Origin of the sequence: Carnobacterium funditum DSM 5970 (assembly GCF_000744185.1) — a bacterium.
Classification (GTDB): Bacteria; Bacillota; Bacilli; order Lactobacillales; family Carnobacteriaceae; genus Carnobacterium_A; species Carnobacterium_A funditum.
Window position 1 is genome coordinate 2,088,030 of record NZ_JQLL01000001.1, and the last position, 57,671, is coordinate 2,145,700.

Genomic DNA, 57,671 nt, shown 5'->3' on the forward strand with positions numbered 1-57,671 from the left:
GAGAGCATCGTTATAGCCAATTAACTTTGAAATTTCTTTGATAGTAATGCCTGTTTGGGTAGCTAGCAAAAGTTTAGCTTGCTCTAGTCTAATTTTAATCAAATAATTAATCGGCGAATCGCCTGTTTCTTCCTTAAAAATTCGGGACAGATTGGTTGGGCTGAGATAATAGTTGCGCGCAAGATCGTTTAGCGTAATATCTTCTATATAATGAGCTTCAAGATAGTGAATGATGTCATTGGCCGTTTGTTGTTTCTTTTGCTCTTCAGCTGTTAAAGTAACGCGAGTATGTTTGTTTGTCAGTGCATATTTATCTCTTAAAAGGAAAACAATTAATTGTGTAACAAGGGATTTTAACATGAGTTCAAGGCCTGGTTCATTAGCTGAACGTTCAGCTATAATTTTGCGACAAATAGCAAAAAATTCTGTGTGGTGTTGTTCCATTAAATGAATAACAGGAGAATCTACTGGAAAAAAATCTTTTGGAAAACAATCCAACACGACATTTCGAAATCCAATATGAAGCTGAGTGTTTTTCATAGCAGCATCAGAATGTTCGTGGTGATCGAGGCCTGGATTAAACAAAAGGATAGTTCCCTTTTCTAAACGAACGGTATGGTCGTTAATCGTGTACAATGATTCGCCATCAATAATAATTGAAAGTTCTAAAAAATCATGATGATGATTCCTTCCAGAGGAAGGACCAGCAGTGGTTACATCAAAAACATATAAAATCTCAGGATTAAATGTCTTGGCATTCACATTAAACATCCACTCACCTCCAAGAAAAAAGTATACTCGTATTCAGTTACCTAAAAGTATAAAGTATCTCATTAAATAGCGCAATCATTCAGCCAATGAAGTAAGATGATCATGGATTGTTATTTACTCCATCTCTTTTAAGAAAATACACCATTCTTTTAGCTTGAAATGTTCGTTATCCTTAAAGTACTTAGTAAATCAAAGGAGGTTAAACATATGGGAAGTATAAGATGGGTTTGGAAATACATTCGTGCCTATTGGTTTAAATTATCAATAGGCATTAGCTTAATTATTATAGTGGCTTTGTTAAATATTGTCTCACCGTTAATTGGTGGAATGATTGTTGATAACGTTATTATAAGCGGGGAATCAGAAATGTTGGTTCCATTACTAATTGTGATGATTGTGGCCTCCCTTTTTCGTACGATTCTCCGCTATGTCTACCAAATTATGTTTGAACAGATAGGGCAAAATACGTTATTCAATATTCGTGAAGAAATGTATCGTAAACTACAAGAACTTGATTTTAGTTTTTTTAACACTACTCGAGTGGGTGACATAATGGCTAGAATGACAGGTGATACGAATGCGATTCGGCACGCGGTTTCATGGCTGTTCTATAACGTTTTAGACAATTTTTTGTTACTCGTTTCAGCTATTGTAGTGATGGGGATTATTGAATGGCGGTTAATGCTGGCGTTGGTTTTTATTACACCATTTATTGGGCTATTAACCATTGCCCTATCTCGTAAGGCTAATCCTGTTTTTTATCAAATTCGTGAGAGCTTTTCTAGGTTGAACTCAATGGTAGAAGAAAATGTTAGTGGAAATAAAGTAGTGAAAGCCTTCGCAAGAGAAGACTATGAAATTGAAAAATTCAACAAATTTAATGAAGACTATAAAAAGAGGAATTTAGAATCAGCAGCTGTGACAAAAACGTACTTGCCAGTATTGGAAACTTTGGCGTCTTTTTTATCTGTGATTACAATTGGACTAGGAGGACTATTAGTCATTGATGGCAGTATGACTTTAGGGAATCTAGTTGCATTTAATGGGTTTATTTGGATGTTAACGATTCCTATGCGTAATGTAGGGTGGTATGTGAATGACTTACAGCATTTTATCACAGCAACGTATAAAATTAGAGAATTACTAGCGGCTAAACCGAAGATTCCACTTGAAAAAAGACAGACAACTCCAACCATTAGAGGAGTTGTTGAATTTCAGGATGTTTCATTTCATTTTGCAGATGATCCGGATACAGAGGTGTTAAGTCATATTTCATTGAAAGCCTCACCTGGCCAAACCATTGGTATTTTAGGAGAGACTGGTTCAGGCAAATCAACATTAGTAAATTTAATTTCACGATTTTTTGATCCGACTGAAGGGCGTATACTCATTGATGGACAAGATGCAAGAAAAATCAATGTACGTGAATTGAGAAAGCATATTGCCATCGTGATGCAAGATGTATTTTTATTCTCAGAAACAATAAAAGAAAATATCGCATTTGGAACACCAGAAGCTGAGCTAGAAAGAATCAAACTAATGGCTCGTGTTGCCGATGCCAGTCCATTCATCGAGCAAATGCCAGACCAATACAACACCTTTTTGGGAGAACGTGGAAGTGGGTTGTCAGGTGGACAGCGTCAACGAATTTCATTAGCAAGAGGATTGATGAAAGATCCTTCGATACTGATTTTAGATGACACCACTTCAGCAGTTGATATGGAAACAGAAGTGAAAATTCAACAAGAACTGCAAACTGTTTCACAAAAGAAGACAACGTTCATTATAGCGAATCGTATTTCTTCTGTTAAATCAGCAGATGAAATTCTAATCTTGTCTAAAGGGGAAATAATCGAACGGGGAACACATGTATCCCTACTGGAACTTAAAGGTGCCTACTACAAAATCTACTTGAAACAACTAGGCAAGTCAGATGACGATGAGGGGGTGTCAGATAATGGCCCAGAATAGTGCTAGAAAAGATGAAGAGCTGAAAGAAGAGTTTAATAAAGAACAGTTTAAACGATTAGGGGGTTATTTAAAACCGTATAAAAAAGCTGTATCAAAAATATTACTTGTCATCTTGTTATCTAATATTATTTTGGTGCTGGGTCCTTATCTGACGAGTATTGTCATCGATGTGGCTATACCAAATAAAGACACTGCTCTGATGGGTTGGATTATTCTTGTTTTTTCTCTGGCAACCCTTGTCGGTGGTTGGTGTTCAAGGTATCGTATTCAACATATTACATTATTAGGACAAAATGTTTTAAAAGATATGCGGTCACAAATTTTTGAGCACATTCAAAAATTATCTTTTTCCTATTTTGACACTCGACCACATGGAAAAATCGTTATACGAGTCGTTAATTATATCAATTCGCTAAGTGATTTGCTTTCGAATGGGTTAATCAACGTGATTTCGGATGTTTTAAGCTTAGTTGTGACGGTAGTCTTTATGTTTTCGATAAATGTCAAGTTGACATTGTATACATTTATATTATTGCCATTTCTATTTGTGGCGACACTATATATTCAAAAAGCCCAACGAAAAGCTTTTCAAGATGTTAGTAATAAACAAGCCAACTTAAATGCTTATATTCATGAAAGTATTTCTGGAATTAAAGTAACACAATCGTTCACCCGTGAATCAATGAATAATGACATATTTTCAGAAGTTAGCCAAGATCAAAGAACCACTTGGCTAAAAGCCGTTAAAATCCAATTGTTATTAGCGCCAGCTATTCAAAATGTTGCGACAGTTACTATCTCACTTATTTATTTTATTGGTGTGAGAGGGATAGGAGTAGATGTCTCTACTGGGGTCTTAATTGCTTTTATTGGTTATGTTAATAACTTTTGGAATCCGATGGTTAATATCGGGAACTTTTATAACTCGCTCATTACTGGGACGGCTTATCTCGAACGAATTTTTGAAACACTCGATGTAAAGCCTGAAATTACAGATAAAGAAGATGCATTTGTTATGCCACCTGTAAAAGGAGACGTTGTTTTTAAAGATGTTACATTTGGGTATAAACCAGATCAAACAATTTTTGAAAACCTATCTTTCCATGCTGAACCAGGAGAAACCATTGCAATAGTTGGCCCGACTGGAGCAGGGAAATCAACTATTATTAATTTAATCAGTCGGTTTTATGATGTGAATGAGGGTGAAATTTTGGTAGATGGTATTGATATTCGAAACGTGACATTAAAATCGTTGAGAGATCAAATAGGGGTTATGCTACAAGATACATTTATTTTTTCTGGTACTATCATGGAGAACATAAACTATGGGAATTTAGATGCCACAGAAGAAGAAATAATGGCAGCGGCTAAAATTGTTCGTGCGCATGAATTTATCATGCAGCAAAAAAATGGTTATGATACTGTAATCAATGAGCGAGGGAGCACATTGTCAGCTGGACAACGTCAACTAATTTCTTTTGCTCGTACATTGTTAGCCGATCCAAAAGTATTAATTCTAGATGAAGCGACTTCAAGTATTGATACACAAACTGAAATTCTTTTACAAGAAGGGCTCGATCGTTTGTTAGAAGGAAGGACAGCTTTTATCATTGCTCACCGATTATCGACAATCAAAAACAGTACAAGAATTTTTTATATTGCTGATAAAATTATCCAAGAATCGGGTAGTCATCAAGAATTGATGGACCAAAAAGGGTTGTACTACCATTTATACAAAACACAATTCGATTTATTGCAAAAAATGTAAGATTAAGATAGTTAAATGGTAATAAATAATACGTTTTGCACTACAAACAAAAGGGTTTGTAGTGCAATTTTTATGAAAAATAAAGATTTTTGGTACGGCATTGTTTTGCTAGCGGCTAAATGGGGTGTATGATATATTTGTGTAAGAATTAGAGGAATGAAAAGAGGATGACTATGAAAAACCAGATTTTTGAAAGAGAACACCAAATTAATTACTATGAATGTGATGCTAATAAGCAATTAACTATTTCTATGTTGGTCAATGTGATGATGCAAGTGTCAGGCGAACAAAGCCACGAGTTGGGTGTAGGAGATGAAGAATTAGCTAAAAAAGGATTAGCATGGATTGTGCTTCAGTATGCGGTAGATATTAAGCATATCCCAACCGCTCATCAAAAAATAAAAATAACGACACAAGCCTTGTCTTACAATAAATTATTTTGTTACCGTGAATTTCATGTATACGATGAGACAGGGACTCTTTGCGTAACAGCTAAAAGTACCTTTGCATTGTTGAATTTTGAAAAAAGGAAGATGGTTCGTATACAAGAAGAAACGGTTGCACCTTTTCAGGCACCCTTTTCAAAAAAATTGGTCCGTACGCCTAAACCTGAAAAAGTAGTAGAGGAACAATTTACAGAAAACGAATACCGTGTCCGTTACTTAGATATTGATACAAATCTACATGTGAATAATTCCAAATACTTAGATTGGGCAATAGATACATTGGATTATGACTTTTTGACAACTCATAAATTAACCCATCTTAACATTAAATTTGAAAAAGAAGTTTACTATGGCAATCAAATAAATAGCCAAATGAGTCTCTTTGAGAATGAAGAAGGGGAAATAATCTCTGCTCACCGTATTATGACTGGAGATGTAGTAAACAGTGAAGCAAGCATGACTTGGAAAAAAAATGGAGAGGAATCAAACAGGTGAAGAAATGGTAACAATCAACGATATCGCTAAACAAGCTGGGGTTGCTAAAAGTACCGTTTCCAGATATTTAAATGGTGGATCAGTGAGTCAAAAAACAAAAGAAAAATTAGGCCTAATCGTTGCTGAAACTGGCTATATACCAAATACGTTTGCCCAAAGTCTGAAAGCGAAAAAAACCGCTATTATTGGAACGATTATTCCACGGCTAGATTCTTATTCTGCAAATGAAGTGTTAATTTCTATTGATGAAGGATTAAGAAAGAAAAATTTTCAACTACTAATCACGAATACGAATCAAAATTCTGAGAGAGAAATTGAAAGTATTTATTCATTAGCGAGTCAGAAGGTTGCAGGGATTCTTTTATTTGCAACGGTTATCACAGAAGCACACAAAAAAGCCATTGCTGATGTCGGTATTCCGGTTATTTTATTAGGCCAACAAGCTGAAGACCTTTACTCGATCGTCCACGATGAATATGATGCAGGGTTTAAAATAGGCAAGTATGCTACTCATTTAGGACACAAAAACTTTTTGTACTTGAATGTTTTTGAGGCAGATGTAGCGGTAGGACAACTGCGCAAAAAAGGTGTATTAGATGCGTTAAAGGAAACAAAAGATAGCACAGTAAAAATGATTGAAATAAGTTTTACTTTTGAAAAAGCTTACCAACAAGTTTTAGAAGTATTGCCCTCAGTAAAAGCTTCTTATATTATTTGTGCGACGGATAATATTGCTTTAGCTGTATTAAAAGCTGCACATCAGTTGAAATTAGAGATTCCGGATGTTTTTTCATTATCTGGCTTTGGTGGTTATCAAATTACGACAGTCGTCTCACCAACCATTACGACTGTAAAGTATGCGTATCAAGAGTTAGGTCAAATAGCTGTAAAAAATTTGCTTTTGTTATTGGAAGGATCGACTATTCCAAAGAAAACGGTTTTGAAAAATAAATTAATAAAAAATGAATCGACTAAAAAGTGGAATTAAAACAATTATGATAAATCCCAAATTCCCTCACTGATAGTACCTGAGGTTACATCATTAGTGAGGAGAGCCAGGGATTTATTTTTTGAGGAAAGGATTGAAATGTATTTGACTAACTATTTTTTTTAACTAGTTTGTACTGGACAAAATAAATAAAAACGGTTACAATGAAAAAGAACCGGTTCCAAAAAGCAACAAACCAATAAAAGGAGGAAATAAAAATGACGGATAACGAAAGAATTGCTAAAGAAGTAATCGAAGCAGTAGGTGGAAATGAAAATATCCAATCGGTAGCTCATTGTGCGACACGTTTGAGAATTATGGTAAATAAGGAAGAAAGTATCGATAAAGAAGCGATAGAAAATATTGACAAGGTAAAAGGAGCATTTTATAATTCAGGGCAGTTTCAAATCATTTTTGGAACCGGTACCGTTAATAAAATTTATGAAGAAGTGATGGCGTTAGGAGCTCCTGGAAGCTCAACAAGTGATATGAAACAAGAAGCTAAAAAGCAAGGAAATGTAGTTCAACGGACGATTCGGACCTTTGGAGACGTATTTGTTCCGATTATTCCAGTTTTGGTTGCAACAGGACTATTTATGGGATTGCGTGGCTTGTTGACGCAAGAACAAGTATTAGCGGTCTTCGGCCTAGTACCAGCAGATATTAGTGCAAACTTTTTATTGTATACGCAAGTATTAACTGACACAGCTTTTGCATTTTTACCAGCCTTAGTTGCTTGGTCTTCATTCAAAGTGTTTGGCGGATCTCCCGTTATTGGGATTGTTTTAGGTTTGATGCTAGTTAATCCGGCCCTTCCCAATGCCTATGCAGTTGCAGGCGGCACCGCTGATCCAATTACGATGTTTGGTTTTATTCCTGTAGTAGGTTATCAAGGAACGGTTCTACCGGCCTTTATTGCTGGTTTTGCAGGAGCTAAACTAGAAAGATGGATACGCAAACGTGTTCCAGAGTATTTAGATTTATTGCTTACACCGTTTTTGACATTATTAATTATGAGTATCTTATCGCTATTTTTGATTGGACCTGTTTTTCACTCTTTAGAAGAAGTTGTATTAAATGCAACCGTCTGGGCATTAGCTTTGCCATTTGGTTTAGCTGGATTAGTTATCGGTGGATTAAACCAAATTGTTGTCGTAACCGGTATTCACCATCTATTTAATTTCCTAGAAATTCAACTATTGACAAATACTGGAGTAAACCCTTTCAACGGCATTATCACAGCTAGTATAGCCGCACAAGGTGGAGCATCTTTAGCAGTAGCGATGAAAACAAAATCTAAAAAATTGAAAGCTTTAGCTTATCCTTCGACCTTATCTGCTTTTCTAGGGATTACCGAACCAGCAGTATTTGGTGTGAATTTGAGATATGTTAAGCCATTTATCTTCGGATTAGTTGGTGGAGCAGCCGGCGGATTCTTTGGAAATATCATGGGATTAGAAGCTTCAGGTATGGCCATAACCGTTATTCCAGGAACGTTATTGTATTTGAATAACCAAATTATCTGGTATTTATTGACGAATGTGATTGCAATTTCTGTGGCTTTTACCTTAACTTATTTCTTTGGTTACAGCGATAAAATGAAAAATGAACTAGAAGCGTGAAAGGAAGTTTAAAAAATGGCACAGAATAAAACAATGGGAAAATATGGATTGGGGTATCATATCACAGCTCCTAAGGGATTATTAAATGATCCCAACGGATTGATTCAGTTTAATGGGGTGTATCACGTCTTTTACCAATGGAATCAAAACGGCACAACCCATACGACCAAAAGCTGGGGCCATGTTACTTCCGATGACTTAATCCATTGGACTAATCAACCAGTAGCTCTGGAGCCAGATGAATGGTTTGATAAAGATGGCTGTTATTCTGGAAGTGCCGTATCATTTGAAAATAAACTGTATTTATTTTATACCGGTAATGTCCGAAATGAAAAAAATGAACGCGAAAGTTATCAGTGTTTAGCAGTCTCAGAAGATGGAATACATTTCGAAAAAAAAGGACCAGTCATAGCTCAACCAAGTGGTTATACAGCACACATAAGAGATCCAAAAGTGTGGCAAGAAGAGAATAACGATTGGTGGATGGTGTTAGGCGCTCAAAAAGATAACCTAACAGGGGATACGTTAATTTACCATTCAACCAACCTAATCGATTGGACTTGTAAAGGCTCTCTAATAGATCATGCTAATGAGGATAGTTTTATGTGGGAATGTCCAGATTTAGTGCAATTCGAACAGAAAGCTGCCTTTATCTTTTCTCCACAAGGACTAACGGCTAAAGGAGATGAGTTTAATAATATTTACCAATCTGGGTATTTAACAGGTGAATTCAAAAAAACAGGTAAGTTTTTACCAGATGATCATCCGTTTAAAGAATTGGATAGAGGCTTTGAATTCTATGCCCCTCAAACTTTCCAAGATAATAACGGAAGATATATTTTATTTGGCTGGATGGGTGTAATGGAACCTGAAGTTGAAGCAGCCGTTCCAACTGTTCAAGATGGTTGGATTCATAATTTAACCATTCCAAGAGAGTTGCTGTATGCTGAGGGACAACTAATACAGCGACCGGTAGTGGAGTTGGAAAAATTAAGGCAAGGTCAACCTCAAGTTATCGTAGGAAAGACCAAAGAATCGTTGCAACTAACCACACTGCAAAATGAAATTTCGTTCAATTGGAAAGAGGCAGCAGGATCATTCGCTTTTCAAATCAGGAATGAAGTGTTGGTCGAATACGATAAAGCGTTGCGTCGTATTCAAGTGACTCGTACAAACTGGCTCACTAATAAGAGAGAGACGCGTGCAGTTACGCTCAAGCGGCCATTGACTCAGATGCAAGGGTTTCTCGAAAGCTCCACACTCGAACTTTTTGTTAATGATGGAGAAGAAGTATTTTCTTTACGTTATTTTCCAGCACAAGAAGTGAATACACTTGATATTTCTTTTTGTGAAACAGACAAAGAGCCAAAAATAACGGCCTATTCTTTAAAGCAATAAATAAAAAAGCTGGGACATGGTGCTGACCCCTAAAAGTTAGAGTTTAATATTATGCAGCCAACTGGCTGGTTTGAGTTCGGTATTCTACTGGACTTAAGCCAGCCAGTTTTTGTTTTGTGCGAATAGTATTATACCAATCGATATACTCTTCTATCTGTTTCTTAAGTTGATCGTAGGTAACTAGAGGCTCGCCGTGATACATTTCTTGTTTCATAATCCCAAAGAAATTCTCCATTGAGGCATTATCAGAACAGGTGGCTTTGCGAGACATACTCTGAAAGAGCTTATTCTTTTTTAAATGGCATCTCCATTTATTATGCTGATAATGCCAGCCTTGATCAGAGTGAATCGTAGTGCGAACTGTCCCGTTCTCTTTTACAATTTGAATGGCTTCTACTAGAGGACGTAATACTAAATCTAATGTTGGTCGTTTACTAATACCAAACGAGATGATTTCTCCATTATATAAATCATAAATTGGGTTAAGATAAAGTTTCTGATCATCAAGACATTTGAACTCAGTTATATCTGTCACTAATTTTTGCAATGCAAGCGGAGTAGAAAACCGTCGGTTTAGTAGATTTTTTGCAGTTTTTCCAACGGTTCCTTTGTAAGAGTTATACTTTCGAGTCTTACGAGTAAATTTAATACACTTCAGATCTAACTCTTTCATCAGCCGATAAACTTTTTTATGATTGATCACTAGTCCAGTTTTATTTAATTCATTCGTGATCCGCTTGTATCCATAGCGTTCTTTGAAGCGATAAAATAGCTCTGAAATCTTATTTTTTAGAGCTATATCTTGTTCGTCTGTGTTCAATCGCTTTAAATGATAATGATACGTCGCTTCGGGAATATCTACAACTACAAGGACATCCTTTATTTTGTATCCTTCTTCTTTGAGCTCGAATGCCAACGCCGCTTGTGCTTTTCGAGGTAGGCATCCGGATTCTCCTCGTAAGCTTTTAACTTTTTTAAGTAAGCATTCTCTAAGCGTAGAAGCTCATTCTCATGCTTAAGTTCTTGCTCTTTAGACATAGTTTCTTTACTTTCTATTTTTTTCTTTGGATGTTTAGACATAGAAGGTCGCCCCTTTGGTTGAAATTTCAGGCCTTCTATACCTTTTTTATTAAATGCACGATTCCAGTTCGCAATGATAGAGAATTCTCTGATTCCGAAGGAATTAGCCGTTTCTTGATAAGAAGCACCTGTTCGTTTCATAAATTGTAATACATCTAGTTTGAAATGAACAGAATAGACTTCTTTTGTTTTTTTTCGGATTAGCCCTTCTTTTCCATAATGAGTATAAAGATTGACCCACTGTTTTATAGGTGATGAACTTGGCATACCATATTTTTTTGCCAATAGATCATATGTCAACGTTCCATTTTGATACTCCTTTACAATTTTCAATTTTAAATCAGCATGATATTTAGCCATACAAAAAGACCCCCAAAAATTAGATTATTTACTCTAACTTTTGGGGGTCGGTACCCATACTATATGTTCCAGCTTTTTTCTTATCTAACGATACTCCATTTCATCTATCTATGAGAGGAGTATCGCTTTTTCTATTCTAGTTAATAGGACTTTGTTCATGTATATTGGATTTAAAGATAAGTATAATCGTTTTTTTTGATAACAAACTCGTCTTTATAAGTTGTTACGTTTACAATAGAGACAGATAACCGGTGAAAAAGAAGACTATTTTGTAAAATTAGTGGATTCAATAATCAGCTAAGAAATAAGAAGAGAAAGAAGGGGATATCTTGGAAAATAAAGTAAATACAAAAGGATCAATAAAAAAATTTCTTTCTTTGTTGAATCAACTCAATTGGCCGAAAGGGAGAATGGCACTTGCTTTTTTATTGTCTTTGTTTTCAACGGGTGCCAGTCTAGCCATCCCGCTAGTTACAAAAGAGCTAGTGGATTCTTTAACAGCAGCATCCTTTAGCTGGCAAACAGGGTTATTTCTATTTGCCGTTTTTGTCGTACAGGGCTTATTGGGTGGACTATCGCTCTATTTATTAGCTTATATAGGGGAGACAATCGTTGCAGACTTACGTATTAAATTATGGAATAAAGTTCTTAGGTTACCTGTTTCCTATTATGATGACAATGAAACTGGGGAGACGATGAGTCGAATTACGCAAGATACATCACTGTTGAAACAACTTGTTTCAGAGCACCTTGTTTCATTTATCACTGGAATGATATCCATTATTGGTGCAGTGGGAATTCTCTTGTATCTAGATTGGAGAATCACACTTCTTATGCTTACTAGCGTACCAATTAGCCTGGCTATCATCTTGCCGCTCGGTAATATCATGTATAAAATTGCCCGAGCAACACAAACAGAGATGGCAAAATTATCTGGTCACCTAAGTAGAGTGTTAGGTGATATCCGTTTAGTAAAGGCTTATCAAGCAGAACCCAAAGAAGGTGAGAAAGGAGAGAAAGCTATTCGTTCCTTATTTTCATATGGCTTGAAAGAAGCAAAAGTCCAGTCCATTATATCTCCAGTTATGACTCTTGTCATGATGAGTATTGTTGTTGTTATCCTAGGATATGGTGGATCACAAGTATCAAAAGGTCTTTTGAGTGCAGGGACACTTGTTGCTATCATATTTTTATTATTCCAGATTATTCTTCCGTTTGCACGGATGACCCAAGTATTTACTGTTTTCCAAAAAGCAGTCGGAGCGACGGAACGAATCCAGCAGATTCTTGATATGGACAGTGAAAAAACTGAAGGAATTACAGTTATTTCTGAAGGAGTAGTGCGTTTCGAAGCGGTCGATTTCGCGTATGATTCAGGTGTAGAGGTGTTAAAAGATGTTTCGTTCCAAGTACAACCCGGTACTGTTACAGCATTTGTAGGTCCAAGTGGAGGAGGAAAGACAACCCTTTTTTCACTCTTGGAAAGATTTTATCTACCGACATCTGGAGAAATACTTTTGGGAGAGACACCGATTTGTGACATTGCCCTATCTGATTGGCGAAAGCGAATTGGTTATGTTTCTCAAGAGAGCCCTTTATTGAGTGGAACGATTATGGATAATATCGTATTTGGACTGAAAAATCGACCTCCAATAGAAGCTGTGCGAAGTGCAGCACAATCGGCAAATGCGCTTGTATTTATTGAAGAGATGTCGAATGGCTTTGACACACTTGTCGGAGAGCGAGGGATGAAACTTTCTGGGGGTCAGCGCCAACGGATAGCTATTGCGCGAGCATTGTTAAACAATCCCGAGATTTTGTTGTTAGATGAAGCAACCTCCAATTTGGATAGTGGTTCCGAAGCGCATGTGCAAGAAGCATTGCAGCGACTGATGGACGGACGGACGACGTTAATCATTGCCCATCGGCTATCAACGATTGTTGAAGCGGATCAACTCATTTTTTTAGAAATGGGGCGTATTACTGGAATTGGCACCCATCAGGAGTTAATCGATTTCCATCCGTTATACCGAGAATTCGCACAAGGACAAGGGTTACTATCCTAGATTCACTCTCTCACATTTAAAAAGCACACAAAAAACACGCCTAAACGAATGGGTTTATATACTAGTTTAGGTGTGTTCTTTTTATCTTTTGATTCAGCTTCTTTATATATGCGATTTTTTGTTTTAGCGCATGCCATAAAAATTTCATTAAAAATACTGAGCAATTTCAACTGGGTCTCGAGTGGTATCTAAAGCGACCATTAATTTAATGCGAGCTTTAGGACCGGTCAACCCATTGGTGAAGATAACTCCAGCTTCATGTAGTTGTTTTCCACCACCCAAATAGTCGTATACATCTTGCGCGATTCCATTAAATGAACGGGAAACTAAAACCACGGGAATCTTTTTATCTAATAATCGATGCAACGAAGGTAAGACAGCAGGTGGCAAATTACCCGCACCTAGAGCCTCGATGACTAGCCCATCGGTTTCAGGTTTGTTTAAAGCTTCAAAAAGGGTACCGTCCATTCCAGCATAAGCTTTTAATACATACACATTTTTATCAACAGAAGAAATGGTGAATTTTTCTTCTGTAATGAGTTTTTGGAAAAATAAGACTTCATTTTTAGAAATCAAACCAATTGGTCCAAAAGTAGGTGTTTGAAAGGTAGCAACATTTGAAGTATGTGTCTTAGTCACATAACGAGCGGTATGAATCTCATCATTCATAACGACTAAAACACCTTTATTTTGAGCTTCATCGGATAAAGCTACCCAAACAGCACTTTGGAAGTTGTATAATCCATCTGAACCAATTTCATTACTTGAACGCATGGCACCGGTAAGAACAATAGGCAAAGCGTGACTCAAGGTTAAATCTAAAAAATAAGCTGTTTCTTCTAAAGTATCTGTTCCGTGAGTAATAACAAAACCATCAGCTTCATGCAAAAGAATAGCCTGTTCGATTCGATTTTTTAAAGCCAGCATTTCTTTAGGAGTGATATGAGGAGAAGGCAGTTGAAAAAAATCCTCTACAATCAAGTTGGCTTCTTTATCAAATAAATGGCTGTGTTTTTGTAATGGATTTTCTGTATTTGGATGAACTTTACCAGTAGTTTGGTCTTCACTCATAGCGATGGTTCCGCCTGTATGTAAAACTAAAATAGTTTTCAAATAGATTTTCCTCCTTGTGTAAAAAAATAAAAAAGTGGTTCTTTGTTTCAGTACCCACTTTTCGTTTAAAGAATTAATTGAAAAAGGGATTGGATAGTTTTTCTTGTCCAATAGTCGATTTCTCACCATGACCTGGATAAATTAGCATCTTATCGGCTAATGTAAAGAGTTGTTCTTTAATACCCTTTAATAAATCTTTTGAGTTACTAAAGGGCAGATCAGAACGGCCCACACCATTTTTAAATAACGCATCACCAGTGATAACAAAATCAGAAAAAATAAAGCTAACTCCACCAGGAGAATGACCAGGAGTAGGGACAACACGAAGTTCGATTCCATCAAAATTGTAATCTTCCATCGTTTCGAACTCATATTCAGCTGGTTGAGCAATAATAGGTTTTAAGAGCGATTGCGAAAGGTTAAGTGTAGGGTTCATTGGCCAGTCTTTTTCTAGTGGACTAACATAAACCGGAATATTATAGGTTGTACGAGTCTCTTCTAATGCCCCAATGTGATCGTAATGGCAATGAGTTAATAAGATAGCGACAGGCATTACTTGTAACTCTTCGATAGCGTTCATGATTTTTGAAAAGTCAGCTCCCGGATCAACAATTAAAGCCGTCTTATCTTGGTAAATAACATAGCAATTCTCTGCTATTGTTCCAGTGACAATTTGTTTTATTTTAGTCATAATAAAAGTTCCTCTCATTTTCTGTTTAGGACAAGTATACTCGAAAAAGAAAAAAAGCAACAGTTCAAGAACTAGTTAAATAGAAGAATAGTAGAGATTTTTTTTAATTTCACCTAAATAAATGCTATAATTTAACTGATGAGAAAAAGAGTTATCTGATGAAATAAACGATTACTAGTTAGTTTCATAGCCCATTCGTTAGCGAATAAGTGGGTTAAAAATTGTGAGAGACTGCTAAGTTCGTTGCGAAAAAGCTATATTAAAACAGAAATCCTGTTATACTAATAAAAATAAAACAAATGAGTGAGGTTATTATGAAAAGAAATATGTTTGAAGAATTTAATATTGCACAAGAACTTATCGAGGCGTTAGAAAGTTTACGTTACTATAAGCCTACTGCTGTTCAAAAAGAAGTGTTACCCTTAGCATTAGCCAAAAAAGATGTGATTGTTGAGTCACAAACGGGTAGTGGAAAAACAGTGAGTTACGGTCTTCCATTATGTGAAAATGTCATTTGGGAAGAAAATCATCCACAAGCCTTAGTCTTAGTACCAACTAGAGAACTTGCTTTGCAAGTAAAAGAAGACATCACCAATATTGGGCGTTTAAAACGCATAAAGGCTACTGCTGTTTTTGGGAAATCCTCTTTTGAAACCCAAAAATCAGAATTAAAACAAAAAAGTCACATCGTAGTCGGAACACCTGGACGAGTACTCGATCATTTACAAAAAGGAACATTTAAAGTGGATAAGCTACGGTACTTGGTCATTGACGAAGCCGATGAAATGTTAAATATGGGCTTTATTGATCAAATGGCTGCCATTATTGAATTCCTACCAGAAGAACGTCAAACACTATTGTTTTCAGCTACAATGCCAGCAGAAGTTGAACGATTAGCTAGTTTTTATATGAAAGCCGATAAAGTATCCGTTAAGATTGAAGCAACAGAACAATCTAAGCCTAAAATTGTTCAATCTTATTTAAAAGTTGAGCCGGATAAGAAACCAGAGCAGCTGTTGGATTTACTCATTGTTGAAAATCCAGATAGCTGTATGATTTTTTGTAATACACAAGAAGCCGTTAATCAATTGTATGTCTTCTTGAATAAAGCTGGATTAACCATTGATAAAATTCACGGTGGAATGGTGCAAGAAGATCGTTTCAGTGTGATGGATGATTTTAGAAAAGGAAAATTCCGTTATTTGGTAGCGACTGATGTAGCAGCTCGCGGCATTGATATCGATAACGTGACACACGTCATCAACTATGATGTGCCTGTAGAAAAAGAGAGTTTTATTCATCGGACAGGAAGAACCGGTCGTGCTGGGAAAACAGGCACAGCTTTAACGTTGGTTACCCCTAAAGAAAGACCTTGGTGGCAAGAAGTAAGAGCTTACGCACAACAAGAAATCACTGAAATTAGCGCTCCAAATAGTCGCTTTGTTCAATCGCATAAATCAGCATTTGAAAAGAAAATGCAAGAACGGTTGATTGTTAAAACAGCTCGAAACAAAGAGTTGAACCGAGGTATAACGAAAATTTATTTTAATGGCGGCAAAAAGAAAAAATTAAGAGCTGTTGATTTTGTTGGAACGTTAACAAATATTCCAGGAATTAAAGCCGATGATATTGGGATCATTACGATTCAAGAAAACGTCACATACGTAGAAGTATTAAATGGTAAAGGTCCAAGAGTGATTGAAGAGATGAAAGAAAGAACCGTTAAAGGGAAGCAATTAAAAGTCCACAAAGCAAATGCAAACAAATAAAAAAACAGATCGCAGCCAAACTAAGAATAGTTGGCTGTGGTCTATTTTTTATCACGAATTATTTAGCATAAAGCTCTTTGATTTGTTCTTGAACCGTTTTGTTCTCTAAGAATTGTTCATAAGTGGTTTCTGCACGGTCAACAACACCATTTGGAGTGATTTCGATAATACGATTTGCAATCGTTTGAACGAATTGGTAGTCATGTGATGCGAATAACATAGCGCCTTTAAATGTCATTAAACCATCATTTAAAGCTGTGATAGACTCTAAATCTAAATGGTTTGTTGGGTCATCTAAAACCAACACATTTGCTTTACTTAACATCATTTTTGATAACATACAACGAACTTTTTCGCCTCCGGAAAGAACGCCGATTTTTTTCATAACATCTTCACCAGAGAAAAGCATACGTCCTAAGAAACTACGTAAGAAAGTATTGTCACTTTCTTCTGCTGAAGCAAATTGGCGTAACCAATCTACAATAGTCATATCAGTCTGTTCAAATTCTGAAGTTGTGTCTTTAGGCAAGTAGGTTTGAGAAGTTGTCACACCCCATTTAAATGTTCCTGAATCAGGTTCCATTTCACCCATGATAATTTTAAAAAGAACCGTAATAGCAGCTTCATTCATACTGCTAAAAGCAACTTTATCATCTTTATTTAAAGCAAAAGTAATATTGCTTAATATTTTTTTGCCATCGATGGTTTTTGAGATATTTTCAACACGAATTAAATCATTCCCGATTTCTCTATCTGGAGAAAAGCCGACAAATGGGTAACGACGTGAAGAAGGTTGGATATCATCTAATGTGATTTTTTCCAATGTTTTTTTACGTGAAGTCGCTTGTTTAGATTTAGAGGCATTAGCACTAAATCGTGCGATAAAGTCTTGCAATTCTTTAATTTGATCTTCTTTTTTAGCATTAGCATCACCAGCTAATTTACTAGCTAGTTGACTTGATTCTAACCAGAAGTCATAGTTTCCAACATAAACTTTGATTTTACCAAAGTCAACATCAGCCATATGAGTACAAACTTTATTTAAGAAATGACGGTCATGGGAAACCACAATAACGGTATTAGGGAAGTTGATTAAAAATTCCTCTAACCATTCAATGGATAATTTGTCTAAACCATTGGTAGGCTCATCAAGTAAAAGAACATCTGGTTTGCCAAATAGTGCTTGAGCTAAAAGAACTTTAACTTTTTGTCCTCCTGATAGTTCACTCATTTTAGTGTCATGTAGATTTTCTAAAATGCCTAAACCTTGAAGTAAAACAGCAGCTTGAGGTTCAGCTTCCCAACCATCTAATTCTGCAAATTCACCTTCTAATTCAGCAGCACGAATGCCATCTTCATCTGTGAAATCTTCTTTCATGTAGACAGTGTCTTTTTCTTTCATAATTTCATACAAACGATCGTGTCCCATAATAACCGTTTCTAAAACGGTGTATTCTTCAAAACCGTAATGATCTTGTTTTAAAGTAGTTAAACGTTCGTCAGGGCCAAGTGCGATATTTCCAGTTGAAGGTGCAATTTCACCAGATAAAATTTTTAAAAACGTCGATTTTCCTGCTCCATTTGCACCAATTAAGCCATAGCAGTTACCGGGGATGAACTTAATATTAACTTCATCAAATAATTTTCGGTCAGAAAATTCTAAACTAACATTAGATACTGTAATCATTTAATTTACTTACCTCTATTCTATAGTATATCCAAACCATTTTAACATGGATACACATCGAAATCTATGCTAAAAAAGGTATTTCCAATATTTTAACAAAAGCTTATAGAAGTTTGTGTTCTACAAGCTTAAAATTTAATTTTTAAAGTAGAAAAGATAGAGGTACTGTGGTAAGCAACAATCTTCTTTTATCGGGATTATCCATGCAACCAACACTGTGCATGAAATCAGGAGTATCGAATTTTTTATTCGTATCATTCCAACTAATAGTTACTCTGTCAGCCATTGGATTTTTCAAATTGCTATCTTTATTGTGTTTGATTGGTTTATTTCACTCACTCATTTCCATCAATCTCCTAAAGACAAAAGAGCATAAAAATTAGAACGTTATCGCTTAACTTCAGTAAACAAGTACAAGATTAGTTTATCTTTATATAAGACATGCAATTGATTGCGGTAATTACGTGTTCGACTATAAATGCGCCATTTTTTCACAGCGGATGCTGTTAGGGACAATAAGTTAATACTGTTTAAGGATACATTTAGTAAAGAGTGGGCTTCGCTGATGATTAAGTCATCCAGCGAGTCCAGCTCCGTTTTCATTTCGGATTCTACTTTGGTTAGGACCTGGATATTTTTAGAACGATAAAGAGGATCTTTTTTTAATGTCCCCTTATCCATCTCGAAAGCAAATAATAACCCACTATCCATAGAAGGTTGATTAAGTGATAAAGGGAGTGGGAGTTCCTGAATAAGACTGGAATTACTTGCTTCAATCAAGTACATAGGTTCATCTTTTACTAGCTGCAGTAAACCTTTTTTCTCGTTGAAACTTAAAAAATAGCTATCCGTTTGATTGGCTTTACCATACTGAATTAAATCATGCTTTTTCCATTCTGTTTTGAGAGTGTAACGAGTACTCAGTTGAAGTAATCTAGGTGTCAGCTGAGTGATAGGCTCGTTAAATAGATAATAAGAAGAAACTAAGTACTCTAATAAGCCATTATCGCCAGCAGCTAAAGCCATTCGCCCATTTGTTGACAGATCAATTTGGAAAATTGGGATAGAAGAAATGCGCTCTTTCTTGGCCTCTTTAGAGATTAAAGAATAACGATAAAATCCAGAGGCATCAGAATAATATAAAACGTGATCAAAAATAGCACTATCATAAATGGGTTCTGAAAATGAAATAGACTTTTCTTTAAAAGGTTCTAAAGCTTCAATTTGAATGGTTAATTGTTCTGTAGGTTGAGGTTCAAAGTATATCATTCGGTCTACAAAAGCTAAATAGTTCATCCATTTATTCCAATCATAAATAACTAACTCATTTGTTGTTAGCCAAAGATAGAATTTACCACTGTAAAGTTGGAAATCTTGGAAGGTTCCATTAATTGTAATTTTAGTTGTTAATACATGTTCGAAATCCATTTCAATCCCTCTTTCGTAACGAGTCTTTCTTTTATCCATTGTATCATTTTTCTATCAATTTGCGGAACAAGCATGGAAAAAATTACGAAATAGTTTAGTAGGGTTGGCTATTTTAGTACAAAGTGAGACAATAAGAACAAATAAAAAATTGGAGGCTGATAAAACGATGAAAAAAGCAATTTGGCTAGCATATGAAACGACAAAAGATCAATTGGAAGCAATAAGAGAAATAGCGCCTAACTATGAATTAATCAAAGCGTGGGATGAAAAAAGTGTGACGGACTTTCCGTTAGACAACATTGAAATTATTTATGGTTGGAAAGGTCAGAAAAGCAAAGAATTACTCGGAAATAAAAACAGCAACTTAAAATGGATTCAAGGTCAAGCTGCGGGAGTAGATTTTTTAGATTTAGATAGCTTAAAGAAAAATAAGATTATCTTAACGAATGGTAGTGGGATTCATAGTATTCCTATTGCGGAATCGGTATTCGGTATGCTTTTAACCTATACAAGAGGGATAAAAGAAGCCATTAAAAATCAGAGGACAAATACTTGGAATCAAACTAAAAGTCTGATAGAGATACATGGCAAAACAATAATGATTGTCGGAACAGGAAAAATTGGCAAAGAAATTGGCCGATTGGCAAAGGCTTTTAATATGAAAACAATCGGGATAAACAGCAACGGACGTAAAGTCGAGTTCATGGATGAAACATATGCTCAAGAAGCGCTAAAGGAACAAGTATCACAAGCAGACATAGTTGTAAATATTTTACCATTAACTCAAAAAACGATTCATTTTTTCAACGATGACTTGTTTCACTCATTTAAGGATAAAACACTTTTTTTGAATGTTGGGCGCGGTCCATCAGTAGATATTTCGAGTTTAATTAGAGCTTTAGATAGCGGAAAAGTCGCTTTTGCAGGGTTGGATGTTTTTGAACAAGAACCGTTAGCAGCAGAAAGTCCGTTGTGGAATCGTGAAGATGTACTGATTACTTCTCATATATCTGGGATTGCAGAAAATTTCAAAAAACGATTGTTTGCTATTTTTGAAAAAAATCTACGTACTTATGTTGCGAATGAACCCTTAACTGAAAATGTTGTTGATTACGAAAAAAACTATTAAAAAATAAAAAAAGGGTGCGCTTTTTGCGCATCCTAATTTTTTTCTTCGATTCAGGAAACGTTAAATTAAGCTAAGCGAAAAAGACAATATTGTTTTTTATCCATTCTTCTAAAAGACTGTAGGGATAGGTTCTTAGATTGCATTTATTAAAAAGGGATAGCTTTTCTAATTATCTTTCTGATTTCTTTGACTACGTTATAAAGGGTTGTTAATCTATTTGAGGAGACAGATAACAAATTTGCCAACCAACAGAAAAGAGAATATTCAAAGGAGATGGATACAGTTTGAAAAAGACAATGATTTTAGGATTAATAGCAGTAGCTAGTCTAACCTTAGGAGCTTGTGGGACAAAAGAAAAAGAGGCCAATCAAAATGAACAAACAGCGTGGGAAGAAATTGAAGATCGTGGCGTGTTAAAAGTTGCTACGTCAGGAACCCTTTATCCTAGTTCATACCATGAAAAAGAAACAGATAAATTAACTGGCTACGAAGTTGAAGTTATTCGTGAAGTCGCCGATCGGTTAAAAGTAAAAATAGACTTTACAGAAATGGGAGTAGACGGAATGTTGACTTCTGTTAATAGTGGAGCCATAGATGTAGCAGCAATGGGAATTGATCGGGATGGAGAAGATGCGGACAAATACAATTACACTATCCCATATAAATACTCTTACGGCGCGATGGTCGTCAGGAAATCAGATAATTCAGGAATTGAAACTTTAGAGGATTTAAAAGATAAAAAAGCAGCAGGTGCAGCGACAACTTCTTACATGAAGGTCGCCCGTCATTATGAAGCAAAAGAAGTTATTTATGATAATGCGACAAATGACCAGTATCTAAGTGATGTAGCTAACGGTCGAACAGATGTTATATTAAATGATTATTACTCTCAAAAACTAGCAGTAGCAGCACTACCGGAGATTCCGGTCAAAGTGCACGATATTTTTTATAATCCTTCTGAAACAAACTACTCTATGAAAAAAGGAAACGACGAGTTAACCGAAAAAATAAATACAGCATTAGAAGAAATGATTTCTGATGGAACGTTATCAGAATTATCAAAAGAATTTTATGATGGGGAAGATGTAACCGAACAAATAGATTATGATTTTCCAGTAATTGAATTATCGGAGTAGAAAGTCGGTGTTCGTAAATGTTGGATGTTCAATGGCAATATATTTTTGATCCTATGTTAGCCCTAGATAGTTTACCGTATGTTTTAAAAGGGCTAGGATATACTTTAGGAATTTCAGTAACGAGCATGATAATAGGGATGGGGCTTGGTTTTTTTCTAGCTATTATGCGGATGTCAGATGTTAAAGTAGCTGATATACTTGCAAGAATATATATTTCCTTTATGAGAGGTACCCCTTTACTCGTCCTCTTATTTATTCTTTATTTTGGATTTCCTTTTATTGGAATTCAATTTTCAGCTGTAAACGCAGCTATTATTGGATTTAGTTTGAGTTCGAGTGCTTATATAGCTGAGATTATGCGTTCGGCGCTACTTTCAGTTGATAAAGGGCAATGGGAAGCTGCTTATGCTCTAGGACTAAAATGGGTCGTTGTTATGCGGAAAATTATTGTCCCGCAAGCGATGCGTATTGCTGTTCCACCATTAAGTAATGTCTTGTTGGATTTAATTAAAGGGACAGCTTTAGCAGCAATGATTACTGTGCCAGAAATATTTCAGCAAGCTAAGATCGTTGGCGGACGAGAATTTGATTATATGACAATGTATATCTTAGTAGCCTTAGTATATTGGGCAATTTGTAGTTTATTTGCTCTTTTTCAAAATTATCTTGAAAAAAAGATGGCTGTTTATACAAATTAAAAAACTAGCAGGATAGGCTATAAAAAAATGAAACAGTTCTTGAATAATTCATAGCTCTTCTCGAAATTCACTAAATATTAATTGTGAGGCTACTTTTCATGAAATCAATTAGAAAGGGATGGATGCGCGGCTTAATCGTACTTTCGCGGGTTCATTAGTTGGTTAAAAATTAAGCGATTTGTAAATTTAGGTAGGGTAGTCTTCTAGATGGACAAGTCAGAGAAAAAATAGCCAACTTGTCCATGCTGTTTTTTTAGACAAGTCGTATGAAAAATAAACCAAACTTATCTATTTTCATGAATAAGATGCGATAAGCTAATCGGGCTTATGAAATCGGGGTCATAACAAAGAAGTAAAGCAAGGTTAAAAAAATACGGTATGCATTTTGTAGTGACACTTGTTTTTTTAATTAGCAAAAAAATAATCCTGTAAAAAATACTATGAATAATTCAGGCAGTCTTGAAAAGATTATTCTTTTTAAGGCTTTTTTTTGTCGAGTTCATTCCCATCCAGTTATACTCGTTTCAAAAAAATAGTCTTGAAGTCATTGTCAAAAAAGGATATAGTCATAAGAAATGAAAAAAGTGTCTTAAAAAGGAGTTATACATGGTAAACACTAATGAGCAGAAACTAACACTTTCTTCGTATCTCTATATTGGTTCAATGTTATTTGGATTATTTTTTGGTGCTGGTAATTTGATTTTTCCAGTACACATGGGTCAACTTGCAGGTTCAAGCGTTAGTTGGGCAACACTAGGTTTTTTGATTACAGGTATTGGATTGCCTTTTCTTGGGGTAGTTGCAATCGGAGTCTCTAACAGCAGTGGATTATTTGAATTATCTAGTCGTATCCATCCTTATTATGGCTATTTTATGACTACAGCTTTGTATTTAACTATTGGACCATTTTTTGCCTTACCAAGAACTGGGACCGTTTCTTATGAAATTGGACTTGCTCCCTATATCGGAGAGCAGTATCAAACACTTGGGTTAGCCCTCTTTACAGTAGCATTTTTTGGATCGGCCTTATTGCTTTCTTTAAAGCCTACTAAAATATTGGTTTATGTAGGAAAAATATTAAATCCTCTATTTTTGATTTTTTTAAGTGTTTTAATGATTACAGCCTTTATCAAGCCCTTAGGTGGAATAATAGCAGCTCCTATTACTGGAAGTTATGTAACAGCTCCTTTCTCGAGTGGGTTTACTGAAGGGTACAATACAATGGATGCGTTGGCTTCATTAGCTTTTGGTATCATTGTTGTCCAGACCATTAAAGGATTAGGAGTAACAAAACCTGCTTCAATTGCTAGAGATACCATTAAATCTGGATTAATTAGCATGATTTTAATGGGGTTCATTTACGCCGGCTTAGCTTATCTTGGAACAATGAGTGTTGGACGTTTTCCAGTTTCAGAAAATGGAGGAATTGCCTTAACTCAAATCTCTCATTATTATTTTGGCTCTTTAGGCAGTATTTTATTGGCCATTATCGTCACGATAGCTTGTTTAAAAACAGCTATCGGCCTAATTACAGCTTGTTCAGAAACATTCCATGAAATGTTCCCAAAAACATTTAGCTACAAGACCTATGTTGTTATGTTCAGTATTGTGGCTTGTTTAGTAGGAAATGTTGGCTTGACAAAAATTATTAGCTATTCAATTCCGGTTTTAATGTTTTTATATCCTTTAGCTATTACATTAATTATATTAGCATTGATTTCACCCTTATTTAAAAATCGGCAAGTTGTCTATGTTACAACAACCGTTTTAACACTATTCGTGAGTATCGCAGACATGCTAAATGCTTTGCCTGATGCTATTCGTCGATTAGATGGTATCCAAAACATGTTAACATTCTATAGTACCTATTTGCCTTTGTTTGACAGTGGCATGGGATGGTTATTGCCGGCAATGGTCGGATTGATTATGGGTTGGATAATAAGTTTAGTTACGAAACCAAATGCAAAGTGATAATAAAGTAGTGTTTTATATACCCGTTCATTCTAGGAATGAAAAAGACCACTCACTTTAGATTTCATCTTTTAGATTTCATTTGACGATTAGAAAGATAAATAGACAGCAAAAAACACAGAAAGTAAGTTGTGTTTTTTTGCGGTCTATTTAACGTGATTTTTTGATAGTTTTATTGGATTTCTTAGTTAGAATCAGACTTTAATTAAATAATGTAAATAAAAAATTCAATTCCCTTAATCAGATAGAATATAATCAGATGTAAGAAATGGCTTCCCTGATTTTAGCAGAACTTGCGATTACAACGAAGACAAATGATTCTTCAAGGAAAAGGCTCAAAAGCTTGTTGAACCCAATAAGAAGAGGTTGGAAGATACGCTACAGTCCACAAGCTCATCTAAGTCTCGCTGATACATATAGTGAAGAGGAATAATTTAAACCTTATCATGCTGCTGTGGCAGGAAAAGGAGTCGCTCTTTTTTTAAAAAGACAAATTACGTAGATAGGTCTAAATAATGTAACATAATTGTAATTTAACGGTTTTAAGAAAGTTAGCCTTAATACAATTCATTATTTGAATCTTGTTTAGGTTATTTTTAATGAGGCGAGCAACGATTAACTAGTTTGCTTAACAATAAGATTTCAATGAGTTCAATAGTTCTTCAAGGGGGTTGACGATTACACCGTTGGTCTTTACGATACCCACCGTATAGAGATTGATATAAGAAAACTGTGATTCAGCGATCGTTTGTAAAGCATTTAGTTTCTTTTGATGGGTAGGTCCTTGTTGTCTAGAATCCGTATATAAACCAATAATAGGGATTCCTGTTTGGTAAGCAACACCTATCTGTAGCAACACCTACATCAATAGATGCTCCGTCTAAAACGGCAATCATAAATTGACTGCTTAATAGTTGATCCGTATCCATTTTAACAATCATGATAGAGTTAGCATAAGCATTTTTTTCAGTGATTTCCATTTGTTCTTGAGGGACATATAGCGCCAAATTAGGGTACAGGAACTTTATTTCTTTTACAAACTAATCATTGTGCATTAATCCCATCTCTGAAAATAATGGGCTTGCAAAATAGGCTTTCTTTATCATTTTCATTTCTCCTAATACGATTGTTACAAAAACAGTATACCTTAAATTGTATTTGTAACAAAAAGTAATTGTCTCGAAACATACATTAGGATTTTATCCGTTATACTAAATAATGTAGAAAAAAACAAGGAAATAAAATAAGATAAAATGAAAGGTGTTGTCAATCTGTGAAATTTAGCAAACTAGTCATAAGTTTAATGATGGCATTTTTATTAGTAGGAACAGTTCCAAATACTGCATTTGCAGCAACAAAAATGGAGAAAATAGAGGAACAGTCGTTATTGAAAAAAGAAGAAATGGTAAAATTGGATGATGAAATTAGTCAAACATTAGTGAAGGTAAATGAAAAAAATACAGAACTTGAAAACTTACAGGCGAAGATAGAAGAAAAAAAAGCAACGATTAAGCAAACAACAACAGAAATTGAAGAACAAAAAAAAGTTGTTGATACTCGTTTAGAACAAGCTAAAGACCGTTTGCAAACGATTCAAACTTCTGAAGTGAATCAAAATGTAGTTGTTTCTTTATTTGAGTCAGAAAGTGTTTCAGATTTATTTAACCGCGCATATGTTTTAGCAACATTGCAATCTGCTGGAAACGATCAGATGGATATAGCAAAAGAAGAACAAGAAAAACTAGTTATTCTACAAGAAAAAGTAACGACTGAAGCTACAGCATTAGAGAAACAAACAGACAATTCAAGAAAACAAAAAGCTGAATTAGATAGTCAGGTTGCAAGTTTACAAAAAACAATGGATGATAATCAAGAGAACTTAAATAAGTTAGATAAAGAAAAAAAAGTCGAAGAAACAAGAATAGCAGCAGCTAAAAAGGCTGAAGAAGAAGCAGCAGCTGCTGAAAAAATCAAAGTAACTCAAATCACAGCAAAATTAAATGAAGAAAAAGAAAATGAAAAAGAAACAAATGCACCAGAAACAAATAAGGTAGCTAGTTCAACACAACCAAAAACAGAAAAAAAACAAGAACCAACACCAACACCAACACCAGCACCAACACCAGCACCAGCACCAGCACCAGCGCCTTCAACAGGCAAAACAATGGTCGTTTCAGCAACAGGGTATTCTACAGCTCAACCAGGATTGAGCACCCATACTGCAACTGGAATCAATTTATTGAAAAATCCAATGGTGATAGCTGTTGATCCACGTGTCATTCCATTAGGTACAAGACTTGAAGTTCCAGGTTATGGAATTGCTATTGCAGGAGATACTGGCGGAGCAATAAAAGGCAATAAAATCGATATTCATTTCCCAACAGTTGGACAAGCATTATCATGGGGAAGGAAAACAATTACAATCAAAATTTTAAATTAAGAATTAAATGAAAGAATAGGTGAATGAGTTGGCTGAAGAAGTAGATATTGATTTTTATCAGGATAAAGATGAGTCAGCTTTTTTAGAAGCGTGGGAAGAAAAGTATGGTCCAATCACGAATGATGAAATTGATGAATTATATCAGAAAATAGCTTTAGATATCAGAGAAAAAGTTCAAACTGAGCAAATCAAACTAGGGAAAAAATATATGTATCAAGAAGTTTTAGTTGGCTATTGTGACTATAGTGCAGGTAATAATTTATTCCTATTTGGTCAATCAAAAAAATAAAGTAAATAAAAAGGCCGACAAAATAATTTTTGTCGTTTTTTTGTCTTCATTTTATGAAAAGACAAAAGCCTTTACAAATAGGAAAGAGAATTGTAAGATAATGACGTTTAGGTCGTCTAAAAGTAATGGGAGGCAAAAAAATGACCAGTCAACATATAAATCATAAGTTACAACTGCTTCCTGATTTACCTGGATGCTATATAATGAAAAACAAAGAATATGAAATTATTTATATTGGAAAAGCTAAAAACCTACGAAATCGTGTACGCTCTTATTTTAAAGGAACTCATGAAGGTAAAACTGAATTACTCGTAAAAGAGATTGTGGATTTTGAAACCATCATAACAGGAACCGATAAAGAATCTTTGTTATTAGAAATTACATTAATAAAAAAACACCAACCTAAATACAATATAAAATTAAAACAAGGAACTAGCTACCCATATCTGAAAATTACAAATGAACGTGATCCTCAATTAATCATTTCCTCTGAAGTGAAAAAAGATGGGGGTATTTATTTTGGACCTTATCCAAACGTTTATGCTGCAAGTGAAACACAACATTTCATCCAAAAAATTTATCCGTTAAGAAGGTGTAATGGGACTCAAAAAAGAGCTTGTCTCTATTACCATATGGGACAATGTTTAGGACCGTGCGATCACGAAGTACCGATTGAAGAATACAAAGCACAAATAGAAAATATCAAGCGGTTTTTAAATGGCGATGTTAAAACAATTAAAAAAGAACTACGTGCTCAAATGATTGAAGCAGCTAGCAATCAACTCTACGAAAGAGCAGCTGAATACCGAGACCAAATTCACTATATAGAAACTACAGTCGAAAGGCAGAATATTATTACAAGTGATTACACAAATCGTGATGTATTTAGTTTCTACATGAACAAGGGTTGGATTTCTATACAAGTCTTTTTTATTCGGCAAGCAACATTGATTAAACGGGAAGCGACAATTTTCCCTTGTTACGATACACCGCAAGAAGAGTTGTCATCTTATATTGTCCAATTTTATCAAGAAGAGAATCACATCCTGCCTAAAGAGATTTTAGTACCTGCAGAAATGGATACAGCAGTTTTAGCAGAAGTTTTAGGGATATCAGTTAGGATACCCGTTAGAGGACGCAAAAAAGATATGCTAGATCTTGCGACGAAAAATAGTGAAATCACACTAAATGAAAAGTTTAAGCTTATTGAAATGGACGACCGAAAAACAATTGGTGCAGTAAAAGAACTATCCGAAGCGATGAATTTACCTTACCTTACTCGAATCGAAGCTTTTGATCATTCTAATATTCAAGGAACTAATCCTGTTTCTGCAATGGTATCTTTTGAAGATGGACAACCAAATAAAAGTAATTATCGTAAATATAAAATTAAAACAGTTCACGGCAGCAATGAATTAGCAACGACTGAAGAAGTTATCCGAAGACGTTATGAACGCTTGTTACAAGAAGGCAAACCACTTCCTGATTTAATTTTGATGGATGGGGGAAAAATACAAGTAAATGCGGCTATTAATATTTTAGAAAATGAATTAGGTCTAGATATACCAGTAGCTGGAATGGTTAAAGACAACAAACATCGTACATCTTCATTAATTTACGGAGAAAATCATAAAGAAATTACGTTGAAGCCAACGAGTCAAGCATTTTATTTAGTCCAACGCATTCAAGATGAAGTTCACCGTTTTGCGATTACTTTTCATCGCCAGTTACGCAATAAAAATAGCTTATCTTCTAAACTAGATCAAATAGAGGGAGTAGGACCAAAGACAAGAACTAAGGTTTTGAAACAATTCAAGTCTTTAAAAAAAGCGAAGGAAGCAAACATCGAAGAAATTAGAGGCTTAGGTATTCCCGCAAAAGTAGCAGAACGAATAAAAAAAGAATTAGATTAAAAAAGAAGAAGGAAACCAAATTAATGGTTTTCTTCTTCTTTTTTAACTGAGCTAGTTGAAAATACTGACATACCTGAATCAGCTATAATCAAAACGTTCGCATTGATTAATCCACTTTCGCCTCTTAAAATCAAAGCATGTTTATTTTCATCAAAATCTAGCTTTATATTTTCATCTAAGAAATGTAAACTCCAACCTTGAATAGGTAAATCACCTATAGAAGTTTTAATGAGAGAATCAACTTCAGGGTCTTCTTTTTCTGTTATTTTTAAGAGGAAGATGCCGTTATTCCCGCATACACAACCAATTCGAGATTCGTAATAAATAATGAGTTTGCCAACTACGCGTTCTTTTGCTAAAGAAATTCGTTCTTTTGCGCTTTCGGTTATTTCTAAAAACATATCTCATCGCCTCCATCTAGTTAGACTAATAATAACGCAGATAAAGCATGAAATCTATTCTTGAATCCTAAAAAAGGGAGAGAAATATAAAGCTTTTAGACCGAATCACTTTATGAAAAGCGCAAGATGATGACAGACCATCGAGCATTATTTATAAAGTGGAGGTCGGGTTTATTTTTTCGGCACGTTCTAGAATAAAAATCCGGATATGTGATAGAGGTTGGGACAGGATGTCCCAACCTCTTAGTTTTATATTAATATTTTATTTAAAAAGTCTTTTGTTCGTTCATTTTTAGGATTATTAAAGACTTCTTCGGGAGTACCTTCTTCGACAATATAACCAGCATCCATAAAGATGACTCGGTCAGCAACTTCTTTAGCAAAGCCCATTTCGTGAGTGACGACCACCATAGTCATACCTTGGCGGGCTAGAAGTTGCATAACTTCTAATACATCTCCTACCATCTCAGGATCTAAAGCACTGGTTGGTTCATCAAATAACATAATATCAGGTTGCATGGCTAAAGCTCTAGCAATAGCAACACGTTGTTTTTGTCCACCTGATAAGGAGTTTGGATAATCATTAGCTTTTTCAGATAAGCCAACTGTTTCTAATAATTCTAAAGCGTGTGTTTTAATTTCTGCTTCTTTTTGATTTTTTAATTCTTTTGGAGCTAAAGTGATATTTTCCAATACGGTTAAATGAGGGAATAGGTTAAAATGTTGAAATACCATTCCAATATTTTCTCTTATTTTATTAATATTTTTTGAATGATCACTTAGATCGTTATTGTCTATAATAACTTTTCCTCCAGAAACCTCTTCTAGTTGATTAAGGCAACGTAAAAATGTACTTTTACCTGATCCAGAAGGGCCGATGATACAGACGACCTCACCTTCTTGTATTTCTACATTCAGATCTTTTAGGACTTCTAATGAGCCAAAGCTTTTTTTGAGGTTCTCTACTTTTAATTTAGTCATTGTTCAGTCTCCGTTCCAAATAAGTTGAAAACTTAGTTAGTATAGTAATAACAATTAGATACATTAAAGCGACAACTAACCACATGTTTCCTGATGAAAATGTCCGAGAAATAATAATTTTTCCTGTTTGAGTCAATTCTACTATACCAATAACAGATAAGATAGACGTGTCTTTTAATGTGATAACAAATTGATTGATAAATGAAGGAATCATAATCTTGATAGCTTGTGGAAGGACAATTTTTCTCATAGCAACATTATAAGGAAGACCTAGACTTCTAGCAGCTTCTAATTGACCCTTATCCACAGCTTGAATTCCTCCACGAACGAGCTCTGCAATGTAAGCAGCAGTGTTTAAACTCAATGTAATAATACCAGCAACTGTTGCGGAAAGACGTAAATCAAGTAGTTGAGGAATAGAGAAGTAAATGAAAAAGGCTAGGACAATTAAAGGTATGCCACGAAATAGATCGACATACAAAGAAGCAATGATGTTCAATGTTTTATTAGGTGAAGCGCTGAATAGTCCTAAGATAACACCAACAATTGCAGCAATAACGAAGGCAACAAAAGTTAAAATTAAAGTACGGCCTAACCCTTTTAAAAGTTCGCCACTATTTTCTCTAATTAAACCAAAGAAGCCAATATCTGATGCTGCAGATACAGCATCTTCACCAATGTAAGTATCTAAGATTTCTTGGTATGTTCCATTTGCTTTGATATTGATTAGTCCTGCATCAAACATTTCAAGCAACTCAGGATTCATTCCTTTGTTTACAGCAAATCCGTATTTATCACCTGGTTCAGGATCTAATGGCGTTTTTAATTTCAAACGATCATTTTTCAGTGCATATGCCATGACTGGATAGTCTTCAAAAGCAGCATCAGAATTTCCTGCTTGGACATCTTCATACATGTTTGCTGAGTCTTCAAAAGTATTTATTTTGAAATCAATATTTTTTTGAAGTGTTTCAGCAAAAGCAGAACCTGTTGTACCGGTTTTAACGGCGACTGTTTTACCAGCTAAGTCTTCATAACTTTTGATCGTATCATCGGATTCAGCGATAGCCATTACGACACCACTTTCAAAATAAGGCTCTGAAAAATCAAAGGTAGCCTTACGTTCATCCGTGATGCTCATACCAGCAATCATCCCGTCGACTTGATTGGTTTCTAAAGCTTGTAAAGATGCGCTAAAACCAAGCGGCTTAACTTCATAGTCAAATCCTTGATCTTCAGCGATAGCTTTTAAAAGATCCATATCAATGCCAACGTAATTCCCATCCGCATCCTGATATTCGAATGGAGCAAATGTAACGTCCGTTCCAATAATATATTCACCATTTTTTGTTTGTGCAGAGGCTGTCTGCGGGTTAACGGCTGTTAAAAATAGGCCTAGTATCATTATTATAGCTGGTAAAAATAACGAGCGCTTGTGAATGTTCATAAGTTTCCTCCTTTGTCATATTTTTATATTTTAATTTAAATTTAAGCAGATTGCAACCAATATATCATCTGGCAATGTAAGAACATCTGACATCGAATTTATTGGCAACTCCTTGAGTTGAATTTTATCCTGCTCTTAGTTATAGTTATGAAATAAGATTAAGGAGTGACATGAAAGATGATAAGAATGGCCGAAAAGAAAGATACAAAAGAATTATGTGAATTAATTTGGATTGTGCTAAAAGATATGGAATTGCCAATATTGAAGGAATTACCTGAAAAACAACTAAAAAGGTTGATGCAAGAAGCTATGCTAGATGAAGATTATCGTTACAGTTATCGTAGAGGGATTGTTTGTATTCGTAACAACCAAATAGCGGGTGTTAGTTACGGATATAAAGGTGAATTAGAACCCTTTATTGATCAACCATTAACCAAAATAATGGGGGAATTATATCTTGAGAACAGCTTGTTATTTACAGATGAAGAGACCCAATCTGGGGAATGGTATCTAGATATTCTCGTAACAGAACCAACATTTCGCAGACAAGGTGTTGCAGTAGAACTATTATCTGCACTTCCTGATTTTGCTGAAGAACAAAATGAACCCATCATTGGGTTGAATTGTGATGAGGAAAATGGGCCAGCTAAACAATTATATGAAAAAATGGGTTATCAGAAAATTGGAGAACGAGTGATAAGCGGGCATCGTTATCATTACATGCAGTACACTTTGAAATAAAAAGAAGTGCAACATACGGGAAGAGGGAGTGGGAAAAAATCCCTCTCCCTCCTTTTTATTAAAATAATTTAGATGAATTGAATGGACTGTTCTTTTAGTCGTTTTGTTTTAACCGGCATTCTTGTTAACGTTAGATGATCGACAATGACTGCGATACACGAACAAACAGGAACATTCTTTTGCTGATTAATAGCTAAAGAATAAAAATCACCATAAGGTAAGTAGGCTTTTTCCATCTCCATTATTGTTTCTTGTCCGCGCTTAATCCAATAGTGGTTGTTGTCAAAATCACCTTTTATAACCCATTTTAAATGACTAACTTTGAAATAAGGCCCATTTATTCCCTGGTATTTTGTGATGGTAGCTACTTTATTACCAGCAACAAACAAATCAAATTTAGGGAATACCGATAAAATAGTTTGTTTTACTTCAACCAATAAATTGCCATCCATGGCATATAATGAAAGGCCATCGCCAATCCGACCCCATTTACCAACAATAAGATAAACATCTTTACCTGTTCCATCGGTAACGATTATTCTGTTTTTTATGGATACATAGTCTTGTTTCATATAAAGATGAATCATTTTACTCACCTCAATTTAGTATTTAACTGTTTTTATAGGAACAAATGGAACTATTTCTTTTTCTTTCTTCTTAATTATAACAAAAAAATGTCAAAAAACGAAGAGGTTAAAAAATAGTTCACTTACAAGAAATGAAAAAAAGAGTCGGGCCTACGACTTATCTGCTGAAAAGAACACATAAGTAATAGGTCAAACTCTTTGATTATTATCTGTTTGTATTATTAAAGACCTGATTTAAATCTTGGATTGCTTTGACTAATTCATCTAACTTATTTTCCATTCGCTGTAAAAGAAACCAAGCTACAAAGATAGGAAACCCAAGATTACCGATAACTTCCACAATTACAGACAGCCATTCTGAACTTGTTCCCATTAAAACTCTCCTTTCCTTATTCATTCGTTCTAAAAAGATAACGAAAGAGAAAGGTGAATCGTTACCTTTTAGTTATAAGTGATAAGGAGAACGGATTTAAAAGTAACCTCAAAAAAACCCCTAAAACGCCCTTTTAGCTCAAAAATAATTACTTCATATAAAAAAATGTGCTTTAGGATAGAAGCTAAAAAAAGAATGGATTTTGGATCATTCATCGCTTTTCTAGAAACCTACTAAATGGTCTGCTAAATGGGTAGTGTAGCGCTATTTTTACTGGAATGGACAAGTTGGAAAGAAAGTTTCTTAGACTTATCCATTTTCGTAAGATAAGATAACCGGTATTATCAAATCAGGGTGCGTAGCAAAGAAGAGTTAAGAATAAACGGTATAAGTTTCTACGCTAAAAACTTATATCTTCAATAGTTTGAAAATAGTGATGTAAAAAATGCTATAAATGATTCAGGAAATAAAAAAATTCTATCAACCGCTAGTTAGAGTGAAGGCGGTTGATAGAATACTTAGTTAGATAGTTTCTTGTTTAGACAAACGGTAGCCACTGTGGAAAACAGAGCCGATATATTGATTGTATTGGAATCCATTACGAATGGCTTCTGTAACAAAATCTTTTGCTTTCAGAATAGATTCTTCAACGCTTAAACCTTGCGCTAGACCAGCTGTTATGGCTGCGGCAAAAGTACAGCCTGCACCATGATTGTAAGCAGGAATCATTTTTTCGCTTTCTAATACAGTAAATGTTGAACCATCATAAAATAAATCAATCGCTTTATCGCCGGCTAAAGCTTTTCCACCTTTGATCACAACATTTTTTGCTCCAAGTCCATGAATCTTTACAGCTGCTTTTTTCATGTCCTCTAGAGTAGTTAAAATTCCTAGACCAGATAGTTTACCAGCTTCAAATAAGTTAGGAGTAACCACTGTTGCTAAGGGTGTTAATACATCACGTAACGCATTAGCATTTTCTGGATTTAAAACTTCATCGTCGCCTTTGCAAATCATTACTGGATCAATAACAATATTTTCCAAATGGTTATCTTTTATAGCTTTGGCAACGACGTTGATAATTTCTACGCTTGGTAACATCCCGGTTTTCATAGCCGCAATTTTATGATCGCTTGCGAAAATTGTTTTCAATTGAGCTTCTATTACTGGAATATCAATAGTTGTTACGCCATGACTCCAGTTGTTGTCAGGATCCATTGTAGCAATTGCTGTTAAAGCAGATAGCCCATAAGTACCGTATTCAGAAAATGTTTTAAGGTCTGCTTGTATTCCAGCACCACCGCTTGAGTCACTGCCTGCGATTGTTAAGGTTCTTTTAATGTCTATCATTCTTATTCCTCCTGAAATTCAATGACCCTTTGATACTAAGTCATGATAAGTAATCTTATTATACTGTTTTATACTATTTTATCAACTAACTAATTATCACACGAGTTGTTTAGCCATCTCATCATTGAGTGCTAATAGAATAGACTGAGCCACACCGTTTTCACTATTAGCAGATGTTAAATACTTGGCATGTGCTTTTACACCATCTTCTGCATTTTCAACAGCCACGCTGTAACCCGCTACTTTTAACATGGACACATCGTTAAAATTGTCGCCAAGAGCCATAATGTCATCAGTAGGAATTCCTAATACTTCTGCTGCCCGGGCTAATGCTAAGCCTTTTTGTGCTTTAATATCGTTAATCTCAATGTTATTAACAAAAGAAGCAGTGATTGCTAACTCACCCGTTGCTCCTAATTTTTCAGCTAGTGGTTCAAGAACTTTGGGTCCCGCTTCACTAAATGTAATGATTTTCAAAATTTCAACAGCATCATTATCTAGCAGTTCTTTATAATCAGCAACATAATTGATATTCATGATTTCTAAACGAGCGGCAGCTAAGACAACAGACATTTTAAAAGTTGTATCTGGGTTAGTCTTATAAATTAATGAAGCAACGGCTTCGATACGTTTAGCTTTATTATCTGAATAAATTCCTTGGGAAGTCGTCATTTCACAATAGAGACCTAATTCGTTGATTTTTTCCAAAATAGTTTGCACCGTTTTTTTACTTACACCAATATTTTCGATGACTTCGCCTTTTTCATTATACACCTGTGCACCATTAAGTGTAATTATTGGGCAAGAGATGCCAACTTCTTCGAGGAGAGGTTTAGCTTCCGTATACCCTCGTCCAGTAGCGACCATAAAATGAACCCCGTTTTCTTGAGCAGCCAAGATAGCTTTAGCATTAATTTCTGAGATAACCATTTTTTCATTTAATAGAGTTCCATCCATATCTGACGCAATGAGTTTAATCATGATTAAATTTCCTCCTAATTTCCGTTTTATCCTAATTTAGTTTACCATTTATTCGATGAAAAAAGTATCCATACCTATTATTTTTAAGTTAATCGTGAATGAGAAGGCTAACTAAAATACTTGTGTGAAAAGGCAAAATTTAGTACGATACAGACTAAAGCAGAATCAATGAGAGAAGGCTAAGATGTGTCGATATCAATTAAAAATGATTGGGCACCAATTTTAAATCAGCCCAATTTAGACTCAACATATAAAAAATTAGCATTATTTTTGGCAGAAGAATATCGGGATCAAACAATTTATCCGGAAAAAACTCACATCTGGCAAGCGTTTGAATGGACACCTTATCATAAAGTCCGAGTAGTTATATTGGGGCAAGATCCTTATCACGGACCTAATCAAGCTCATGGTCTTAGTTTTTCTGTAAATCCTGGTGTCAAAACGCCTCCCTCTTTAGTAAATATCTATAAAGAACTCGAAGCGGATTTAGGTTATATGCCAGTTAACCATGGATACTTAAAATCGTGGGCAGATCAAGGGGTGCTGTTATTGAACACTGTTTTGACTGTTCGTAAAGGGGAAGCTCATTCTCATCGGAAAAAAGGCTGGGAAGAGGTTACTGATCAAGTTATAAAAGCGTTAAATGAACGTGAAGAGCCAATCGTTTTTCTTTTATGGGGAAAACCGTCTATAAAGAAAAGAAATCTAATTAATGAAGATAAGCATATAGTCTTAACCGCTCCACATCCAAGCCCTCTATCAGCGTATCGTGGTTTTTTTGGATCGAAGCCTTTTTCAAAAGCAAACGAAGCATTAAAAAAAATGAAACAAGATCCGATTAACTGGCAACTCCCAGATGAAGTCTGAGTTTGAAACAGAACAATTGAAATGATTGGAACTGTACTAGTTTAAATGAATAGATTATGAGGAATTCAATTAAATAAGGTGTTTTCTTGAGAAACAGAGTGAAAAAACTGTTATTTCCTGTTGAGAAATAGTATGATAGGTAAGAAGTGAAAAAACACACAAAGTGGAGGGAATTAACGTGGAATTATTTGATAGTTTAAAATTTAATATTGTAAGAAAGAATATTCGTATTGTTTTTCCAGAAGGAACAGAACCTCGTATTATTGGAGCAGTTGTGCGTTTACAAGCAGAAGAACTCATTCAACCAGTCTTACTTGGTAACCCAGATGAAATTAAAAAAGTTGCTAAGAAGCGTGGATTTAATGTAGACAACATCGAAATTATTGACCCTAATAATTATGAAGCTACTGAAGAAATGATTACAGCTTTTGTAGATCGTCGTAAAGGAAAAGTGACTCCTGAACAAGCAAGAGAAATGGTTAAAGACGAAACTTATTTCGGTACTATGCTAACGTACATGGATAAAGTTGATGGATTAGTTAGTGGTTCAATCCATTCTACTGGTGATACAGTACGTCCAGCATTACAAATCATCAAAACAAAACCTGGTGTTAGTCGTACAAGTGGTGCGTTCATTATGTTACGTGGACGTGATAATGAAAAATATTTATTCTCAGATTGTGCCATTAATGTTAATCCTAATGCTCAAGAATTAGCAGAAATTGCTGTTGAAAGTGCAAAAACAGCTGAATTATTTGGTATCGCTCCTAAAGTTGCGATGTTGAGCTTTTCAACTAAAGGGTCAGCTAGCGCAGAAGAAGCAACTAAAGTTGCAGAGGCTACCAAAATTGCTCAAGAATTGGCTCCTCATTATGAAATAGATGGTGAGTTACAATTTGATGCGGCATACGTTGCATCTGTAGCAAAACAAAAATCACCTGATTCTAAAGTTGCTGGACAAGCGACTGTATTTGTTTTCCCAGAATTACAATCAGGAAATATCGGCTACAAAATTGCCCAACGTTTCGGCAACTTTGAAGCTATTGGACCAATTTTACAAGGATTAAACAAACCCATTTCTGACCTTTCGCGTGGGTGTAATGAAGAAGACGTATATAAACTAGCAATCATTACAGCTACACAAAGCTTAATGAACGAATAATCTATTCTTTAAGAGCAAAGTCTTTCAATGGCTTTGCTTTTTTATGTACTTAAGAATTATTTAATAAGCGTTGTATGTAACTTAAGTGAGAATGTTTGCGCTTACGAATGGAGATTCTTTATAATAGAATTAGAAAAGAAATGAAGGAGGCAATTATTATGAGAATAGGAATCATAGGTGCTACAGGAAAATCAGGTTCTTGTATCACTGCAGAAGCTCTTGACAGAAGTCATTTAGTCGTTCCGCTTGTCAGAAATGCTCGTAAATTGGAAGAACAAGACTGGGAAGTAGTAGAAAAAGACTTATTTGATTTGGCGTACACGGATATCGATGGATTAGATGTAGTAGTGGATGCTTTTAAATCAGCTCAAGGACGAGAAGAACTTCATCAAAAAAGTATCGAACACCTTATTTCTGTATTAAAAGGACATAAGAAACCACGATTAATCGTGGTAGGTGGATCAGGCAGCTTGATCGTAGATAGAGAAACAGGCATGCACCTATCTGAGACTGAAGATTTTCCTAGTATCTCAAAACCCACCGCTTATAATATGGAAAAAGCGTTAGAAACATTGGAAGATACGACAGATGTAAACTGGACTTATATAAGCCCTTCAAAGTTTTTTGTACCAAAGGGTACTCGAACAGGTGGTTATCAGCTAGGAACGGACTTTCTTTTGACCAATCATTTAGGACAGAGTGAAATTAGTTATGCAGATTATGCCATTGCAGTAGTTGATGAAATTGAAAATAGAGCTTTTGAAGGCAGAAGAATTACGGTTTGTAGTAAATGATTACTAGATGAACTGAATTAAAAGAACATTCCATTAAATGCTAAATAATAGCAGCTTTTTAGTGGAATGTTTTCGCTTTTTTAAGATTCATCCATTACAATGATAGAGATACGACAATAAGAAAAGAAAACACATAGATAAGAGGGATTAGGTTGGAAAAACTTCATGCAAACAATGAATTAGAAACAAAAAAACTTGCAGCTGAATTAGCAAAATGGTTAGAACCTGGCGATTTGATTCTTTTAGAAGGAGATTTGGGAGCAGGGAAAACGACCTTTACTAAAGGTTTAGCGACTGGTTTAGGAATTAAAAGGGTCGTTAAAAGTCCAACTTATACCATCATTCGTGAATACTTAGACGGCAGATTACCACTTTATCACATGGATGTTTATCGCTTAGAAGAAACGGGTGGTACGGATTTGGGGTTAGAAGAATATTTTGAAGGAGAAGGGATTTCAATTGTCGAATGGGCTAAGTTTATTCCAGAAGATTTACCTACAGAGTATCTACAAGTTAACCTTCAACCATCAGGAGAAGACTTAATGGAAAGAGACCTCATGTTTAACGCAGTTGGGCAACACTACAATGAGTTACTCAATAACTTTTTTAAAAATCAGTAAAAAAAATAGAACCATCGACAGTTTAAAACAGCGACGGATCTATAAGGTAGTTGATTTTTGGATTAAATGTGTTTAACAAGTTTTTTTAGAGGATCGGTACCGAAATGATTTTCTAAATAGAGTAGAATTTCAGCACTCGCGTTGCTATCATCCAAAGCATGATGGTGATTTTCTAATTTAATGCCTAAATGAGCAGAGACAGTGTTTAATTTATGATTAGGAAGTTCAGTAAGGAGTTTACGACTGGATTGAACAGTGCAAAGTGTCTGGAAATGGGGTTGTTCAATCTGGTAATAATCAAGAGTTCCTTGTAAAACACCTCGATCGAATGGGAGGTTATGAGCAACAATTAACTTGTTTTCTTTAAAACAAGGTTTAATGTCTTCCCAAACACGAGCAAAGCTAGGTGCATGACGAACGTCTTCTGGATGGATGCCATGCACTTGGATGTTTCGCCAAAAGAACTCTGTTTCTGGTTTAATTAATGTATAGTAATGATCAACAATACGACTATTTTTAACAATAGTTAACGCAACAGAGCAAGCGCTGTGACGTTGGTGGTTTGCTGTTTCAAAATCTAATGCAACAAAATTCATTATTTACCTCCTCAAACGGATAGTCATTTAATAGTATAATCGTTTTTAGTTAAAAAGGCTAATTTCCGGTGCAACACGATAAAGATAAAAAAGAAGTCCTTGTTAGTTGGAAAAGAAGTTAGACACTTTTTCCCAACTGCAACAAGGCTTCTTTTTTTATTAAGCTCTTTTACGAATAACTAGTTTAGTCAATTCCATTAAAATGACTGCTCCAACAGCTAATCCAGCTGAAATTCCCCATTGAACCCAACCAAAATCAGTAGGGATAGCGAAAAATCCGCGAATACCAGGAATAACAGTTAAGCCATATAAAGTAAAACAAAAAATAACAGCAAGGATAACGTATATATTAGAAAAGAATCCTGCTCCAATAGAAGTTTGTGAATTAGAACGAGCAGGGAACGTTTGCAAGGTACGTGCTAATATTAAAGTCGTAAAGGCCATTGCGACACTCATTTCATTCGAGTATCCTAACCCGATGTATTGAGAGATAATAACAGCAATACCGATAAGTGTTCCCCGATAAAGAACAGAAATAAGTGTTTGTCCGGCAAAAATACCTTCGTTCGGATCTCTTGGTTTACGCAACATAACGTCCGGTTCACCTTTTTCCATACCTAATGCAATCGCTGGAACAGAGTCGTTGACTAGATTAATGAATAAGAGTTGTAAAGCAGTGAATGGATTGACCCAGTTCATTATTAACGCGACGATAATAGCAATAATGGCTCCTAGATTGCCAGCGAATAGATAAGCAATAGCCTTTTTGATGTTGTCATAGACGTTACGTCCTACTTCAACAGCACTAATGATAGAAACGAAATTGTCATCGGTTAAAACCATAGCAGCAGCATCTTTAGCTACATCTGTTCCACTACCCATGGCAATACCGATATCCGCTTGTTTTAGAGCAGGTGCATCGTTGACACCATCACCAGTCATAGCGGAAACTTTGTCTTTATTTTGCCATGCACGTACAATTCTGATTTTGTTTTCAGGTGAAACACGAGCATAGACAGAAATTTGTTCCAATTGAGCGTTTAATTCATCTTCTGTTAACGCGTCTAGTTCTTGACCGGTTAAAGCAATATCGCCTTCTTTTGAAATTCCAATATCACGTGCGATTGCTTGTGCAGTCGTTTTGTGGTCACCTGTAATCATAACGGTCTTAATGCCGGCTTTTTTGGCTTCATCAACAGCTCCGTAGACAGCCTCACGAGGAGGGTCAATCATAGCCATAATACCAACTAGAATTAAATCATTTTCATCTTCAAATTGGATAGTATGGTTAATAGCAATCGGTTTATAAGCAAATGCTAGCACGCGCAATGCACGATCTGAAAAGGCTTCGTTTTTGTCTTCTATTATTTTTAACCGTTCTTCAGTTAATGGAAGAACTTCTCCATTTATTAAAACTTTCGTACTGCGTTCAAAAATAACGTCTGGTCCACCTTTAGTCAGCATGACTGCTTCATTGTCAATCGTATGAACAGTGGACATCAATTTTCGATCAGAATCAAAAGGTAATTCAGCAACACGTGGATAGTGCGTTCGTAAATCTTCATATGGTTGATTTACTTTGTTGCTAAAAGATACCATAGCGACTTCAGTGGGGTCGCCTAATTCTTGTCCGGTTTCATTGATAGTAGAGTCATTGGCCAACACAGCAACTTGCATAAGGCGTTTTTCGTCAAATGTCCATGTCTCCGGTTTGTCGTTAAAGGGAGAAGACTGACCATTTAATAAAAAGTAATCAACAATAGTCATTTTATTTTGCGTCAATGTTCCCGTTTTATCTGTACAGATAACGCTTGTTGCACCTAATGTTTCTACAGCAGGCAATTTACGGATGATGGCGTGACGCTTAGCCATTTTATTCGTGCCCATTGAAAGAACGATTGTAACAATAGATTGTAACGCTTCAGGAATAGCAGCAACAGCTACAGCCACGGCAAACATAAAGGCATTTAGTAAGTCAACGCTAATATTAGCGGTACCACCAAAGTAAATACGGGCGGCTTCAATAACGAAAATGAGAATAGAGAGGATCAAAATACCAATTCCAAGTTGTTTGCTAAATTGATCTAGTTTTTTCTGTAGAGGTGTCTGTTTTGTCATTGCATTTTCAAGCAAATTCGCAACTTGCCCAATTTCAGTTTGGTTTCCTGTGGCAGTGATAACGAATACACCACGTCCATAGACGACTAATGTTCCACTATGAACCATGTTAGCGCGATCTCCAATAGGGACAGTGTTTGAAAGTGTAGTGATATCTTTGTCGGCCGGAACAGATTCACCAGTCAGCATGCCTTCGTCAATTTTCAATGATCCAGCTTCAATTAAGCGACCGTCAGCAGGGACATAGTCTCCAGCATCCAAAACGACTATATCACCAGGGACTAATTCATTTGCGGGTATAGTTATTTTTTCACCATTCCGAATGAGTTTAGCTATCGGAGCTGACATATTTTTTAAAGCATCCAAGGATCCCTCAGCTTTTTTTGTTTGAACCACACTAACAATTGAATTAATCATTAAAACAGCAAAAATAATGAGAGATTCAACTACAGAGCCCATTAAAATTTGAACAACGGCTACGATTAATAAGACAACAACCATGGCATCTTTAAATGTTTCTAGAAAAAGCTTTAAGACCGAGTCCTTTTTTACCGATTTCAGTTCATTGGTACCATGTTTTTCAAGGCGGGTTTTAACTTCCGTATCTGTTAACCCATTTGTTGTAGTATTTAATTCTGATAAAACGATCTTTTGCTCTTTTTGATAATATTCCATAAATGACACTCCTTAATAAGTATGATGTGAATCATTTGCTATTGCGACTAGATATTGGCTTATCGGTTTAATACTAGAAAAAACCCAATAGATTGTATACATTAACCGATACGAGAATACCCCCTTAAATTTTTTAAGAAAAATGATAAAAAAAGAGACTTATGCAGAATTATTTCTTTACAGAAACAATGTGCATAAGTCTCACCGTTTAAGACAACACCAGTAAATTTTGCGAATTTACTTGTTGGTGATGTTGCCACAGCAAATGCTGCCAGTTACTCCCTTATGTATAAAAATAGGTAGCTTACCTTTTTCTTCTTACACAGTATATAATTTATTTTTTTATATTGCAATTAAAACCACTATTTTTTAGCTTTTTTATAAAATGATTAAATAAGAAGCAATCAATTTCTTGTATTCGCTTCCGTTAAAATGTATACTTGTTTTAAAGTTAATGTATAGACAAATTAACAAATGGAGTAAATTGAAAAGGAGAGAATAAATATGAATTATCCATTCCCAGAAAATTTTTGGTGGGGTTCAGCAGCTAGCGGTCCGCAAACGGAAGGTATTTACCAAGGTGACAATAAAGGACAAAACATCTGGGACCATTGGTATGAAACAGAACCTGAAAAGTTTTTTAATCAAGTAGGACCAGAAAAAACATCTCGTTTCTACAAAAAGTATCAAGAAGATATTCAGTTAATGAAACAAACTGGACATAATAGCTTTAGAACCTCTATTCAATGGAGTCGATTGTTTCCAGATGAAACGGGAAAACTAAATCAAGTGGGAGTCGATTTTTATAATGCAGTAATTGATGAGTTGCTTGCGAATGATATCGAACCGTTTATAAACTTGTATCATTTTGATATGCCAATGTGGCTGCAAGAGAAAGGCGGTTGGTTAAATCGTGAGACAGTAGAGGCGTATACTCTATTCGCCAAGACTTGTTTCGAGTTGTTTGGCGATCGCGTAAAAAAATGGTTTACTCACAATGAACCCATTGTACCCGTTGAAGGAGGTTATCTCTATCAATTCCATTACCCAAATGAAGTGAATATGAAACACGCTGTTCAAGTAGCTTATCACGAAGTTCTTGCAAGTGCGAAAGCCATAAAAAAATATCGTGAAATGAAACTTGATGGTGAGATTGGTATTATTTTAAATCTTACACCGAGCTATCCGCGTGATGAAAATAATCCTGAAGATGTCAAAGCTGCTTCAATTGCAGATGCATTTTTTAATCGCTCTTTTCTTGATTCAGCTGTAAAAGGAGAATTTCCAAAAGACTTAGTAGATTTATTGCGTGACATTAATCATCTACCTGAAACTGAGTCAGGAGATTTAACGATTATTAAAAAAAATACCGTAGATTTATTAGGTGTGAATTACTATCAACCAAGAAGAATCAAAGCAAAAGAGTCTTCTAGTAAATTGGCAGAGGATCCAATGCCGGATGATTATTTCGATAATTATATTATGCCAGGACGTAAAATGAATCCTTATCGAGGATGGGAAATTTACGAAAAAGGAATTTATGATCTATTAACGAATTTACGAGAAAATTATGGGAACATTCGTTGTTTCATTTCTGAAAACGGAATGGGCGTTGAAAATGAAGAACGTTACATCAATGAAGAGGGTTTAATAGAAGATGATTACCGCATTGAATTTATCAAAAATCATTTAGTCTTTGTTCATCAAGCTATTCAAGAGGGAAGTAATGTACAAGGGTACCACATGTGGACTTGTATGGATAATTGGTCATGGATGAATGCCTATAAGAATCGCTATGGTTTCATTGCTGTTGATTTAGCTCAAGAAGGAAAAAGAACGATTAAAAAAAGTGGTCATTGGTTTAAAGAAATGACAAGTCAAAATGGATTTTAAGTTCAATAACTAAAATAGACAACAAAATCCCGGTTGCGTTTATGCTCAATCGGAATTTTGTTGTTTATTCATTGTTTAGAATGAATAAACATCTAATAGGCAGCTAACAGAATATAAAAAGTAAGTGTATCTATCTTAATTTATATAAAAGATAAGTTATTATAATTAAAAGGCTAGACATTTAAAAAGATAAATGGTATTCTTTAATTGTAATCGATTTCAAGATAAGAACAGCTGATTAAGACTAGGCCGGTTATCAGTCAGCAAAAAACACAGAAAAGAGGAAATATCAATGAATGGATTTATTGATAAATTAGGCGAAAAATTAATGCCGATTGCTGGAAAACTGGGTGAAAATCGTTACCTTAAAGTTTTACGTGATGCATTTATGCTTGCTTTTCCAATCACTATGTTTGGATCAATTGTAGTTGTATTAAATAACTTGCCATTTTTCAGTGATGCAACAAAAGGTACTTTAGGAAACTTGTTTGGAAATGGACAAAACGCAACGATGTCGATTATGACCATTTTTGTCACGTTTGGTATCGGATATTACTTAAGTAAATCGTACGATGTTGAAGGTATTTTTGGTGGAGCAGTTTCATTAGCTTCTTACTTGATTTTGACACCGTTCTCAATGTTAAGTGAGTCAGGAGAAACAGTAACTGGTGTGTTAGCGCTAGATCGTCTAGGTGCAAAGGGGATGTTTATCGGTATGATTGCAGCATTTGTTGCAGCAGAAATTTATACACGAATTATAAAAAAAGGCATCGTCATTAAAATGCCCGATGGTGTTCCGCCGGCAGTTGCAAATTCATTTGTAGCCTTATTACCTGCTATTATTACATTAACAACTTTTTTATTAATTAATGCAGTAGTTATTGGATTCTTTAATACAAACCTACATGATGTTGTTTACACGGCTATTCAACAACCACTTACAGCTCTTGGTAGTGGATTACCGGCTACATTGATTGCAGTATTCTTAGTTCAATTCCTATGGTTCTTTGGATTACATGGTCAAATTATTGTTAACTCAGTAATGGATCCTATCTGGAACACGTTAGCTTTAGAAAACCTTGATGCTTATAAAGCAGGTGAAGCTTTACCACATATTGTAACGAAACCATTTATAGAAATTTATACGGTTGGTATGGGCGGATCAGGAAGTACGTTGATTGTTGTTTTATTATTAGCTTTTGTTATGAAAAGCAGACAAAATAAAGATATCGGTCGCTTAGCTTTAGGACCTGCACTCTTTAACGTAAATGAACCATTGATTTTCGGTATGCCTTTAGTATTAAACGCTTCAATTTTTATTCCTTGGATTCTTGCTCCATTAGTAACAACAGCATTCAACTATACTGTAATGGCTGCAGGAATATTCCCAATCCCAACTGGAATAATAGTACCATGGACAATACCTGTTGTTATTAATGGTATTATGGCTACAAGCTCATTTATGGGTGGATTGCTTCAAATTATAGATATGGCCCTTATCGGAGTAATTTGGTTCCCATTCTTGAAATTAGTTGATCGCGCTAATTTAAATCAAATAAAAATGAGTGAGCCTGAACGAGCTTAAGCTAAAAAAACGACTAATCATTTGTGATTGGTCGTTTTTTTGTGTGAAAGTGAAAATGAATTAAAAGAAAACGCTAAAATAATAATAAAGCATCGTTAAAAAGACTAGTCTTTTTAAGACATCTGAGGTATGATATTCATGATGTATAGGAGGTGCGCAAATGGTAAAATACGAAACCATTGCTAATGAAATAAGAAAAAGAATAGTAAAAGGGACGTACCCAATTGAGTCGCTTATTCCTGATCAAATAAGCTTAGCAAAAGAATTTGAAGTTAGCCGGATGACGATGAAAAAAGCTTTAGATATCCTTGCAATGGAGGGTTTGATTTATCGACAGCGTGGTTCCGGGACGTATGTAATGAAAACGGCACTATTGAATCAAAAAGATTCAGCTGTGAATGAATACGAAGGTTTAACTAAACAATTGAATGGACAAAAAGTTACTAGTAAAGTTATTGAATTTAATGTGGAATTTCCATCAGAGGAGATTATGAAACATTTAATGATAAAAAAAAATCAGCCGGTTTATAATTTGATTAGATTGCGTATTGTTAATGGCAACCCTTATGTATTAGAGCATACGTATATGCCAATTGATTTAGCAGTAGGGTTAACGGAAGAGATTTTAGAACAGTCTATTTATCGGTATATTCATGAAGAATTGGACTTGCATTTTGGTGGAGCTTTTAGAAAGATTCATGCAGATAAGTCATCTAAATATGATCAAGAATACCTTGATTGTAAAGTAAATGATCCAGTATTAGAAGTAGAGCAAGTGGTTTATTTAAAGGATGGACGCCCATTCGAATATTCTCGGAGTCGTCATCGTTATGATACGCGTAGCTACACGATTTCAGACATTAATAAAAGCAATTAATCAAAAAAAGCATCCTAACCTATGTTCAGTAGGATTAAGATGCTTTACCTATTTATTTTAAAATTAATTCGACTGGACAATGATCAGAACCCATAATTTCTGAGTGAATTTTTACATTTTCCAATTGATTTTCAAGCCGCTTCGAAATACAAAAATAATCTATTCTCCAACCAGCATTATTTTTACGTGCATGGAAACGATAATTCCACCAAGAATAAGCGCCTTCTTCTGTAGGATAAAAATAACGAAAAGTATCTAGAAAGCCTTTATCAAGTAAAGAGGTAAAGTTAGCTCGTTCTTCATCAGTAAATCCTGCACTCTTATGGTTTTTTTTCCAGTTTTTTAAATCACTATTTTTGTGGGCAACATTTAAATCCCCGCAAAAAATAACGGGCTTTTCACGGTCTAGTTTAGCTAGATAATCAGTGAAATCACGATCCCATGTCATTCGATAGTCTAAACCGGCTAGATTGCTTTGCGAATTGGGAGTATAGCAAGTAACGACATAATATTCAGGATAGCTAAGTGTGATTACTCGTCCTTGTTTATCATGTTCTTCCTTGTTGATGCCATAAGAGACACTTAGTGGTTCGTATTTAGTGAAAATAGCCGTTCCAGAATAGCCCTTTTTTTCTGCATAGTTCCAGTAATCATAATAACCAGGCAATATTAAGTCAATTTGACCTTCTTGCAATTTAGTTTCTTGCAAACAAAAAAAGTCTGCATCGAGTTCTTCGAAGATATCAATAAATCCTTTTTTTACAATAGCACGTAGACCATTTACATTCCATGAAATAAATTTCATTAGTAGTGAGCTCCTTTCAAATAAACTTTCATTTTTATTGTACATGATGGAACAAAAATAGTACATTTAGGTGGAGCACTTATTTATAAATCAGTCAATATTCTTAATAAACATTCAAATAGTGAAAAGAAATGAGGCGTAATAATGTTAAAAGTTGGAATAATTGGATTAGGTGGAATTGCACAAAAAGCTTATTTACCTATCGATATGGCGATGCAAGGCAAAGTGGAGTGGCATCTTTATACCCGTAACCAAGAAAAGCTTCAAGTTATTGGAAACCAATACAATAACGTTAATCTCCATTATTCTATAGAAGCGCTAATTGAAAGTGGCATAGAGGCAGCTTTTGTTCACACAGCAACACATACACATGCTCTAATTGTTAAACAATTAATAGAAAAAGGAATCCATGTTTATGTAGATAAGCCTATAAGTGAAAATTTAAAAGAAGTAGAAGAATTAATTCAACTAGCCAAACAAAAAAACGTATTGCTTACAGCAGGATTCAATCGACGATTTGCTCCAATGATCCAAAAACTAAAAGCTGTCCCAGATAAAAATATGGTGTTTATTCAAAAAACAAAACCAAATAGTACAGGAACGGTAAAGTTTGCCATTTATGACATGTTTATTCATGTATTAGATACAGCTTTATACCTATTAGATGACCCAATCACCGATATGTCTTTTAGTGTGAATGAAAAAGATGGGAATTTAAACAATTGTGTGGTTCATTTAACAACTAAAAATACCACTTGCGTAGCGTCAATGAATTATGTTTCTGGAGCTAACCGTGAATCTGTTGAGGTTCATTCGCCTACTGGGATGCACCGAGTCATTAATTTAGCGGAATACCAAAGTGATGCTAATGGTGCACAGCTTATTCAATCCTTTGGCGACTGGGAGCCGACGCTTGAAAAAAGAGGTTTTGCACCACTAATCCGATTATTCTTGGCCGCTGTTGAGTCGGGTGAGAACCCAGTCTCGACTCAATCGACTTTAATATCCCATCAACTGTGTGATAAAATTGTTGAAAATAAATGAAGAAGGCCATCTAAGGAAATACAAAAAAACACCTTATTATTTAGTAGAGAAATAACACAGAAAAAATAATTTTCAGTAGAATAGATTTTCTGTTATCATAAATTTAATAATAGGCTTTACTTTTCATTTGATGAGTCTATAATACATTTGTGCGTCTAAGTTTTTTGAGAAAGAGGTTGCCTTTATGTTATCAGATAAATTTAGAAAACTATCGATATCAACCCGGATAGCTTTCAGTTTTGCTTTAGTTATTTTCATTGGTTCATTATTATTGAGTTTGCCTATTAGTACGGCAGCGACTTCACAAAATACCTACTTTGATAACTTATTTACTGCTGTGTCCTTAACGAGTGTTACAGGATTAGCTACTACTTCGGTGGCAGAATCGTATACTATTTTTGGGCAAGTAATTAGTATCATACTGATGCAAATAGGTGGACTAGGGCTAATGACAATCATTGCTACTATTTTGATTAGATTTGGGAAAAAAATTAGTTATACAGATGCTATGGCCGTTAAAGAGGCTTTAAATCGAGATAAATTGGGTGATTTCAAAACTTACGTATTGTCGATATTTAAATATACTTTAGTCATTGAAGGAGTAGGAATGTTTTTACTGTCGTTCCGTTTTGTTCCTGATTTTGGGTGGGCTAAAGGCTTATTCACCTCTTTATTTTTAGCGGTTTCAGGTTTTTGTAATGCTGGATTTGATAATATGGGAGCAGTTAGCCTTCAGAATTATGTTCAAGATCCTTTAGTAAACTTCGTTATTGCTACATTGATTATCTTAGGTGGAATTGGTTTTTCTGTTTGGTTCGATGTCACCTCTAATATGTATTCAGTTATTAAAAATAAAAAAAAATTAGGATTTAAAAAAATGTACCGCTTGCTAAGACCTCATACGCGCTTAGCCGTTAATGTATCATCTATTTTGTTACTAACAGGAACAATCATGTTTATGGCAGTGGAATGGAATAATACTTCTTCAATTGGAAATTATACCATCCCTCAAAAAGTAATGGTTTCCTTTTTCCAATCTGTTACGATGAGAACAGCTGGTTTTGCAACAATTGATTATGCGACTGTTCTACCATTTTCGTTATTATTCTCCATCTTTCTGATGTTTATCGGAGGTTCCCCAGGGGGGACAGCCGGTGGGATAAAAACAACAACATTTGCATTGGTAATCTTATTAGTCATAAATGAAATAAGAGGTCAGAATAGCATTAATTATGCAAGTCACTCTATCCCGGTCGAAACGATTCGTAGAGCAATCGTAGTGGTCTTCACTTTTTTTGCTTGTTTGATGACTGGCTTTAGTATTTTATTAATTGTTGAAGAGCAGTCCTTTATAATGTTGCTATTTGAGGCAGTCTCAGCATTGGGAACGGTTGGTATAAGCGCTAATTTAACGCCAGAATTATCGCGAATAGGTCAGACCGTTTTAATGGTATTTATGTTTATTGGACGGATAGGCCCAATTACGATTTTCTTAAGTCTTGTCAGAAGAAAACGAAAAGGAAAAGGAAAAGAAAGAGTCTACGCTAAAACAAATATTTTAATTGGATAGGGGAGATCTTAAAATGGCAACAAAAACAGTTGGTGTATTGGGTTTAGGTATATTTGGTTCTTCAATTGCTAAAGAATTAAGTGAGTTTGATTGTGAAGTGATTGCTGTCGATTTAGATGTAAGCAATGTAGATCGAGTAGAGCCTTTTGTTACAGAAGCTATCCAAGGAGATATCACAGACTTAGAGTTTCTAAAAAATATAGGACTTGAGAATTGTGATGTTGTCGTTGTAGCAACAGGAACTAGTCTTGAAGCTAGCGTCCTAGCAGTAATGAATTGTAAAAAAATGAATATTGATAGGATTGTTGCTAAAGCAAAAAATAAAATGTTTATGGAAGTTTTAATGGCTGTCGGAGCAACAACAGTTGTTCGCCCAGAAAAAGAAATGGGAACAAGAGTAGCCAAAAACTTATTAAGACGTCATATAACTGACATTGTTGACTTAGATGATCAATATGCTGTAATTGAATTTTTCCCACCAATCAAATGGGTTGGCCATTCTTTAGAAGAACTAGATTTGCGTAAACGCTATGAAATGAATGTTATTGGCATCAGAAAAAAAATAGAAAGAAAGTTAGATGTTTCATTCGGACCAGATTACATTATGCAGAGTAATGACATTATAGTAGGGATAGCAGAGTCTGAAATATTTGAACGTTACGATTATCTTAATAAGTTAAAATAAGCCTGAATAATCACCTTTATTCTCGAAACCGATACTAAATAGTTAGTGTGCCACTATTTTTTGATGGACTCGTTTAGGATGAGTTTGATACTAGCATAAATCCCGAATCATTATTTGGTGAACAGTTGTGAAGCTTACAAGTCTCGGTAGTGTGTTCTTTCGGATGGAGAAGTCGGTGTCATTTTGACCACGATTTCTCCATGCTTGTTTTTTTAGACAAGTTTAGATGGAAACTATCTCAAGGTGTCTATTTTGATACTAGGATGGACAAGTTGGAAAGAATTTTTTTGAATCTTGTCTATTTTCTTGAATAAGATACAATAAGCGAATCGGCTATATCTAATTAGTGTCATAGCGAAGAAGGAAAAGCAGCATATACTCTATGTAAGTATATGCTGAAATCCTATTTCTTTAATAAGAAGGTAAAAAAACTTATGTAAAAAAATACTCTGAATAGTTCAGGATAATACTGTGAAAAAAGCAATAAAAGAAAAGAAAGCTAAAGTTATTTTAATTAGTTGAGTTAAAAATCTGAAATTAGCGTGAGAATAGGCACAAAAGCTGTTCAAATGACTGGTTGGCATGTTAGAATATTGAGTAGTAAATTAACTTTGAGAGGGTCATTATGCAATGCTAATAACAAAAATGAAAGAACAGTTTCCTAATTCAATAATAAAAGAAAAAGAACCATTGTCTCTTTACACTTATACAAAAACAGGCGGACCAGCAGATATATTAGTATTGCCTCAAGAAAAATCTGAGGTTGTTGAGTTAGTGGAATGGATTAACAAGAATGAGTTGGCATTAACAGTTTTAGGGAATGCTAGCAATTTAATTGTAAAAGATGGTGGCATCCATGGGGTGGTTATGGTCTTAACTGAAATGAATGATATTTCTATTTCTAAAAATCGCATTATTGCGCAAAGTGGCGCACGTTTGATTGACACCTCCTATGCCGCATTAAATGCTGAATTAACAGGTTTAGAATTTGCTTGTGGTATTCCTGGTAGCATTGGGGGAGCCGTATTTATGAATGCTGGAGCTTACGGAGGCGAGGTTAGCGAAGTCATTCATGAGGTTACTATTTTGACTCGTTTAGGAGAGGTAAAAGAATTAAAAAATAAAGACCTTGATTTCCGCTATCGCCACAGTTCGATACAAGATACGAGAGATATCGTTTTAGAAGTTGAGTTTCACTTAGAAAAAGGGGAAACTTCTGAAATAGAAGCACGTATGTTGGAATTAACTTTCTTACGAGAGTCTAAACAACCCTTAGAATACCCTTCTTGCGGAAGTGTATTTAAACGGCCAACAGGCTATTTTACAGGGAAATTAATCCAGGAGGCTGGATTACAAGGTAAAACTTGGGGAGGCGCTCAAATTTCAGAGAAGCACGCCGGTTTTATTGTAAACATCAATCAGGCTACAGCAACGGACTATATAGAATTAATCGCACATGTCCAAAAGATTATCTTAGAAAATTCGGGTGTTGAACTTATAACAGAGGTTCGAATCATTGGAGAAAATCTTATTTGATAAAAAATAGTTCGAAAAATCAAAAACAGAATTTATTTTCTGTTTTTGATTTTTTTATTGCTTTTAGTCCGATAAAAATTATAATTAGAAGGTATGAGTAAACTTATTGTTTACTATAGATGAACTTGTTGCTACATACTTAAATCTTTTAGAAATAACTCTTAAGGAGCTATAAAAATGGAAATCGGTAAGCGAATTAAAAATTTACGTATTCAAAAAAATTTTACTCAAGAAGAACTAGGCGAACGAACCGATGTAAGTAAAGGTTATATTTCTCAACTGGAACGAGATCTTAGCATGCCTTCAATGGATGTTTTCTTTGATATTTTAGAAGTATTGGGATGTGACCCTAAAGACTTCTTTGATAAGCAAGACATGGAGCAACGGGTTGTGTACCGAAGAGATCATATTACTCGTTTTGAAGATTTAGAAAAAGGATATAAGATTGAATGGTTGGTTCCAGAGGCGAATGAAAATGAGATGGAGCCAATTTTTTTAACGCTTAACCAAGCAGGTGAATTTAAAGATTTTGGTCCCTCCCTTGCTGAAACGTTTGCTTTTGTTAAAGAAGGCGAAGTTTCTGTAGAAATTGGATCAAAAAGATACGTTGCAAAAAAAGGAGAATCTATTTACTTTCACGCTACTCAACAACATAAAATAGTGAATAAATTCCAAGGGAAAAGTATGTTATTAATGGTCGTGACGGATTCTTATCTGTAATAGCTAAATCATTATAAAAAATAAGTCGATCAGATGAAAGAGGAGTACCAAAAATGACAGAAAATATAATTATCCGCTTTGAACAGGTAAAAAAACAATACGATAATGATGAGCCTGTTCTAAAAAATATAAACTTTGAAATTGAACAAGGTAAATTTTATACATTATTAGGTCCGTCAGGTTGTGGAAAGACAACCATTTTACGCTTGATTGCTGGATTCACTGAAGCGAATGAAGGAACCATCACTTTAGATGGAAAAGTAGTAAACGATTTACCAGCCAATGAACGCAAAGTGAATACCGTTTTTCAAGATTATGCTTTGTTTCCGCATATGAATGTTTATGAAAATATTGCTTTCGGATTACGTATTAAAAAGATGGACAAAAAGACCATCAAAGAAAAAGTAGGAAATGTATTGAAACTGGTCCGTTTGTCAAATTATGAAGATCGTGATATCAGTGAGATGTCAGGTGGCCAACGCCAACGTGTAGCGATTGCTCGTGCTTTGGTTAATGAACCAGAAGTATTATTGCTAGATGAACCTTTATCCGCATTGGACTTAAAGCTGAGAACAGATATGCAATATGAGTTGCGTGAATTGCAACGTCGATTAGGAATTACATTCGTTTTCGTAACACATGATCAAGAAGAAGCTTTAGCAATGAGTGATGAAATTTTTGTGATGAAAGACGGAGAAATTGTTCAAAGTGGGACACCTGTCGATGTATACGATGAACCTATTAATCGATATGTGGCTGATTTCATCGGAAAAAGCAACATCGTTAAAGGGCAGATGCTTGAAGATTATAAAGTTTCTATTGTTGGCCATTCACTCGAGTGTGTAGATGCAGGAATGAAACTTAATGAGAAGGTCGAAGTTGTTTTGCGTCCAGAAGATTTAGTGTTAACGACGGTTGAGCAAGGGAAAATTGCTATTAAAGTTGACACACAGCTCTTTAGGGGTGTCCATTATGAGATTATCGGACATGACTGTGAGCGAAATGAATGGATGGTACATTCAACCAAGAAAGCGAAAGTTGGAAGCGAAGTCGGGCTGTACTTTGAGCCTGAAGATATACACGTTATGCGTTTTGGAGAATCAGAGCAAGACTTTGATGCACGTCTGGAAAGTTACGAAGAGGAGTAAGGAGGATAATAAAGTGACGAAACAATCAAAATTTTTTTATTTTATACCCTATAGTTTGTGGCTACTATTTTTTGTCGCAGCTCCTTTACTGTTGATTTTTTATCAGTCATTTTTTACAGTTGGAGGTCAGTTCACGTTAACAAATTACCAAACTTTTTTTGAATCTGGCACTTACTTGAGGATGACGTTGAATTCAGTATGGTACGCTTTTGTAATAACCATTTTAACATTGCTTATTAGCTACCCGACAGCTTATTTACTAAATAAAACGAAGCACAAGCAATTATGGCTCTTGTTAATTATTTTGCCAACATGGATAAATTTGTTGCTAAAAGCTTATGCTTTCATTGGTATCTTTAGTATTAATGGTTCGGTAAATGATTTTTTAATGTTTATTGGAATTGGTAGGCAACAAATCTTATTTACGGATGTTAGTTTTCTGTTAGTGGCGACCTATATTGAAATTCCATTTATGATTTTGCCCATATTTAATGCATTGGAAAAATTAAATCCTTCGTATGAGCGTGCAAGTCGTGATTTAGGGGCAAATAGTATCGAAACTTTCCGAAGAGTGATTTTCCCTTTAACATTAAATGGTGTTAAAAGTGGGGTTCAAGCAGTATTTATTCCATCGTTATCGTTATTTATGTTAACCCGTTTAATTGGTGGGAATCGAGTGATTACTTTAGGAACAGCTATCGAACAACATTTTCTTGTCACGCAAGATTGGGGTATGGGTTCAACAATCGGAGTTGTCTTGATTGTAGCCATGTTGCTTATTATGTTGCTGACAGGTGAAAAGAAAAAGAAAGTGAGGGTACATAAATGAAAAAGAAGCGTTTTAAATGGTCTAATCTTTATTTGATAGCGGTCTTTATTGTTCTGTACGCCCCTATTTTTTATCTTATTTTCTATTCATTTAATGCAGGAGGAACAATGACTAGTTTTGAAGGGTTTACGTGGGACAATTATCTAGCTGTATTTAAAGACACTCGTTTAATTACGATTGTTTTGAATACCTTGTTAGTTGCGTTACTTTCTTCATTGGTTGCAACGAGTATTGGAACATTTGGGGCGTTAGCTATTTATTATACAAAAAAAAGACAAACCCGCACGACATTACTTAGTTTAAACAACATTCTAATGGTATCACCAGATGTTATTATCGGTGCTAGTTTTCTAATTTTATTTACTTTTATTGGTTTCAGTTTAGGATTTGCCTCAGTTTTGCTTTCGCATATCGCGTTTAGTATCCCAATTGTTGTCTTGATGATCTTACCTAAGTTGAAAGAAATGAATGATACTATGATTATGGCAGCTCGTGATTTGGGAGCAAGTAACTGGCAAGTACTGAGCAAAGTTATTTTACCAAGTATTACTCCGGGTATCCTAGCTGGCTTTTTCATGGCGTTTACCTATTCGCTAGACGATTTTGCAGTAACTTTTTTCGTAACAGGGAATGGATTTACAACCTTAGCCGTCGAGATATACTCTAGAGCTCGTCAAGGGGTCAGTTTAGAAATCAATGCCTTAAGTGCTTTGATGTTTCTTTTCTCTCTGATATTGGTTGTCGGCTATTACTTTATTCAACAACACAATGTATCAAAAAAACAAAAAAATAAAAAGCGACCTTTAACTGAGGCGGTGACGATAAGATGAAAAGATTACTAGCTATCATCGTTTCTATTTTAGTAGTCAGCGTAGGTTTATCTATTTCGATTGATCAGTTAAGCAAATCGCAAGGTATTACATCAGAGAATACCCTAAATCTTTACAATTGGGGAGATTATATAGATCCTGATTTGATAACCAAATTTGAAAAAGAAACGGATTATCGTGTATCGTATGAAACGTTTGATTCTAACGAAGCGATGTATACTAAAATTGAGCAGGGTGGAACGGCCTATGATTTGGCTGTTCCGAGTGAATACATGATCCAACGAATGATAAAAGAAGACATGGTTTTTAAATTAGATCACAGTAAAATTAAAGGCTTAGAAAATATAAACGACTTATTTTTAAATCAATCCTTCGATCCAAATAATGCTTATTCTATTCCGTATTTCTGGGGGACATTAGGAATTATTTACAATGACAAGTTTGTAAACGAAAAAGACATCAGACATTGGGATGATCTTTGGAATCCGGAATTAAAAAATAATGTGATGTTAATTGATGGAGCTAGAGAAGTAATGGGCTTATCTTTAAATAGTTTAGGATATTCATTGAATTCAAAAAACATAGTGGAACTCGAAGAAGCAGTAAAAAAATTAAATCTGTTAACGCCTAACGTTAAGGCTATTGTGGCAGATGAAATCAAAATGTACATGATTCAAGAAGAAAGCTCCGTTGCGGTAACTTTTTCAGGAGAAGCTGCAGAAATGTTAGATGAAAACGAAAATCTTCATTATGTTATTCCAGAAGAAGGTTCAAATCTATGGTTTGATAATTTTGTGATTCCCAAAACGGCAAAAAATAAAGAAGCAGCGTATGCCTTTATCAACTTCATGCTTAAACCTGAAAATGCCGCTCAAAATGCTGAATACATTGGTTATTCGACACCAAATGAAGAAGCTAAAAAACAATTGCCGGAAGAAATAATAGAGGATAAGCAATTTTATCCTGACTCACAAACGTTAAAAAATCTTGAAGTTTATGACGATTTAGGCAAAAACTATATCGGTATCTACAATGATTTGTTTTTAGAATTTAAAATGCATCGTAAATAAAAAGGATAAAAAAAGAGGGGATTCTAAACATTTTATATTTGCTTATGGTACACTTCATTTTGATGTTACTTAACTAATCCAAATAAAAATCATTAAATAAATGAAAAAGGTATTTGAATAAACAGAATGTTGGCTTATTCAGAATATGGAACAGGAG

The 57,671-nt window shown here is 35.0% G+C and carries 47 protein-coding genes and 4 pseudogenes (2 of these 51 cut by a window edge); 33 read left to right on the forward strand and 18 right to left on the reverse strand.

The features are described 5' to 3' along the window. Positions 1-771, reverse strand: partial view of a helix-turn-helix transcriptional regulator gene (locus tag BR44_RS09785; RefSeq protein WP_034552312.1) — the 5' portion only. Its footprint begins 75 nt before the window's first position; 771 of the gene's 846 nt are visible here — the first part of the coding sequence; its start codon is at positions 769-771; its stop codon lies off the left edge, out of view. A gap of 207 nt (positions 772-978) precedes the next feature. On the opposite strand from BR44_RS09785, the gene BR44_RS09790 reads away from it, so the two are divergent. From BR44_RS09790 to BR44_RS09815, 6 genes and pseudogenes are all read left to right on the forward strand, one after another. After that, positions 979-2,742 (forward strand): ABC transporter ATP-binding protein, encoded by a 1,764-nt coding sequence (locus BR44_RS09790; protein WP_034552315.1) that lies wholly within the window; start codon positions 979-981, stop codon positions 2,740-2,742. Beyond that, the gene (locus BR44_RS09795; protein WP_034552318.1) at positions 2,729-4,510 is read left to right on the forward strand and encodes an ABC transporter ATP-binding protein; all 1,782 of its coding nucleotides are present in this window, start codon (positions 2,729-2,731) and stop codon (positions 4,508-4,510) included. Before BR44_RS09790 ends, BR44_RS09795 begins: the two co-directional genes overlap by 14 nt. Before the next feature lie 173 nt (positions 4,511-4,683). After that, entirely contained in the window at positions 4,684-5,451 is a 768-nt protein-coding gene (locus BR44_RS09800) for an acyl-[acyl-carrier-protein] thioesterase (RefSeq protein ID WP_051912685.1), read from the forward strand. Positions 5,452-5,455: 4 nt separating this feature from the next. Beyond that, positions 5,456-6,439 carry a LacI family DNA-binding transcriptional regulator gene (locus BR44_RS09805; protein WP_034553255.1) on the forward strand — a complete coding sequence of 328 codons (984 nt, stop codon included), beginning with the start codon at positions 5,456-5,458 and terminating at the stop codon, positions 6,437-6,439. A 218-nt stretch (positions 6,440-6,657) separates the two neighbouring features. Then, positions 6,658-8,037: pseudogene (locus BR44_RS09810) on the forward strand (sucrose-specific PTS transporter subunit IIBC); the annotation flags it as partial. 39 nt (positions 8,038-8,076) lie between these two features. Beyond that, positions 8,077-9,459 (forward strand): glycoside hydrolase family 32 protein, encoded by a 1,383-nt coding sequence (locus BR44_RS09815; protein ID WP_034552328.1) that lies wholly within the window; start codon positions 8,077-8,079, stop codon positions 9,457-9,459. A 49-nt stretch (positions 9,460-9,508) separates the two neighbouring features. On the opposite strand, the pseudogene BR44_RS09820 reads toward BR44_RS09815, so the two are convergent. Together BR44_RS09820 and BR44_RS09825 are read right to left on the reverse strand one after the other, a co-directional pair. After that, positions 9,509-10,384 (reverse strand): annotated as a pseudogene (locus BR44_RS09820) (IS3 family transposase); the annotation flags it as partial. Beyond that, positions 10,339-10,899: a helix-turn-helix domain-containing protein gene (locus BR44_RS09825; protein WP_034552331.1), complete on the reverse strand. Its 561-nt coding sequence runs from the start codon at positions 10,897-10,899 to the stop codon at positions 10,339-10,341. The gene BR44_RS09825 and the pseudogene BR44_RS09820, both read right to left, overlap by 46 nt. Positions 10,900-11,228: 329 nt before the next feature. Between BR44_RS09825 and BR44_RS09830 the strand changes: the two genes are divergently transcribed. Beyond that, positions 11,229-12,965 (forward strand): ABC transporter ATP-binding protein, encoded by a 1,737-nt coding sequence (locus tag BR44_RS09830; RefSeq protein WP_245592963.1) that lies wholly within the window; start codon positions 11,229-11,231, stop codon positions 12,963-12,965. 147 nt (positions 12,966-13,112) lie between these two features. Here BR44_RS09830 and BR44_RS09835 read toward each other — a convergent pair whose 3' ends face one another. Both BR44_RS09835 and BR44_RS09840 read right to left on the reverse strand, forming a co-directional pair. Beyond that, entirely contained in the window at positions 13,113-14,078 is a 966-nt protein-coding gene (locus BR44_RS09835) for an asparaginase (RefSeq protein WP_034552336.1), read from the reverse strand. A 73-nt stretch (positions 14,079-14,151) separates the two neighbouring features. After that, complete coding sequence (locus BR44_RS09840; RefSeq protein ID WP_034552338.1) at positions 14,152-14,769, reverse strand: MBL fold metallo-hydrolase; 618 nt, start codon at positions 14,767-14,769, stop codon at positions 14,152-14,154. Between the two features lie 314 nt (positions 14,770-15,083). Here BR44_RS09840 and BR44_RS09845 point away from each other — a divergent pair, with 314 nt between their 5' ends. Beyond that, positions 15,084-16,538 carry a DEAD/DEAH box helicase gene (locus BR44_RS09845; protein ID WP_034552340.1) on the forward strand — a complete coding sequence of 485 codons (1,455 nt, stop codon included), beginning with the start codon at positions 15,084-15,086 and terminating at the stop codon, positions 16,536-16,538. A 58-nt stretch (positions 16,539-16,596) separates the two neighbouring features. Here BR44_RS09845 and BR44_RS09850 read toward each other — a convergent pair whose 3' ends face one another. Further along, positions 16,597-18,225, reverse strand: coding sequence for an ABC-F family ATP-binding cassette domain-containing protein (locus tag BR44_RS09850; RefSeq protein WP_034552343.1), 1,629 nt, complete (start codon positions 18,223-18,225; stop codon positions 16,597-16,599). 387 nt (positions 18,226-18,612) lie between these two features. Continuing rightward, positions 18,613-19,692, reverse strand: coding sequence for a hypothetical protein (locus BR44_RS09855; RefSeq protein ID WP_245592964.1), 1,080 nt, complete (start codon positions 19,690-19,692; stop codon positions 18,613-18,615). 127 nt (positions 19,693-19,819) lie between these two features. Here BR44_RS09855 and BR44_RS09860 point away from each other — a divergent pair, with 127 nt between their 5' ends. The 4 genes from BR44_RS09860 (at position 19,820) to brnQ (ending at position 24,587) form a co-directional block, all read left to right on the forward strand. After that, complete coding sequence (locus tag BR44_RS09860; RefSeq protein ID WP_034552346.1) at positions 19,820-20,782, forward strand: phosphoglycerate dehydrogenase; 963 nt, start codon at positions 19,820-19,822, stop codon at positions 20,780-20,782. A 284-nt stretch (positions 20,783-21,066) separates the two neighbouring features. Continuing rightward, on the forward strand, positions 21,067-21,918 hold the full coding sequence (locus BR44_RS09865) for a transporter substrate-binding domain-containing protein (protein WP_425393561.1): 852 nt from the start codon (positions 21,067-21,069) through the stop codon (positions 21,916-21,918). A 17-nt stretch (positions 21,919-21,935) separates the two neighbouring features. Continuing rightward, positions 21,936-22,616 carry an amino acid ABC transporter permease gene (locus tag BR44_RS09870; protein ID WP_034552348.1) on the forward strand — a complete coding sequence of 227 codons (681 nt, stop codon included), beginning with the start codon at positions 21,936-21,938 and terminating at the stop codon, positions 22,614-22,616. Positions 22,617-23,222: 606 nt separating this feature from the next. After that, on the forward strand, positions 23,223-24,587 hold the full coding sequence (gene brnQ, locus BR44_RS09875) for a branched-chain amino acid transport system II carrier protein (protein ID WP_034552350.1): 1,365 nt from the start codon (positions 23,223-23,225) through the stop codon (positions 24,585-24,587). 628 nt (positions 24,588-25,215) lie between these two features. On the opposite strand, the pseudogene BR44_RS11380 reads toward brnQ, so the two are convergent. Then, positions 25,216-25,693, reverse strand: a pseudogene (locus BR44_RS11380) (nucleoside 2-deoxyribosyltransferase). Positions 25,694-25,860: 167 nt separating this feature from the next. On the opposite strand from BR44_RS11380, the gene BR44_RS09880 reads away from it, so the two are divergent. The 3 genes from BR44_RS09880 to uvrC all read left to right on the forward strand — a co-directional run bounded on the left by BR44_RS09880 (position 25,861) and on the right by uvrC (position 29,229). Continuing rightward, positions 25,861-27,027, forward strand: coding sequence for a 3D domain-containing protein (locus BR44_RS09880; protein WP_245592965.1), 1,167 nt, complete (start codon positions 25,861-25,863; stop codon positions 27,025-27,027). Between the two features lie 19 nt (positions 27,028-27,046). Beyond that, positions 27,047-27,316, forward strand: coding sequence for a hypothetical protein (locus tag BR44_RS09885; protein ID WP_211249875.1), 270 nt, complete (start codon positions 27,047-27,049; stop codon positions 27,314-27,316). Positions 27,317-27,456: 140 nt separating this feature from the next. After that, positions 27,457-29,229 carry an excinuclease ABC subunit UvrC gene (uvrC, locus tag BR44_RS09890; protein ID WP_034552353.1) on the forward strand — a complete coding sequence of 591 codons (1,773 nt, stop codon included), beginning with the start codon at positions 27,457-27,459 and terminating at the stop codon, positions 29,227-29,229. A gap of 20 nt (positions 29,230-29,249) precedes the next feature. Here the strand turns inward: uvrC and BR44_RS09895 are convergent, their stop codons facing one another. The 3 genes from BR44_RS09895 to BR44_RS09905 form a co-directional block, all read right to left on the reverse strand. Continuing rightward, positions 29,250-29,630 carry an iron-sulfur cluster biosynthesis family protein gene (locus BR44_RS09895; RefSeq protein WP_051912687.1) on the reverse strand — a complete coding sequence of 127 codons (381 nt, stop codon included), beginning with the start codon at positions 29,628-29,630 and terminating at the stop codon, positions 29,250-29,252. 249 nt (positions 29,631-29,879) lie between these two features. Next, on the reverse strand, positions 29,880-30,611 hold the full coding sequence (locus tag BR44_RS09900) for an amino acid ABC transporter ATP-binding protein (RefSeq protein WP_034552356.1): 732 nt from the start codon (positions 30,609-30,611) through the stop codon (positions 29,880-29,882). Continuing rightward, positions 30,604-32,058 (reverse strand): amino acid ABC transporter substrate-binding protein/permease, encoded by a 1,455-nt coding sequence (locus BR44_RS09905; protein ID WP_034552358.1) that lies wholly within the window; start codon positions 32,056-32,058, stop codon positions 30,604-30,606. The genes BR44_RS09900 and BR44_RS09905 overlap by 8 nt, the downstream gene beginning before the upstream one ends. A 177-nt stretch (positions 32,059-32,235) precedes the next feature. Here BR44_RS09905 and BR44_RS09910 point away from each other — a divergent pair, with 177 nt between their 5' ends. After that, entirely contained in the window at positions 32,236-32,799 is a 564-nt protein-coding gene (locus tag BR44_RS09910) for a GNAT family N-acetyltransferase (protein WP_034552359.1), read from the forward strand. Positions 32,800-32,867: 68 nt separating this feature from the next. Here the strand turns inward: BR44_RS09910 and BR44_RS09915 are convergent, their stop codons facing one another. The 4 genes from BR44_RS09915 to BR44_RS09930 all read right to left on the reverse strand — a co-directional run bounded on the left by BR44_RS09915 (position 32,868) and on the right by BR44_RS09930 (position 36,090). After that, positions 32,868-33,386 (reverse strand): LURP-one-related/scramblase family protein, encoded by a 519-nt coding sequence (locus BR44_RS09915; protein WP_034552361.1) that lies wholly within the window; start codon positions 33,384-33,386, stop codon positions 32,868-32,870. Positions 33,387-33,591: 205 nt separating this feature from the next. Continuing rightward, complete coding sequence (locus tag BR44_RS09920) at positions 33,592-33,759, reverse strand: YvrJ family protein (RefSeq protein WP_156954953.1); 168 nt, start codon at positions 33,757-33,759, stop codon at positions 33,592-33,594. Between the two features lie 522 nt (positions 33,760-34,281). Then, on the reverse strand, positions 34,282-35,109 hold the full coding sequence (thiD, locus tag BR44_RS09925; protein ID WP_084676135.1) for a bifunctional hydroxymethylpyrimidine kinase/phosphomethylpyrimidine kinase: 828 nt from the start codon (positions 35,107-35,109) through the stop codon (positions 34,282-34,284). Between the two features lie 96 nt (positions 35,110-35,205). Further along, entirely contained in the window at positions 35,206-36,090 is an 885-nt protein-coding gene (locus BR44_RS09930) for a Cof-type HAD-IIB family hydrolase (protein WP_034552365.1), read from the reverse strand. A gap of 186 nt (positions 36,091-36,276) precedes the next feature. On the opposite strand from BR44_RS09930, the gene BR44_RS09935 reads away from it, so the two are divergent. From BR44_RS09935 to tsaE, 4 genes are all read left to right on the forward strand, one after another. Next, positions 36,277-36,957 carry a uracil-DNA glycosylase gene (locus tag BR44_RS09935; protein WP_051912688.1) on the forward strand — a complete coding sequence of 227 codons (681 nt, stop codon included), beginning with the start codon at positions 36,277-36,279 and terminating at the stop codon, positions 36,955-36,957. 178 nt (positions 36,958-37,135) lie between these two features. Further along, positions 37,136-38,119: a phosphate acetyltransferase gene (gene pta, locus BR44_RS09940; RefSeq protein ID WP_034552367.1), complete on the forward strand. Its 984-nt coding sequence runs from the start codon at positions 37,136-37,138 to the stop codon at positions 38,117-38,119. A 158-nt stretch (positions 38,120-38,277) separates the two neighbouring features. After that, entirely contained in the window at positions 38,278-38,913 is a 636-nt protein-coding gene (locus BR44_RS09945) for an NAD(P)-dependent oxidoreductase (protein ID WP_034552369.1), read from the forward strand. A 152-nt stretch (positions 38,914-39,065) separates the two neighbouring features. Then, positions 39,066-39,533, forward strand: coding sequence for a tRNA (adenosine(37)-N6)-threonylcarbamoyltransferase complex ATPase subunit type 1 TsaE (gene tsaE, locus BR44_RS09950; protein WP_034552371.1), 468 nt, complete (start codon positions 39,066-39,068; stop codon positions 39,531-39,533). A gap of 62 nt (positions 39,534-39,595) precedes the next feature. Here the strand turns inward: tsaE and BR44_RS09955 are convergent, their stop codons facing one another. Together BR44_RS09955 and BR44_RS09960 are read right to left on the reverse strand one after the other, a co-directional pair. Further along, positions 39,596-40,129 (reverse strand): 3'-5' exonuclease, encoded by a 534-nt coding sequence (locus BR44_RS09955; RefSeq protein ID WP_034552373.1) that lies wholly within the window; start codon positions 40,127-40,129, stop codon positions 39,596-39,598. Between the two features lie 159 nt (positions 40,130-40,288). After that, positions 40,289-42,922 (reverse strand): cation-translocating P-type ATPase, encoded by a 2,634-nt coding sequence (locus tag BR44_RS09960; RefSeq protein WP_034552376.1) that lies wholly within the window; start codon positions 42,920-42,922, stop codon positions 40,289-40,291. A 504-nt stretch (positions 42,923-43,426) separates the two neighbouring features. Between BR44_RS09960 and BR44_RS09965 the strand changes: the two genes are divergently transcribed. From BR44_RS09965 to BR44_RS09975, 3 genes are all read left to right on the forward strand, one after another. Further along, a complete protein-coding gene (locus BR44_RS09965; protein WP_034552378.1) occupies positions 43,427-44,815 on the forward strand; it encodes a glycoside hydrolase family 1 protein in 1,389 nt (462 codons plus the stop codon). 292 nt (positions 44,816-45,107) lie between these two features. Next, positions 45,108-46,400: a PTS cellobiose transporter subunit IIC gene (gene celB / locus BR44_RS09970; RefSeq protein ID WP_034552381.1), complete on the forward strand. Its 1,293-nt coding sequence runs from the start codon at positions 45,108-45,110 to the stop codon at positions 46,398-46,400. 160 nt (positions 46,401-46,560) lie between these two features. Continuing rightward, the gene (locus BR44_RS09975) at positions 46,561-47,277 is read left to right on the forward strand and encodes a GntR family transcriptional regulator (RefSeq protein WP_034552384.1); all 717 of its coding nucleotides are present in this window, start codon (positions 46,561-46,563) and stop codon (positions 47,275-47,277) included. Between the two features lie 52 nt (positions 47,278-47,329). On the opposite strand, the gene BR44_RS09980 is transcribed toward BR44_RS09975, so the two are convergent. Continuing rightward, the gene (locus tag BR44_RS09980) at positions 47,330-48,082 is read right to left on the reverse strand and encodes an exodeoxyribonuclease III (RefSeq protein ID WP_034552386.1); all 753 of its coding nucleotides are present in this window, start codon (positions 48,080-48,082) and stop codon (positions 47,330-47,332) included. A gap of 144 nt (positions 48,083-48,226) precedes the next feature. Here BR44_RS09980 and BR44_RS09985 point away from each other — a divergent pair, with 144 nt between their 5' ends. From BR44_RS09985 to BR44_RS10030, 10 genes and pseudogenes are all read left to right on the forward strand, one after another. Continuing rightward, positions 48,227-49,126, forward strand: a complete 900-nt coding sequence (locus BR44_RS09985) for a Gfo/Idh/MocA family protein (RefSeq protein ID WP_034552388.1) — start codon at positions 48,227-48,229, stop codon at positions 49,124-49,126. 184 nt (positions 49,127-49,310) lie between these two features. After that, positions 49,311-50,696: a TrkH family potassium uptake protein gene (locus BR44_RS09990; RefSeq protein ID WP_034552390.1), complete on the forward strand. Its 1,386-nt coding sequence runs from the start codon at positions 49,311-49,313 to the stop codon at positions 50,694-50,696. A 13-nt stretch (positions 50,697-50,709) separates the two neighbouring features. Continuing rightward, complete coding sequence (locus tag BR44_RS09995) at positions 50,710-51,381, forward strand: potassium channel family protein (RefSeq protein ID WP_034552392.1); 672 nt, start codon at positions 50,710-50,712, stop codon at positions 51,379-51,381. 630 nt (positions 51,382-52,011) lie between these two features. Then, positions 52,012-52,917 (forward strand): UDP-N-acetylmuramate dehydrogenase, encoded by a 906-nt coding sequence (gene murB / locus BR44_RS10000; protein WP_034552394.1) that lies wholly within the window; start codon positions 52,012-52,014, stop codon positions 52,915-52,917. Positions 52,918-53,094: 177 nt separating this feature from the next. Next, positions 53,095-53,637: a helix-turn-helix domain-containing protein gene (locus tag BR44_RS10005; protein ID WP_034552397.1), complete on the forward strand. Its 543-nt coding sequence runs from the start codon at positions 53,095-53,097 to the stop codon at positions 53,635-53,637. Positions 53,638-53,690: 53 nt separating this feature from the next. Then, the gene (locus tag BR44_RS10010; RefSeq protein WP_034552399.1) at positions 53,691-54,785 is read left to right on the forward strand and encodes an ABC transporter ATP-binding protein; all 1,095 of its coding nucleotides are present in this window, start codon (positions 53,691-53,693) and stop codon (positions 54,783-54,785) included. Positions 54,786-54,798: 13 nt separating this feature from the next. Further along, on the forward strand, positions 54,799-55,614 hold the full coding sequence (locus BR44_RS10015; RefSeq protein WP_034552402.1) for an ABC transporter permease: 816 nt from the start codon (positions 54,799-54,801) through the stop codon (positions 55,612-55,614). Next, entirely contained in the window at positions 55,611-56,444 is an 834-nt protein-coding gene (locus tag BR44_RS10020; RefSeq protein WP_034552404.1) for an ABC transporter permease, read from the forward strand. Before BR44_RS10015 ends, BR44_RS10020 begins: the two co-directional genes overlap by 4 nt. A gap of 104 nt (positions 56,445-56,548) precedes the next feature. Then, positions 56,549-57,514 (forward strand): annotated as a pseudogene (locus BR44_RS10025) (ABC transporter substrate-binding protein); the annotation flags it as partial. A 113-nt stretch (positions 57,515-57,627) separates the two neighbouring features. Then, a protein-coding gene (locus BR44_RS10030) for an ASCH domain-containing protein (protein WP_156954957.1) crosses the window boundary here: on the forward strand, positions 57,628-57,671 show its 5' portion. 472 nt of this gene lie beyond the right edge of the window; only the first 44 of its 516 coding nucleotides appear in the window; its start codon is at positions 57,628-57,630; its stop codon lies beyond the right edge, outside the window.

Bases quoted from the DNA above. Each gene is read 5' to 3' on its own strand.
- BR44_RS09815 (WP_034552328.1), top strand. From the start codon at position 8,077: ATGGCACAGAATAAAACAATGGGAAAATATGGATTGGGGTATCATATC.
- uvrC (WP_034552353.1), top strand. From the start codon at position 27,457: ATGACCAGTCAACATATAAATCATAAGTTACAACTGCTTCCTGATTTA.
- BR44_RS10005 (WP_034552397.1), top strand. From the start codon at position 53,095: ATGGAAATCGGTAAGCGAATTAAAAATTTACGTATTCAAAAAAATTTT.
- BR44_RS09975 (WP_034552384.1), top strand. From the start codon at position 46,561: ATGGTAAAATACGAAACCATTGCTAATGAAATAAGAAAAAGAATAGTA.
- BR44_RS09845 (WP_034552340.1), top strand. From the start codon at position 15,084: ATGAAAAGAAATATGTTTGAAGAATTTAATATTGCACAAGAACTTATC.
- BR44_RS09945 (WP_034552369.1), top strand. From the start codon at position 38,278: ATGAGAATAGGAATCATAGGTGCTACAGGAAAATCAGGTTCTTGTATC.
- BR44_RS09995 (WP_034552392.1), top strand. From the start codon at position 50,710: ATGGCAACAAAAACAGTTGGTGTATTGGGTTTAGGTATATTTGGTTCT.
- murB (WP_034552394.1), top strand. From the start codon at position 52,012: ATGCTAATAACAAAAATGAAAGAACAGTTTCCTAATTCAATAATAAAA.
- BR44_RS09790 (WP_034552315.1), top strand. From the start codon at position 979: ATGGGAAGTATAAGATGGGTTTGGAAATACATTCGTGCCTATTGGTTT.
- BR44_RS09985 (WP_034552388.1), top strand. From the start codon at position 48,227: ATGTTAAAAGTTGGAATAATTGGATTAGGTGGAATTGCACAAAAAGCT.
- BR44_RS09855 (WP_245592964.1), bottom strand. From the start codon at position 19,692: ATGGATAAAAGAAAGACTCGTTACGAAAGAGGGATTGAAATGGATTTC.
- BR44_RS09915 (WP_034552361.1), bottom strand. From the start codon at position 33,386: ATGATTCATCTTTATATGAAACAAGACTATGTATCCATAAAAAACAGA.
- BR44_RS09960 (WP_034552376.1), bottom strand. From the start codon at position 42,922: ATGGAATATTATCAAAAAGAGCAAAAGATCGTTTTATCAGAATTAAAT.
- BR44_RS09870 (WP_034552348.1), top strand. From the start codon at position 21,936: ATGTTGGATGTTCAATGGCAATATATTTTTGATCCTATGTTAGCCCTA.
- celB (WP_034552381.1), top strand. From the start codon at position 45,108: ATGAATGGATTTATTGATAAATTAGGCGAAAAATTAATGCCGATTGCT.
- BR44_RS09955 (WP_034552373.1), bottom strand. From the start codon at position 40,129: ATGAATTTTGTTGCATTAGATTTTGAAACAGCAAACCACCAACGTCAC.
- BR44_RS09805 (WP_034553255.1), top strand. From the start codon at position 5,456: ATGGTAACAATCAACGATATCGCTAAACAAGCTGGGGTTGCTAAAAGT.
- BR44_RS09920 (WP_156954953.1), bottom strand. From the start codon at position 33,759: ATGGGAACAAGTTCAGAATGGCTGTCTGTAATTGTGGAAGTTATCGGT.
- BR44_RS10010 (WP_034552399.1), top strand. From the start codon at position 53,691: ATGACAGAAAATATAATTATCCGCTTTGAACAGGTAAAAAAACAATAC.
- BR44_RS09800 (WP_051912685.1), top strand. From the start codon at position 4,684: ATGAAAAACCAGATTTTTGAAAGAGAACACCAAATTAATTACTATGAA.
- thiD (WP_084676135.1), bottom strand. From the start codon at position 35,109: ATGATAGACATTAAAAGAACCTTAACAATCGCAGGCAGTGACTCAAGC.
- BR44_RS09905 (WP_034552358.1), bottom strand. From the start codon at position 32,058: ATGAACATTCACAAGCGCTCGTTATTTTTACCAGCTATAATAATGATA.
- BR44_RS09895 (WP_051912687.1), bottom strand. From the start codon at position 29,630: ATGTTTTTAGAAATAACCGAAAGCGCAAAAGAACGAATTTCTTTAGCA.
- BR44_RS09980 (WP_034552386.1), bottom strand. From the start codon at position 48,082: ATGAAATTTATTTCATGGAATGTAAATGGTCTACGTGCTATTGTAAAA.
- BR44_RS09825 (WP_034552331.1), bottom strand. From the start codon at position 10,899: ATGGCTAAATATCATGCTGATTTAAAATTGAAAATTGTAAAGGAGTAT.
- BR44_RS09850 (WP_034552343.1), bottom strand. From the start codon at position 18,225: ATGATTACAGTATCTAATGTTAGTTTAGAATTTTCTGACCGAAAATTA.
- BR44_RS09840 (WP_034552338.1), bottom strand. From the start codon at position 14,769: ATGACTAAAATAAAACAAATTGTCACTGGAACAATAGCAGAGAATTGC.
- BR44_RS10020 (WP_034552404.1), top strand. From the start codon at position 55,611: ATGAAAAAGAAGCGTTTTAAATGGTCTAATCTTTATTTGATAGCGGTC.
- BR44_RS09910 (WP_034552359.1), top strand. From the start codon at position 32,236: ATGATAAGAATGGCCGAAAAGAAAGATACAAAAGAATTATGTGAATTA.
- BR44_RS09900 (WP_034552356.1), bottom strand. From the start codon at position 30,611: ATGACTAAATTAAAAGTAGAGAACCTCAAAAAAAGCTTTGGCTCATTA.
- BR44_RS09860 (WP_034552346.1), top strand. From the start codon at position 19,820: ATGAAAAAAGCAATTTGGCTAGCATATGAAACGACAAAAGATCAATTG.
- BR44_RS09965 (WP_034552378.1), top strand. From the start codon at position 43,427: ATGAATTATCCATTCCCAGAAAATTTTTGGTGGGGTTCAGCAGCTAGC.
- BR44_RS09795 (WP_034552318.1), top strand. From the start codon at position 2,729: ATGGCCCAGAATAGTGCTAGAAAAGATGAAGAGCTGAAAGAAGAGTTT.
- BR44_RS09990 (WP_034552390.1), top strand. From the start codon at position 49,311: ATGTTATCAGATAAATTTAGAAAACTATCGATATCAACCCGGATAGCT.
- BR44_RS09930 (WP_034552365.1), bottom strand. From the start codon at position 36,090: ATGATTAAACTCATTGCGTCAGATATGGATGGAACTCTATTAAATGAA.
- brnQ (WP_034552350.1), top strand. From the start codon at position 23,223: ATGGTAAACACTAATGAGCAGAAACTAACACTTTCTTCGTATCTCTAT.